Raw genomic sequence first — 56,330 nt, 5'->3', positions numbered from 1 at the left:
TCGTCCAGCAGATCCGCAACGTGCCGCTGCGCGGCATCACCGGCTTCCTGCCGCTCATCATCCGCGGCGTCGAGACCACCGGTGTGTCGAGCGAGGGCCTGCTGACCCCCGAGGCCGACCGGCTGATGGCGCACGCCGAGGATCGCTGCGTCGGCCAGCTCAACGCCGCCGATTCCTGGGGCGCTCTGAGCACCGACCAAGTGTTCCGGCAGAGCGCCGACTTCTCTGCCTTCGACCGGGCGATGGCCGAGAACGAGCCGGGTCGGCTCGCGCCGTCGGTGCCGGTGTTCCTTGCTCAGGGTGACAGCGACACGACGGTGCTGCCTGCCTGGACGCGGGCGCTGACGTCCCAGCTGACCGCGAACGGCGTGGACGTCACCTCCGAGACGTACGCCGGGGTCGATCACCGTGGCGTCATCGCCGCCTCGTACGAGGATGCGACCGCATGGATGGGCGGACTTCGCGGCCAGCACTGAACGCTCGAGCCTCGGTCGAACCGCCCGGAGCGGCGGGTCGCTGGCCTCAGGCGTGCTTGACCCTGCTTGACGCGGTTACGGAGGGATGACCTCGGAGCGTTGTGTCTGAGTGTCATCGGCGGCATTTGGTGACAGGGTTTGGTCATGAGCGCGGACGCGGGCGGTGAAGAGACGAGGCTGCGGGCGATCGGTGCACGTGTGCGGCAGGGGGTTCGGGACCTGCTGCCGACCACGTCGCTGACGTTGCATGGGGGAGAGGTGGCGGTCGCGGTCGGTCCGCCGGGAGGCGGGCACACGTCGCTCGCCCTGGCACTGGCCGGCAGGCTGCGGCTGGATGCCGGCCGGGTCGAGACGGACGGCGACGCCACGCCGCGGACCCTGCAGGAGGCGGTGGCGCTGGTCGACGTGCCGGGGGTCTCCGAGCCGGACGAGATGGTGCCGTTCCGTACGATCCTCGGCGAGGAGCTCGCGATGGCGAGGCGCAAGCCGAGTGCGGCGGCGATCGACCGCTGGCTGGCGGACTACGACCTCGCGACCGATATCACCACGGAGGCGGTCCCGCCGAGGCCGCGGCTGGAGATCCTCGGGCGGACGGCGTTGCTGCGGTCCGGGACCCGCTTCCTCGTCCTCACCTATCCCGAGCGGCTCGGCCTGCCTGTCGAGGACTGGCTGGCCGTCGCGTACGACCTGGCCGGTGCCTCGCCCGGGCCAGGTGTCCTGGTCACGGCAAGCGCCGCGGTCACCGTGCCGGACGGCGTTCCTACGTTCCCCATCGGCCCGAGGGAGAAGGCATGAACTCGCTGCGGATCGCGCTGACCGAGCTGCGCCGGATCACGGCCGGCCGGCTGGCGAAGCTCGTCATCGTCGCGCTCGTCCTCGTGCCCACCCTCTACGCGGGCCTCTACCTCTATGCCAACCACGATCCGTACGCGAACTTCGACGAGCTCCCGGCGGCGCTCGTCGTGGAGGACACCGGTGCCACCACGACGGACGGCACGGAGGTCGATGCTGGCCGGGAGGTGGCCGACAACCTCCTGGAGTCGGGAGACTTCGACTGGACGGAGACCTCCGCGGCCGAGGCGGAGGAGGGGGTGCGCGAGGGTGACTACTACTTCGCGCTGCGGATCCCGGCGGGGTTCTCCAAGACGCTGACCGGCGCGGAGCGGCTCGACCCGGAACAGGCACAGATCCAGGTCATCACCAACGACGCCAACTCCTACCTGTCCACCACGATCGCGACCAACGTCACCGACAAGGTCCGCGACGCCATCGCCAGCGAGGTCTCGGAGCAGGCTGCGGCCAGCTTCCTGCTCGGCATCTCCGATCTGCGGTCGGGCCTGGTGAAGGCCGCGGACGGCGCCGCGAAGCTGGAGAAGGGCGCGGTCGAGCTCCGCGACGGGGCTGGAAAGCTGGCCACCGGCGCGGGCGACCTCGAGGACGGCCTGACGACCATCGAGACCAAGGTCGCAGACCTGCCGGCCGACACCCGCGAGCTCGCCACCGGTGCTCGCAAGGTCGCCGACGGGAACGGTGAGATCGCCGCCGCCGGTCAGCGGGCCGCCACGGCGGTGGACGATGCGGTCGCGGAATATGCGTCGAACCGCGACGACCTCGAGGCACGTCTGGAGGCGATCGGGCTGGACGAGCAGCAGCGTGCCGAGGTCCTCGCCATCTACGACCGTGGATCGGCTCCGCTCGACCGTGTCGACCAGCGCGTCGGCGGCGTCTCGGACCAGCTGGACCAGCTCGCGGACGGCGCAGACCAGGTCGCGGACGGCAACGAGCAGTTGGCCGACGCGATGCCCGACCTCGTCTCCGGGATCTCCCAGGCCGCCGACGGTGCAGGCGACCTGAGCACCGGCGCGACGCAGCTGCGTGACGGTGCTGCGAAGCTCGCCACGGGAGCCGGCGATCTGAAGAAGGGCCTGCAGGACGGTGCCGAGCAGGCGCCGGCCACCAACGACGAGCTGCGGGACGCCATCGCCTCGACGATCGCCGACCCGGTCGCCATCGACTCGGTCTCCGAGGCGAAGGCGTCCTCCTACGGTGCCGGTCTGGCGCCGTTCTTCCTCGCCCTGGGTGCCTGGATCGGCGGGTACGTCCTGTTCCTGCTCGTGCGGCCGATCTCGACCCGTGCGCTGGCCGCCAACCAGACCCCGCTGCGGATCGCGCTGGGAGGCTGGCTCACGCCGGCACTCATCGGTGTGGCCCAGATGGTCGTCGTGCTCGTGGTCGTCGGTCTCGCCGTCGACATCACGCCGGTGAACTGGCTGGGCACGATGGGGTTCCTGCTGCTCGTCTCCGCGACCTTCATCGCGATCGTGCACATGCTCAACGCGCTCCTAGGCGCACCGGGCCAGTTCCTCGGCTTGGTCCTGATGGTGGCTCAGCTCGTCACCGCCGGCGGGACCTTCCCCTGGCAGACCATTCCCGAGCCGCTGCACGGGCTCCATCACATCCTGCCGATGAGCTACGCCGTCGACGGGCTCCGCCAGCTGATGTACGGCGGGATGTCCGGGCGGGTCGTCACCGACGCGCTGGTGCTGGTCGCCTTCCTCGTCGGCGCACTGCTGGTGACCAGCTACGGCGCCCGCCGCCAACGCGTCTGGACACCCAAGCGGGTGCGGCCGGAGATCGTCCTCTGAGCCGCCCCGCGAGGGTCGGGTCGCTCAGTCCTCCCGAAGTCCCGGCGGGAGGACCCGGTCGACCCAGCCGGTCTGCTTCTCGTACGCATGTGCCAGCTGGAGGACGGCGAGGTCGCCGTTGTCGGGACCGATGATCTGCACACCCATGGGCAGGCCGCGGGAGTCGAAGCCGACCGGGACGTTGGCGACCGGGTGGCCGGTCATCGTCCACGGAGCGACGGTCTCCATCCAGCGGTGGTAGGTGTCCATCGGGCGGCCGTCGATGGCGTCGGGCCAGTGCACGAACTTGTCGAAGGGGAACACCTGCGCGGTGGGGGCGAGGATGTAGTCGTAGGTGGAGAACATCGCGGTCACCGCCCGATACCAGGCGGTGCGTGCCTCGGTGGCCTCGGTGACGTCGCGGGCAGAGAGCTCGAGGCCGTTCTCGATCTCCCAGATCAGCTCGGGCTTCATGAGCTCGCGCTTGTCCGGGTCGTCATACATCGCGGCGTACCCGAGCATGCTCCACCACCGCCACTGCAGGAAGAGCTTCCAGATCTTGGCCGGGTCGTGGTCGGGCAGGGCGCGTTCCACGGTGCAGCCCAGGTCGGCGAAGGCACCGAAGGAGGACTCGACCAGGTCGAGCACGCCCGGCTCGGTGGCGAGGTGGCCGTCCCAGTCGCCGACGTACGCGATCCGGGTGCCCCGGAAGTCGCGCTTCAGGCTCCTGGTGAACACCGCCGGGTCCTCGTCGATCGCCAGCGGTGCGCTCCGGTCGGGGCCGGCCATCGTCGAGAGCAGCATCGCCACGTCGGCCGCGGTGCGTCCCATCGGGCCGGCGACGGCGCCCTGGGCGACGAAACCCGGGGCGGGGACCCGGCCCCAGGACGGACGGAAGCCGACGACGTTGCAGAACGCCGCCGGGTTGCGCAGCGACCCCATGTAGTCGCTCCCGTCGGCGACCGGCACCATCCGCAGCGCCAGCGCTGAGGCGGCACCGCCGCTGCTTCCGCCGGCAGTGCGGGAGGTGTCGTACGGCGTCGCCGTTGCCCCGTAGACCGGGTTGTACGTCTGTGAGCCGAGGCCGAACTCGGGGGTGTTGGTCTTGCCGATCACGATCGCCCCGGCAGCCTTGATCCGCTGCACGAACAGGTCGTCGGTGTCGGCGATCCGGTCCTTGAAGATCGGCGAGCCGGAGGTGAACCTGATCCCCTTCGCCGCCGAGAGGTCCTTGACCGCGTGCGGGAACCCGTGCATCCAGCCCAGATACTCACCGCGGCGCAGCTGGAGGTCACGCTCCCGCGCCTCCGCGAGCAAGGCGGTCCGGTCGCGGAGCGCGACGATGGCGTTCACGCTCGGGTTGTGCCGCTCGATGTGGTCCAGGTAGGTCTCCATCACCTCGACACAGCTGACCTTGCGCCGCTTGATCAGGGCCGAGAGCGTACGCGCGTCGTGCATCACCAGCTCGCTCAGCTCCGCCGGCCGCTCGACCGCGCCGATCATGGTCTCGAGCCCGGTCTGCGGGGTGGCCGCACCGGCCGCGCGTCCGAGCGCGGCTGCTCCGGTGAGTGCGGCGGCGGTGGCGACGATGCTGCGGCGCGAGAAGCCTCCGCGAGAGGTGGCGACGTCGGCTGGATCTTCATGAGGGTGGGTCATCGTAGCGACCTTTCGGAGGCGGACCGGACGGAAATTCAACGTAGCGGTGGCTCAGTGGCCTAGTCAATGGGTCTATCTACCAATGCGTCCTGCTGTTCCGCCCCTCGGCCGGGGAGCGTCATGGCATGATTTCCGCGCTCGCCCGGTGCGAGGACGCAGACGTTGAGATCTCGACGAGGGGAGCGCCGGCCATGCCTCGGGACAGGGAGCCGCTCACGGCGAGCTTCGTCGGCCGTGATGCCGAGCTCGGTGCGCTCGTCACGACGCTGTCCGCCGCTCCCGCTGTCGCGGTCGTCGCCGGCGAGTCCGGGATCGGAAAGACCCGGCTCGTCGCCCAGCTGCGGTCGGACCCGAGCATGGCGGGTCGCCGCCACGTCGTGGGTGGCTGCCGGCGGATCGGCGAGCCCTTTCCGCTCGGCCCGATTCTGGAAGGTCTGTTGCGGCACCGGGATGCCCTGACCGGGGCGAGTCTCTCCCCGGTGACGGGCGCGCTCCGGCCGCTGCTGCCGGAGCTGTCGGACGTGCTGCCCGCAGCCCAGCCGCCTCTCGACGACAGCCTGGCCGAGCGGCATCGGGTGTTCCGCGCGCTGGTGGAGCTCCTCGGTGCGTTGGGGCCGTCGCTGCTCGTCGTCGAGGACTTGCACTGGGCCGACGAGCAGACCATCGAGTTCCTGGGCTACCTGATGATGGCCCCGCCCGACGAGCTCGTCCTGGTGATGACGTCACGGGACGATCTCGACGCGGTGCGCCGCACCGTCAGCGCCTCCATCCCGACGTCGGTCGCTCGGGTCCACGTGGATCTGGCTCCGCTGGACGTGGACGAGACCTGGGCGATGGCGGCACGGATCCTCGACTTCGACGGTCTGTCCGGCGAGTTCGCTGCCTACCTGTGGGGACGTACGTCGGGCCTGCCGCTGGCGATCGAGGAGCTGCTGGCGCTCATGCTGTCCCGCCAGACGCTCGTCCGTCATGGCTCGGGATGGGTGCGCCGCGCGATCGACGAGCTCGATGTCCCGCCGCGGATCCGGGACGCGGTGCTCGAGCGGATCGGTCGTCTGTCAGCGGATGCCCGCGCGGTCATGGAGGCTGCGGCGGTGCTTCAGGTGCCGCAGCCGCTCGACGTGCTCGTGGCCACGGCGGGCCGGTCCCCGGAGACCGTCGTCGACGGGATCGATGAGGCTCTCGACAGTGGTGTGCTCGTCGACAGCGACGACGGTATCGGCTTCCGTCATGTCCTGGCGGCCCAGGCGGTGTACGACGATGTGCCGCCGACCCGCCGCCGGCACATGCACGCCCGAGCCGCGGCCGCCCTGGAGTCTTTGCCCGACCACTCGCTGGGGCAGGTTGCCCATCACCTGCGCCAGGCGGGTGGACCCCAGCTGTGGGCCGCAGCGGTCGAGCGGGCAGCGGACAAGGCCGTCGAGCTCCGCCACGACGCGCAGGCCCGCCGGCTCCTCGAGGACCTGCTCCGGAACGGTTCGCTGCCGGCATCCGATCGTGGCCGGGTGGCGGTCAAGCTGGCGTGGGCAGCCAGGGAGTCGGCAGCCGGCGAACCCGACCTCGTCGAGCTGCTGGCGAGCGTGCTGGACGAAGGTGTCCCGGCGCAGTGGCGAGGCGAGCTGCGGTTCCTCCTCGGTGTCCACCTCGAGCAGCGTGGCGGTGACCCCGCCCCGCGGCGCGAGCTGTACGCCCAGGCCGTGGCGGAGCTCGAGCACCGTCCTGACCTGCAGGCCTGGGCGATGGTCGGGCTGGGCATCCCCACCGTGCCGGAGGTCCCCGTCTCCGAGCTGCGCGAGTGGCTGCACCGTGCCCTGGAGATCGTCCCGACGGTCGAGGATCCCGCCTTCCGGGTGTTCCTGTGGGGCAAGGCGGCGATGGTCCTGGTCTCCCTGGGCGACCCTGCCTGGGTCGCCCTGGTCGATCGCGTCGTGGACCAGACGCACGGCGCGCCGAGATCACGGCGTGAGATCAAGGCGTACGAGTCGGTCGGCATCGAGGCCTGCTACGCCGGTCACCACGAGACCGCGGCGCGGCTCCTGGAGTCGGGGATGCGAGGCGCCGCGCACTGCGACAGCCGGGTGCTCGAGCTGCGCCTGCTGCGGTCGATGGTGCTCCTGGACTTCTGCACCGGGCGCTGGGACGGGCTGGCCGAACGGGTACGCACCATGCAGGACGAGCTGGCCGGTGGCGGGCACGTGCGTGCAGCCGTCGATGCGGTCGCGGGATGTCTGGCCCTCGCCCATGGTGAACTGGACGAGGCCCAGCGTCGCCTCACCGATGTGATCGCCGGAGTGCAGGACGTCGGGGCGTACGTCCTCCTCCCGCTTCCAGCTGCCGCTCTGGTGCGCCTGCTGGTGGCACGCGGTGACGCCGAGGAAGCGGTGCGGATCGGGTCGGAGGTGCTGGCCGTGGCCGAGTCGCACGGCCTGCTGGCACCGGCCGCACGCCTCCTACCAGCCCTGGTGGCAGCGTTGACCGCAGCCGGCCTGAACGCCGACGCGGAGGCGTTGGTGGACCGGCTCGCCGTGGCGCTCGGCGAGCTGGACGCCCCGCTCGCTGCGGCGACCCTGAGCGAGGCGCGCGGCCACCTCGCAGCCGCCGTCGGCAGGCGAGCCGTCGCGGCCGAACGGTTCGGGGAGGCGTCCGGGAGCTACGAGGCCTTGGGCTGCGGCTACGAGGCAGCGCAGGCCGCGGAGGCCGCCGCCCATCACCTGGTCGAGAGCGGGGCGACCAGCGCCGGTCAGAGCCAGCTGCACGCGGCGCTCGCGGCGTACCGGCGACTCGGCGCGGGCTGGGACGAGGCCCGCGCCGCCCGCACCGCTCGTGCGTGGGGGATGTCCGTGCCCGGTCGTCATCGCTCCGGTCGCCGTGGCTACGGCGACGCGCTGTCACCGCGCGAGAGCGAGGTGGCCGACCTGGTGGCGATGGGGCGGTCCAACACGGAGATCGGGCGAGAGCTCTTCCTGTCGCCCAAGACGGTGGAGAAGCACGTCAGCGCCGCGAAGCGGAAGCTCGGCGCGACGACCCGGGCCGACGTCGTCCGGCTGCTCCTCGACGGCGGTTCCGAAGCAGTCTGAGGGACCCGCAGTCGATCGCGGCAATGGTTGGGGGATTCTCCCCATGGTTACGCCCCCGGCCTGGTCGCAGACTCGGTATCCACCGAACGGCAGCGCCGTTCCCGGACAGCGAGGTGGCAATGCGGACACCAGACACCGACGGCCGGCAGGGGCCGGACACCGACGCGGAGACCATCGACACGGCGACGGATCCCGACACGCCGTCAGGCGCCGGTCGAGAACCAGAGGCCGGCGACGTGCCCGAAGGGTGGGTCTCCGCATGAAGGGCTGGAAGGGCTTCCGAACCGCGACGACCCTGAAGGTCGTCGCCGCTATGGCCGTCGTTCCGGCAGTCGTCGCGCCGGCGTTCATCGCCTCACCGGCGGCCGGGGCGGACACGGCCGGCACCACCGTGACCGGCACGGTGGTCGACGGATCCGGCCACGGCTGGCCGCTCTCTGCGCAGGTCGCGGTCACCGGCGACCCGAGCACGGCGACCTACACCGACCCGGCCACCGGCGCCTTCGAGCTCTCGGCTCCTGCCGGTGACTACGAGCTGACCGTGAAGCCGCGGGTCGACGGGTACGTCACCACGACCGTGCCCGTCTCCGCGGACTCCACCGAGGTCGACATCGACGTCCCGGTCGACACCGCTGCCTGCGTCGCCCCGGGCTACACCGTGCTCGACGAACCGTTCGACGGCGGCACCCTGCCACCGGAGTGGGACACCGTCGACCACGCCGGCAACGGCCACGTGTGGAGGTTCGACGACCCCGGACGACGGGGCAACCGCACCGGTGGTGACGGCGGGATGGCCATCATGGACGGCTGGAACTGGGGCAGCAAGGGAGGACGCAAGGACACCTCGCTGGTCTCGCCGGCGATGGACCTCACCGACGTCGCCGCGCCGACGGTGCGGTTCGCCACGGACTTCTGGATGGCGTCGGAGCGGATCGACCTCGGTCTGTCCCTCGACGGCGGCAAGACCTGGTCCACCGTCTGGCGGCACTGGTTCGGCAACCTGCGCGGTCCCCGGAACGTCTCGGTCGCTCTACCCACCGCCGGCGGGCACGACGACGTACGCCTGCGGTGGCACTACGACTCCGTCGTCTCGTCGGCGAACTGGTGGCAGGTCGACGACGTCGTCGTCCGGGACGCCTCGTGCGCACCGGTCGCCGGCGGGCTGGTCGTCGGCGAGGTCCGCGACGGGCTGACCGGGGCCGGGCTGGCCGCAGCGCCCGTGACCATCGACGCGGTGCGACTGCCGCTGAAGGCGTACGCCGCCGACAGCGCGGGCGCCGGAGCCGGCCACTATGTCGCCTTCGCGCCGAAGGCCGGGCCCACGACGGTCACCGCGACGAGCCCGCAGTATCAGGAAGCGAGCACGCAGGTCGAGGTCGTCGCCGGCTCGGTGACGCGCGCCGATCTCGAGCTGGCTGCCGGCCGGATCGAGGTCCGTGGCGACGTACAGGAGAGTCTGCGCCTGGGATCGACCGGCACGGCTTCGTTCGAGGTGGCCAACACCGGGACCGCTGCGGCCTCGTTCGAGCTGCTGACCCGAAGCCTCGGCTCCGCGGTCACCGGCTCGGGCGGCGAGCCCGTCGCCGGAGCCGACGCGGCAGCCGCCTGGACGTCCCTGCCGGACTACCCGATCGCGATCAAGGACAACGTGGCCGGGGCTCACGACGGGACGCTGTATTCCTTCGGTGGCTCGACCGGCAGCGGGACCACGGAGCGGGGCTTCGGCCTCGACCGGGAGACCGGCACCTGGTCCGAGACCGCCCCGATGCCCGTGGGCCGGGAGAGCCACGCCGGGATGTTCGTGGACGGCCGGTTCTATGCGATCGGCGGCTACTCGAACAACCGCAAGGCCGTCGAGGCAGCCACGATGATCTACGACCCGGCCTCCGACACCTGGTCGCGCGGCGCGGACAGCCCGGCCCCGCGAGCTGCCGCCGGGTCGGCTCTGCTCGACGGCAGCATCTACACGGTCGGTGGCTGTGACGTGACGCGGTGCGGGCACCCCGACGTCGTCGCCTATGACGTCACCCTCGACACCTACACCCGGCTCGAGGACTATCCGGAGGCGGTCGCCTGGCCGGCCTGCAGCGCCATCGACGGCCACGTCTACTGTGCCGGGGGCAAGCGCGCCGACGGCTCCGTGAGCAAGTCCGCCTATGCGTACGACCCGAAGTTCGGGTCCTGGACACCGATCTCGGATCTGCCCAGGACCGTGTGGGGAGCGGGCGCTGTCGCGGCCGGCCATCAGATGGCCGTGGTGGGTGGGTACGCCGCCGGTGGCCCGACCCGCGCGACCTGGCGCTACGACCCCGCCTCGGACACGTGGGCATCGCTGCCCCAGACCCTCAACGCGTTCGGTGGCGCGGGGGTGGCCTGCGGCCTGTTCCGGGTCGGCGGTACGGAGGGCAACTACCCCAGCCGTCGTGTGGAGGCGCTGCCGGGACACGATGCCTGCGTCGACCGGTCGCCAGCCACGCCGTGGATGAGCCTGGACCGCAGCACCGCGTCCCTCCAACCCGGCGAGTCGGTGACCGTGTCGGTGGCGTTGGACGCCACGGTGGTCGACCAGCCCGGCGACTTCGAGGCCGTGCTCCGGGTGCTCGAGGACACCCCGTACGACGTGGACCTGATCCAGGCGGCGATGACCGTGCCCGTCCCGAAGTCGTGGGCGGCGCTCGCCGGCACGGTGTCCGGTCGGTCCTGCGACGGCGAGGTCGCCCCGCTGAGACGGGCGACGGTGACGATCCGGACCGCGGCTCAGGAATGGACCGTGGTGACCGGCCAGGACGGGCAGTTCCGGCGCTGGATCGACCGGGCGGAGAACCCGCTGACGGTGATCGCCGGGCGCGACGGGTATGCGCCGGCCTCCAGCGAGATCCGGCTGACCACGCGGACCACGCAGCACGACATCACGCTGACCGAGTCCGGCTGTTGAGGACGGGAAGGAATCTCATGTCGAGACACCACAAGACGGGCGGCCGGACGGCGATGGTCGCTGCCGCGCTGGCCGGACTGATCCTGGGGCTCGGGCAGCAGGCGGTGGCAGCTCCTGCGCCGACCGAGCCCTCCCGGCAGACCTCGGCCGAATCCTCGGCGGAGGCCAAGATCCACCCCAAGCTCGACCGGGAGCTCGACTCCGGCAAGCCGGTCGACTTCTGGATCGAGTTCGACAGGCGTACGGACCTGTCCGAGGCGGAGGCCGTCCAGGACTGGAACGAGCGGGGCACCGCGGTCGCGGCGGCCCTGCGGACGACGGCGCAGCAGAGCCAGCGCGGGGTCCAGGCTCGTCTACGGGCGCAGGACATCGACTTCGAGAGCTTCTGGGCGACCAACGCGATCAAGGTCCACGGTGCCGACTCCGCTCTGGCGACCCAGCTGGCGTCCCAGGCCGAGGTCGCGGAGCTGTGGCCCACCTTCGAGGTGACTCCGCCCGAGCTGACCCCGGCCGAGGCGGAGGCCGCGGTCGACTCCGTCGAGTGGGGGATCGCCAACATCAAGGCCGACCAGGTGTGGAGCTCCGAGGGGGCGCGTGGCGAGGGCATCGTCCTGGCCAACCTCGACACCGGCGTCGACTACGAGCACCCCGCGCTGGTGAACCAGTATCGCGGCAACAACGGCGACGGCACCTTCAGCCACGACTACAACTGGTTCGACAGCCGGAACGTGTGTGGTGGTGAGCCGTGCGACGACCACGGCCACGGGACCCACACCATGGGCACCATGGTCGGCGACGACGGCGGCCAGAACCACGTCGGCGTCGCACCCGCCGCACGCTGGATCGCCACCAACGGCTGCTGCGCCAGCGATGCGAGCATCATCGCGTCCGCGCAGTGGCTGCTGGAACCGACCGACCGGGAAGGGAAGAACCCCCGAGCGTCGATGCGTCCGCACATCGTCAACAACTCGTGGGGATCCAACCTGCCCTCCAACCAGCCGTTCCTGGAGGACATCAGCGCGGCCTGGACGGCCTCCGGCATCTTCGGGGTCTGGTCGAACGGGAACATCGGCCCGAGCTGCGCCACCTCCGGGCGACCCGGCAGCCGGACGATCAACTACTCGGTCGGTGCCTACGACTCGCTCGACAAGATCGCCTCCTTCTCCAGCCGCGGCGCCGGCCAGGACGGCGCCATCAAGCCGGACATCGCGGCGCCGGGCGTCGCCGTGCGCTCCAGCCAGCCCGGCGGCGGCTACCAGTCCATGAGCGGCACCTCGATGGCGGCACCGCACGTCGCCGGGGCGATCGCGTTGCTGTGGTCGGCGCGGCCGACCGCGCTGGGCGACACCACCCTCACCCGTGAGCTGCTCGACCGGACCGCGATCGACACCTCTGACCTGTCCTGCGGCGGAACGGCGGAGAACAACAACGTCTACGGCGAGGGCCGGCTGGACGCGCTGGCTCTGCTGGCGGCGTTGCCGTCGGGTCCGGCAGGGGAGCTGGCCGGCACGGTCACCGACGGAGAGACCGGTGCACCGCTCGCCGGTGTGCAGGTGAACGTCGCCGGTCCGATGGACCGGTCGGTGACCACGCAGCGCGATGGTCGGTTCGGGTTCCATCTGCCGGTCGGGACCTACGACCTGACCGCGACCCGGTTCGGCTACGAGCCCCGCCCGCTGACCGGCATCGAGGTGACCGCGGGTGCCGCGGTCGAGAAGAACGTCGGCCTGGTGCCGCTGCCCTCGGCACGGGTGTCCGGCACGGTGAGCGACGACTCCGGCCAGGGATGGCCGTTGTACGCCCGGGTGAAGGTCGACGGCACGCCGGTCACCACCCACACCGACCCGGCGACCGGCGCCTACTCGCTGCACCTTCCGGTGGGGAGCGACTACTCGCTGACCGTCGACTCGCTCTACCCGGGCTACGGCCGGTCGACGAGCACGGTGTCCGTGGCCGAAGACGGCTCCGCGGTGGTCGACGACCACCGGTTGACGACCACCGACTGCGATGCCGCCCTGGGGTACGCCGCCGACTGCACCGTGCAGCCGGGCGGGCTCGTCGTCGGGCACGTGACCGACGCCCAGACCGGGGCCGGCGTCGCCGACGCCCGGGTGCACAGCGTCGACGCCCCCGACGACAACGCGACCACGTCGGTCTCGAAGGACGACCCGACGCATGGCGCTGGCATCTTCTGGATGTTCTCCTCGCTCACCGGGGAGCGCGCCTTCACCGCCCGCAAGGGCAGCGGATACACAGCAGGCACGACGACGGTCGACGTACGTGAGCACACGGCCAACCGCGCGGAGTTCGCGCTCGGAGCCGGCCGCCTCGAGGTGACCCAGGAAGCGGTGTCGGGCACTGTCGAGCTCGGCGGCGCGACCACCCGTGACATCGAGGTGCGCAACGTCGGCAGCGCGCCGGCGACGTTCGAGCTGACCGACCAGGACGAAGGCTTCCGGATCAGCCGGGCCGACGGGTCGAAGGTCTCGTCCGTCGACGTCGCCGATTCGGCGGGACCGAAGCCGCAGCGGATCGAGATCGAGGCCTCGCCGTTGCGTGGTGGGCAGAAGATGGACCCGGCGGGAGCTGGCGCTGCTGTCCCGGATGCCACCGGCGTACAGGAAGGGCCGTGGCTGGATCTGGCCGACCACCCGGTGCCGGTGATGGACAACATCGCCGGGTATCACGACGGAATCGTCTACAGCTTCGGTGGCACCCGGGATGGAGAGATGCCCACGTCGGCGGCCTATGCGTACGACCCCGAGTCGCTGCGCTGGAACGAGATGGCGGCCATGCCCCAGGCACGGATGAAGCCCGGTGGTGCCTTCGTCGACGGCCGGTTCTACGTGATCGGCGGGTGGGGCGCGCCCGGCTCGATGGTCGATGGCACCGCGATCTACGACCCCGAGACCGACAGCTGGTCGGCCGGCGCCGACAACCCGCAGCCGATGGCGGCCGCCGGTGTCGCCGCGCTCGACAGGGTGATCTACTCGGTCGGCGGCTGCGTCGCAGTCTGTGGGTCGCGCGCCGTGATGGCCTACGACGTCGAGGCGGACAGCTTCAGCCGGGTCGCCGACTATCCGGTGCCGACGGCGTGGCTGGCCTGCGGGGCGCTCGGCGAGAAGGTCGTGTGCTCGGGTGGGATCGGCAACGGGACTGCCTCCCGCGGCACGTACGCCTACGACCCCGAGCAGAACTCGTGGACCCAGGTGGCCGACATGCCGCGCGCGGTCTGGGGTGCTGGCTACACCGCGGCCGGCGACCGCCTCCTGGTCTCCGGCGGCATCGCCGACGATGCGCTGACCAACGCGGGCTGGGCCTACGACCCCGTCGGAGATGCCTGGACGTCCCTGCCGAACTCCCAGCACGCGGTGTATCGCGGCGGATCCGCGTGCGGCTTCGCCAAGGTCGGCGGATCGGCCGGTGTCTTCGCGCCGGCTGCGACGGCAGAGGTGCTCCCGGGCTACGACGACTGCGGGGGAGGCGACGCCACGGACGCATCATGGCTGTCGACGGCCGCCGGATCGGTGACGCTCGCTCCGGGTGAATCGGCCACGGTCACGCTCACTCTGGACTCAGGCGAGCTCGGTCAGCCGGGGGAGTACGCCGCGAGGCTCCGTCTCACCGAGGACACGCCGTTCGACGTACCTCTGGTCAGCGTCTCCCTGCGGGTCGACCCGCCTCGCACCTGGGGCAAGATCCTCGGCACCGTCTCGGGCGCCGCCTGCGCAGGTGAGCCGGTCCCGCTCGAGGGGGCGACGGTCAGCCTGGCCGGATCGACGAGCACCTGGACGGTGACGGTGCCCGCCGACGGCGGCTACGCGCGGTGGATCGACCGCGGCCAGAACCCGGTCAGGGTGACGGCCCACAAGGACGGGTTCGTTCCCGGAGCCCGGACCACCCGCGTCGGGAAGACACCGGTGCGTGAGGACTTCGTCCTCGCGCGCAGGACCTGCTGAGCCGTACGCCATCCCGGCCGTCCCCAGAGGCCGGGCGCGTCCCCCATGCGCGCCCGGCCTCTGGGGGACATGTCGTACGCACGGGAGAAAGCGCGCGAGAGGCCGTCGCCGCCGCAGGGGCCTGATCCGTCGGGCGATCGTCACCCCGACGCAGCAGGTCCTCTACGTTGGTGTGACGCGTCGCCCGACGCACTCCTGCCCGAAGGGATCGGCCAAGCCATGAACATGAACGAGCCGGGTGTCGACCTCAGCATCGATGGCGCTGTGGCGACCGTGCTGCTGGACCGCCCTGACGTACGCAATGCCCAGCATCCGGCGATGTGGGCGGCGATCGCGTCCTTCCTCGAGTCGCTCCCGGTCGAGGTCAGGGTCGTGGTGGTGCGCGGGGCCGGCGGCACCTTCTCCGCGGGACTGGATCTGTCGCTGGTCGACCCGGGCCAGACCGACGTGGAGGGCAGCCTGGTCTCGACGCTGGCGCGCAGCGACCAGGAGGTCATCGACCTCATCGGCGAATACCAGCGGCCGTTCGTGGCGCTCGCCGACCCGAGGTTCATCTCGATCGCAGTCGTCGACGGGTACGCGATCGGCGCGGGTTTCCAGATGGCGCTGGCGTGCGACCTGCGGATCATGGCCGAGGACGCCTGGGTCTGCATGAAGGAACCTGCGCTGGGGCTGGTCCCCGACCTGGCCGGCACCAAGCCGCTGATCGAGGCCGTGGGCTACGCGCGAGCGCTGGAGATCTGTGCCACCGCGCGCACGGTGGGCGCCGCCGAGGCCGAGCGGATCGGGCTCGCGCAGAGCGTGGTGCCGGCGGACGAGCTGGATGCCACGCTCATCGGCCTGGTCACCTCGCTCGTCGCTCACGATGCAACCGCCGTGCGGCGTACGCACGAGCTGCTGGCGGCTGCGCCGGGGCGGAGCCTCGACGAGCAGCGTCTCGCCGAGCGCACCGCCCAGGTGGACCGGCTCCGCGCCGTGCTCGGTCGCTGAACCGGGCCCGACGCGGCCTAGGACACCGGCTGGCCGTTGTCTACGAACTCGATCCCGATCGCCAGCTGGCGCAGGCGGGTGCCGAACCAGGCGGCCGCCAGGCAGATGACGAGATACATCGAGACCGCCTGGGTCGCGTAGTTGGGGTAGTGGAGCACCCAGACCACGTGGTCCTCGGGTGAGGCCGGGTCGACCCAGATGTAGGGCATCAGCCAGGCGATGAAGCCGCCGACCAGCTGGGAGGCGATGAAGATCAGCAGCGCCTCGCCGGCGCGACCCCACCACTGTCGGGGCAGCTCGCGGCGAAGGGCGGGACCGACCTTGCCGACGAGTGCCGGACGCCATCCGGCCTCGGGGGCGACCCGGGCCGAGAGGCGGGGCGCCACCGCGATCAGCAGGAAGGACAGGAGCATGAACGCCGCGATGCCGAACGCGGTGATCCCGGGGACGAGAGCGACCCGGCTCCGCAGGAGCCCGGGGGTCAGCATCAGTGCCGCGAGCGGAGCGCCGACGAGCAGGACGGCGACGTAGCACCGGAGCAGCGCGCCGGCGAAGGTCAGGGAATCGGTGGTCGCCCGGGGTGGCGAGAGCTCGATCTTCATGGCCGGAGACTATCGTGTTATTTCACTAAGGTGAAACAAATTAGCTGACGTCGAGAAAGGCCCAGATGTCCCAGGACGGCAACCGGCTCGGTGCTGACCTGAGCCTCCATGTGGTGATGTTCCATGAGGCGATCGCCCGCCGCCTGGGCGTCAGCAACAGCGAGCACAAGATGCTCGACCTGGTGGCCCGCCACCCCGACGGCATCACTCCGGGGGAGCTCGCGGCCGCCACCGGTCTGAGCAATGCGGCCGTCACCAAGATCATCGACAAGCTGGTCGACGCCGACTACGTACGCCGCGAGCGCAACCCCAGCGACCGCCGGTCGTTCCGCATCCACACCACGCCTCACTTCCGACAGACCTCACGTCCCACGGCGGCGGGGCTCGCGCAGCGGATCGAGGAGATGAACGAGAGCTTCGACGAGGACGAGCTCGCCGCCATCGCACGCTGGGTCACGGGTGTGATCGAGGCGCTCCGGGCCGAGACCGAACGCCTGGAGACCGGGGGCGAGCCCGGCGCCCGAGGGGGAGACGGTCACACGGAGGCGTTGGGCGGGTAGGGCACCAGCGGTCCGGTGGCGCGGCCGAGTTCGTCGAGCCTCCAGCCGAGGCGCTTGATCTGGCGCAGGATGATCGCGGACTCGACCACCTTCAGAGCGAGGTCCCGCTGGAGGTGCTCGTGGAGGAGCATCGCGCTCTCGGCGGAGCGAGCCCAGGTGCTGATCAGCAGGTTCGTCGGCCCGGGCAGGCCGACGACCTGGCGTACGCCGGGGGTGGTCCGCAGGCGGCTCACGCACTCGGCGACCGCCCCGACGGGCACCTGGCACCAGGTCTGCACGACGATGGGCAGCGGGGTCAGGCCCTGGGCGACCTCGCAGCGGAACGTGAGCGAGTCGGAGGCGAGGAGCTGGCCGAGCTGGCGGCGGGACGTCGACAGCGGTCGGCCCGTCTGGCGGGCGATGTCGGCCGCGCTGCTGCGGCCGTTCTTGATCAGGGCCTGCGTGATCCCGGCGTACGGCTCGGCCCAGGGGTTGACCGGGGTGGACGGGCCGCCACCGTGGTCGGGGATGCGGGCGACCGCCTGGGCGCGCTCGTGGTCGAGCCCGCCGACACGCCAGCTGCTCGCGTCGAGGTGGAGCCGGGCGACGTGGTGGGCGCGTACGCCGAGCACGCCCGGCAGCGCGGACAGGTCGTCGAGGAGCAGCTTGGGCATGTCCCCGGGCCCGAGGCCGACCGCGGTCACGATCAGGCCGTAGTCGCGGGCGGCCTCCTCGATAGTGATGATCATCGGCCACTCGGCCAGCTCCTGGGCGAGCGTGCCCGTGCGCCCGCTGACGCAGGAGATCTCGGCGATGGCGAGGCTGGCCCCGTGGTGCCCGCGGACCCGCGGATGGCCGATGACCCAGGCACTGCCGTCGGCCCGCAGCCTCTCCCAGCGGCGGCTCAAGGTCGTCGGCGAGGTGCCGAGCGCGGCAGCGAGGTCCGTCCAGGTTGCGCGTGGCCGGATCTGGAGCGCGTGGATGAGCGAAAAGTCGTCCTCATCCAGTGTCGCCATGGTCACATCCTGTCGGATCGCCCTGCCGGACGAGCGATTCGGTCCAATTCGTCTGCCGCCGGCGTTCGCGCCGAGATACTCGTCCCCGCCCGTGCGCTCGGCCAGCTCCGAGCCTGCCCCGAGAGGACCCTGCATGACCCGCCGCTGGACGAAGCGACTGCTTCTGGCCGTACTCACCCTTCTCCTCGTCGGCGTCGCCGGCTTCTTCGCGCTGGCGCCCGGGATCGTGGAGAACGGCCAGAACAAGATCCGTCCGGCCAGCCTGCCGGAGGTCACCCCCGAGACGCGGCGGCTGCACGAGTCCCTGCAGGTCATCGACATGCACAGCGACACCCTGATGTGGGACCGCGACGTCCTGGAGCACTCGGACAGGGGTCACATGGACCTGCCGCGGATGGAGGACGGCAACGTCGCGCTGCAGGTGTTCTCCTCGGTGTCGAAGTCGCCCAAGGGTCAGAACTACGACAGCAACACCGGTGACAGCGACAACATCACCCTGCTGACCTTCGCCCAGCTCCAGCCTCCCCGCACCTGGACCTCGCTGCTGGACCGCTCGCTCTTCCACGCCCAGAAGCTCGACAAGGCGGCGGCCGACTCCGACGGCAGGCTGCGGTTGATCCGCACCCGCTCCGACCTGGACGCGCTCATCTCCGACCGCGAGGCCGGCAAGCGGGTCACCGGTGCGCTCTTCTCGGTCGAGGGTCTCCAGAATCTCGAGGGTGACTTCGACAACCTGGACACGCTCTATGACGCCGGCATGCGGATGGCCGGGTTCACCCACTTCTTCGACAACGAGGTGGCCGGCTCGATGCACGGTGTCGAGAAGGGCGGCCTCACCGATCTGGGGCGGGACGTCTTCGCCGAGATGGAGCGGCGCGGCATCATCGTCGACATCGCCCACGCCAGCCACACGGCGGTCGCCGAGATGCTCGACATGGCGACCAAGCCGGTGGTGCTCAGCCACGGCGGTGTCCAGGCCACCTGCGACGTCAACCGCAACCTGACCGATGAGGAGGTACGCGGGGTCGCGGCGACCGGCGGCGTCGTCGGTGTCGGCTACTGGGACGCCGCGGTGTGCGACCTGACCGTGGCAGCCGTCGTCGACGCCATCGACCACGTCGTCGAGGTCGGCGGCATCGAGACCGCCGCCCTGGGCAGCGACTACGACGGCTCGACCACCGTCGGCTGGGACGCCGGCGACCTCGCCGCCATCACCCAGGAGCTCCTCGACCGCGGCTACGACGAGACCGAGGTGGCCGCGATCATGGGCGGCAACACCCTGCGCGTGCTCCGCGCCACCCTGCCCGAGTGAACCCGATCGTCAGCGCCGGGTGATCAGCGCGGCAAGGCTCTTCGCGCCGACCACGATGTCGTGGCCCAGGCGGACGGCGAGCTCGGGGGCATGGCCCTGCTGGGCCCCGCCGACGGCGACGACGAGATCGGGACGGCGGTCGTGGATCGCGGTGATGACGGTCGTCGTGGCGGTGATGTCGGCGGTGGTGGGGATCGCGAGCACGACAGCCGCAAGGGTGGGTTCGTCGACGACGGTGAGCCAGTCGTCGATCGGGAGGTCGGTGCCGAGGTAGTCGGTGTCCAGACCGTGGCGTCTGGCGGCGACGGCGAAGGCGAGGAGACCGATCTCGTGCCGGGTCCCGGGTGCCGTCCCGAGGGCGATGCGAGGGCCGCGGCCGTAGGCGGCGGCAGCCTCGTAGGCGATGGCGAGCCGGCGCATCACCGCGTTGGAGGCCAGGTGCTCGCCGGCGACGGTCACCCGGCCGTCCGCCCAGGCATCGCCGAGCTTCTCCAGCGCGGGAAAGACGTTGTCGGTCATGGCTGCCTCGAAGCCGCCGAGGGCGAACACCTGGTCGAGGGTCGTGGCCAGGTCGGCGGCGTCGAGGGTCGCTGCGGCGCTGGTCATCCGGTCCGCGAGGTCGGCGGAGCTGCCGGGGGAGCTGTCGGGGGAGCGGCCGGGGGTGTCGGCGCCCGCGGGGGAGGAGGCCGGACCCTCCTGGTCGAGCCGGATCGCCTCGGCCGCAGCGACGGCGGCCGACCAGCCCTGGTCCACCAAGTGCTTCATCGAGCGGAGCACGGCGACGTCGTGCTCGCCGTACAGGCGGTAGCCCCCCTCGGACCTGTGAGGAGAGATGATCCCGTAGCGACGCTCCCAGGCGCGGAGGGTCGCGGTGGTGATGCCGACCTGCTGCGCTGCGTGCTTGATGGTGTACATCTGGTCGGCTTACCGGTCCAGCCGGGCAAGGGTGGTGCGCAGCTGTGCGGACGCGGTGTCGCCCAGGCGGGTGAACGCGGGTTTCAGCAGAGGAGCCACGATCCGGGCGATTCCTTTCATCTTGAACTCGGCCACGTAGCGGACGGACGTCCCGCCCGTCGCTGTCGGTGCGAAGGTCATCGTGTCATGGGCGACGACCGTCTTGTTCTCGCCGCGTAGGGCGAAGCGCGTGCCGGGTTCGTAGGTCTCCACGACGTAGGTGAGGTCGGTGGTGCGTCCGAGGAACCGCGACGTGTTCGCGTAGGTCGTCCCGACCCCGCCGTCGCCGGAGACGCGTTCGGTCCGCACCGTGCCCGGATCCCACTGTTCCGTGGTGGTGAAGTCGGCGAGGAAGTCGAACACCTCGGAGCTCGGTGCGGAGGTCTCTACGGTCCGATCGATCTTCATCATCGTCTCCTTATGCAAACCTTTGACAAACCTTGAACAAGGATTGTACATTCGAAGTCGGAAACTGGCCAGCGTGCCCATCACCGCAGGAGGAGCTCCCATGAGTCGAACGGCCGATACCCGGCGCCAGAGGGTCGCCGTGATCGGTGGCGGTGTGTCCGGGCTGACCGCTGCCCACCTTCTCGGCCGGACCCATGACGTCACCGTCTTCGAAGCCGAGCCGAGGCTCGGCGGTCATGCGCACACGCACGACGTCCCCAGCTCGTCGGGGGGTCGTCTCCGAGTCGACAGCGGCTTCATCGTGATGAACGAGCGGACCTACCCGAACCTGCTCCGCCTGTTCGGAGAGCTCGGCGTCGAGACCCGGCCGACCGAGATGAGCATGAGCATCGTGTGCGACGACTGCGGGCTGTCCTACGCCGGCGGCCGCGGTCTGAGCGGCATCCTGGCCGACCCCCGCCGGATCGCCGACCCGCGCTTCGTACGCATGCTGGCCCAGGTGCCGCGGTTCCACCGCCGGGCCCGTCGCCTGCTCGAGTCCGACAGCGACCTGACCTGGGGCCAGTTCCTCGTCCAGGGTGGTTTCAGCGACTACTTCGTCCAGCACTTCGCCGTGCCGCTGGTGGCCTGCGTCTGGTCGTGCGGTGACGAGGACGCCTTCGCCTATCCGGCGCGCCACCTGTTCGCCTTCCTCGACCACCACGGGATGCTCCAGGTCACCGGGTCACCCACGTGGCGGACGGTCGTCGGCGGCTCACGCACCTATGTCGACAGGCTCGTCGCGCGGATCGACGACGTCCGCACCGGCGATCCGGTCACGGCCGTCGAGCGGCACGCCGACGGGGTCGACGTACGGACCGGGACGGGATCCGAGAGCTTCGACCGCGTCGTCGTCGCGACGCACGCCGACCAGGCGCTGAGGCTGTTGGCCGATGCCACCCCGGAGGAGAAGAGCGACCTGGCCGCGATCGGCTACTCGCGCAACCAGACCTGGCTGCACCGGGACGAGAGCCTGCTGCCGGACCGGCCACGCGCCCGCGCGTCGTGGAACTACCGGCTCGCGTCCTGCCATGGGGGTGCGGACAAGGTGGTCGTCAGCTACTGGATGAACCGCCTCCAGGGCCTCGACGACCGCGACCAGCACGTGGTCACCCTCAACGCCACCGAGCACGTCGACCCGGCCAAGGTCACTGCCCGGATGACGTACGAGCATCCGGTCTTCACCACCGAGGCGGTCGCGGCGGCGTCGCGGCTGCGCACCGCCGGTGGACCTCGCCTCGCCTTCGCCGGAGCTCATCTCGGCTGGGGGTTCCACGAGGACGGCTGTCGCTCCGGGGTGGAGGCGGCCGAGTCGTTCGGGGTGACCTGGTGAGCCGGCTGCTCGCCCCACCGCTCCCGGCGCTCGTCGTCGGTCACGTCAGCCACGCTCGCGAGACCCCGGTGCAGCACGCCTTCCGGCACCGCAGCTACCAGTGGCTCGTCGACGTCGACGAGCTGCCCAGACTTCCGCTCTGGCTGCGTCCGCTGGCCGGGTTCCGGGCCGAGGACCATCTCGATGCCGGTGCTTCGGGAGGCGGTATCCGCGGTGATCTCGAGAAGATGCTCGCCGACCGCGGCGTCCTCGTCGCGCCGACCGACCGGGTGTTGATGCTGGCGAACGCACGGGTGCTGGGTCATGTCTTCGACCCGCTCACGGTGTTCTGGGTGCAGCAGGCGGACGGCGACCTGCGTGCGGTCGTCTTCGAGGTGCACAACACCTACGGTGGCCGCCACGCCTACCTGCTCGACCTCGACGAGCAGGGCCGAGCCCGCACCGACAAGACCTTCTACGTCTCGCCGTTCAACGACGTGACCGGCAGCTATCAGATCCGGCTCCGGCTCGATCCGCGGCGAGTCTCGGTGACCGTCGGCTACGACCGCGACGGCACTCGGGTGCTGACGGCGACCACCAGCGGACGACCGGAGCCCGCGACACCTCGGGCGCTGCTCCGGCTGAGCCTCACGCATCTGTTGATGCCCCAGCGGGTCAGCGCGCTCATCCGGTTCCACGGGATCCGGCTGTGGTTGCGCAGGCTGCCCGTGATCCCTCGCCAGACCCCACAGAAAGAAGCCATCTCATGAGTGCTGAGCCCATGACGCTCCACGTGCCGCTCCACCGTCCCTCGACGCTCCCCGCGAACCTGCGAGCAGGTGTCGCCAAGCAGGTCCTGCGCCTGGCCACCCGCCGGGTGCCGGTCGACGTCGTGCTCCCGGACGGCGACCTGCTCAACGACCGGGGTGGTGTGCGCACCCCGGACCGGCCCGCCATCGTGCTCCGGCACCCGGAGGAGTTCTACCGCCGGCTCGCGGAGAACCCGAAGATCGGCCTCGGAGAGGCCTACACGGCCGGAGACTGGCACCCCGCCGAGGGCACCGATCTCGCGGATGCGCTGACGCCGTACGCCGCCCGCCTCTCCGGGCTGGTCCCGGGCTGGATGCAGCGGCTGCGCCGCCTGGTCGACCAGCCCATCCCGGAAGACCAGCGCGGCGCGGTGGAGGACTCGCCGGAGAACATCTCCGCCCACTACGACCTGGGCAACGAGATGTTCGCCGCGTTCCTCGACCCCAGCCTCAGCTACAGCTCGGCGCTGTTCGACCGCGCTCGACCGGTCGCCGAGCAGGATCTCGAGGAGGCGCAGCTGCGCAAGGTGCACGCGGCCCTGGACCTGGCGGGCGTCGGTGCCGGTGACGACGTGCTGGAGATCGGTACGGGGTGGGGGACCCTCGCGATCGAGGCGGCCCGCCGCGGCGCTCGCGTCACCACGGTGACGCTCTCGGGGGAGCAGGCGGCGCTGGCGCGACAGCGGATCGAGGCGGCGGGATACGCCGACCGCGTCCAGGTGCTCGTGCGGGACTATCGCCACGTCGTCGGCACCTTCGACGCCGTGGTCAGCGTGGAGATGATCGAGGCGGTCGGCGAACGCTACTGGCCCGACTACTTCGGCGCCCTGTCCCGGCTGGTCCGTCCCGGCGGCGCGGTCGCACTCCAGGCGATCCTGATGCCCCATCAGCGCTACCTGGCCACCCGCAACTCCTACGGCTGGATCCAGAAGCACATCTTCCCGGGCGGCCTCATCCCGTCCGAGACGGTCATCATGGAGCAGGCCGGCAAGGTCGGGCTGACGGTCACCCGCACCGACAGGTTCGGCGCCGACTACGCCGAGACCCTGCGCCGGTGGCGCGCCGCCTTCCTCGCGGCCTGGCCGACGATCCGGTCGGACACCTTCGACGAGTCCTTCCGCCGCACCTGGGAGTTCTACCTCGCCTACTGCGAGGCGGGTTTCCGCACCGACTGCATCGATGTCGCCCAGATCCGCCTGGAACGACCGAGCCACCCATGACGACCTCGGTGATGTGGTTCCGCCGGGACCTGCGGCTGGGGGACCACCCGGCGCTGCAGGCCGCGGCCCGAGACGGACAGGTGGTGCCGCTGTTCGTGATCGATCCGCGCCTGGCTCGCCCCGGGCCCCGGTGGGACCGGCTCCTCGCCTCCCTCGCCGCGCTCCGTGAGGAGACGGGTGGGGCACTGGTGGTCCGGCACGGCGACCCGGTTGAGACGGTCGCCCAGGTGGCAGCCGAGGCTGGAGCGACCCGGGTGCACGTCTCCACCGAGACGACCCCTTTCGGCCGGCGCCGCGACGCCTCCGTCGAGCGCCGTCTGGCCGCCGACGGCATCGAGCTGGTCGGCACCGGCAGCCCCTACGCCGTCACTCCGGGACGGGTCCGGAACACGGCCGGATCTCCCTACCGTGTCTTCACGCCCTTCCTGCGGGCGTGGCGCGAGCACGGCTGGCGGGCCCCGGCCGGCGACGCCCGGGTCGAGTGGGTGACGACGCTCGGGTCGGACCGGCTGCCCGACGGTCCCGGCTGCGAGGCCGGGGAGCAGGCGGCGCTCCAGCGCTGGGAGGACTTCTGCGCCGAGGACCTGGTCGGCTACGCCTCGTCCCGGGACCGACCTGACCTCGACCGGACCAGCCGGCTGTCCACGGCTCTGAAGTTCGGCGAGATCCATCCGCGTACGCTGCTGGCGGATCTGCAGGCGTACGCCGCCGGTGCCTCCGGCGCCGATGTCGAGCGTTTCGTCGCCGAGCTGGCCTGGCGCGAGTTCTACGCCGACGTGCTCTGGCACGACCCCGACTCGGCGTGGCGCGACCTGCGCGGATCCTTGCGAGGCATGCGCTACGAGGAGGATCCCGAGCTCCTGACGGCCTGGAAGTCAGGCACCACCGGCTATCCGTTCGTCGACGCCGGCATGCGGCAGCTGCAGGCCGAGGGCTGGATGCACAACCGGGTGCGGATGGTCGTGGCGAGCTTCCTGGTCAAGGATCTGCACATGTGGTGGCCTGTCGGTGCCCGGCACTTCCTCGACCACCTCGTCGACGGCGACGTGGCCTCGAACAATCACGGCTGGCAGTGGGTCGCCGGGACCGGGACCGACGCCGCGCCGTACTTCCGGGTCTTCAACCCGGTCGCACAAGGCCTGCGGTTCGATCCGGAGGGTGACTACGTCCGACGGTGGGTACCTGAGCTGCGTCATCTCCCCGGAGCCGCCGCCCACGAACCGTGGCTCCACCCCGACGGTCCGGCCCACGGCTACCCCGGTCGCATCGTCGACCATGCCGAGGAACGTCGCGAGGCGCTCGCCCGGCTGACCGAGCTCAAGGAAGCCGCCCTGTGAAGCCGACGCACGGGTCCATCGATGCCGAGAAGGGGCTGGACCGTCTGCTCGACCGGACGATCGTGGCCGGCTACTCGCGCCTCGGCTACGCGATCCGGCGTCGCCGCTGGCCCGCGGACGACCCGCGCCCCGGCTCGCTGGCCGGGCGGACCGCCCTGGTCACCGGTGGAGGCAGCGGGCTCGGCGAGGCCACCGTGCTCGGTCTCGCTCGTCTCGGTGCGCGCGTGCATCTCCTCGTCCGCTCACCCGATCGCGCCGCACCTGCGGTCGCACGGATCGAAGGGCAGCTGCGCCGCGAGGGGCTGGCCGCCGACCTGCGCATGGAACGTTGCGATGTCTCGGACCCGGCCATGGTCGACGCGTTCGCGGAGGAGTTCCGTGCGCGTGACGGCGGCCACTCGGTCCTCGACGTGCTCGTGCACAACGCCGGCGTCATGCCGCCGGAGCGGACCGAGTCGGTCGATGGTCACGAGCTGTCCGTGGCCACCCATGTGCTCGGGCCGATCCGGCTGACCGAGCACCTGCTGCCTGCCATGCGACGGTCCGAGGCCGGAGCCCGGGTGGTCTTCGTCGCCTCGGGCGGCATGTACACGCAGCCAATGCCGGTCGACGACCCCGACTTCCGACTCGGCGACTACCGGGGCGCAGTGGCGTACGCGAGATCGAAGCGCATGCAGGTCGAGCTCACCCCGATCCTCGACCGGCGATGGTCCTCGGACCGGGTCTCGACCTATGTGATGCACCCCGGCTGGGCCGACACACCGGGCATCGCCCGCTCGCTCCCGCTCTTCCGTACGTTGACCCGGCCGCTGCTGCGCCCGGCCGAGGCCGGGGCGGACACGGCGGTCTGGCTCGCGGCCACTGAACCCGCTCCACCCTCCGGCACGTTCTGGCATGACCGTCGCCAGCGCCCGACGAGCTATCGGTCCACGACCCACCCCGGTCCCGCCGAGACCGGCGAGCTGTGGAGGTGGGCTGCATCAGCCGCCGGCGTGGCGACGCCATAGCCAGGATGTCGACCCGCGCACCGAGCATGCGGAGCACCAGCGACTCGAGCATGCTGCATCCTGCTGGACACCTTCCTCGTCCGCACCGTCGTCGGTCGCCCGCCGTGCTCAGGAACCCGTCGGTTCAGCGGAGCACCGGTAGAGCCGTCACCGGTTCGAGCCGGGCGACGCGAGATGCTCGCCGAAGAACGCGAGGATACGCCGCCAGGCGTCCTCCGCCTCGGGCTCGGAGTAGTTGAAGCCGACCACGCGCTCCAGGAGAGGGACCGGCCCGCGAAATCCCCAGTCGTTCATGAAGCTGTGTCCGACCTCCGGGTATTCCTTGATGTCCCGCGGGACATCGCCCTTCGCGAGCGCTGCCTCGATCTTGTCAGCGGCCCCGGGCAGGGTGCGGTCCTTGCCTCCGTAGCTCGCGACCATCGGGCACGAGGACCTCAGCGCGGACAGGCTCCGGGGAAGCTGGCCGTAGTTGGGCGCGGCCGCGTCGAAGATGCCGCTCGGGGCCAGCAGGAGCGTGAACCCACCGCCCATGCAGAAGCCGACGACCCCGATCTTCCCGGTGCAGCGTGGATCGGCGGCGAGGTGGTCGCGAGCGGCGATCAGGTCGTCGACGGCGGGCCCCTGGCCGGTCACCAGTGACTTGATGGTGCTCACCACGCACCCGACCTTCGCCCCACGCTGGTAGAGCGCCGGGGTCAGGGTCAGGTAGCCGTTGGCCGCGAACCGATCGCTGATCCGCTTGATGTCCGTGGTCATGCCGAGGATGTCCTGCACGACCACCACGCCGGGCCAGGGTCCCTCGCTCTCGGGAACGGACAGGTGGCCACGCGCTGGTCCGGCGGGAGCCGTGTAGTCGATCATCGACATCTCATCACCTCAGGCGTCATCCTCGCAGGTCGAGCGCCCTGGGCGCGGCCACTTCCGGCACGCGCCTCCGCCCGGGGTCGGCCGCGTCGGCGTCCCCGGGCGGAGTGGTTCGGTCAGCGAGCGTCCGGAGCGACGAGGTCGGGCAGGGCCTCCTCGAACCGCTGGATCATCGTGGCGGACGGCAGGACGTGCCCCTTCTTGTGTGCCGATGCGGCCTGGTCGATGCCCCACAGGGCCGCGGCGCGGCGCTGGCTCGGCATGCCATGGTGCCCGGGAGCGTCGAAGCCGCAGTCACCGACCTGGCCGAAGGTCTCCGGGACCTCGACGATCCGGTGTTTGTTGAGCGTCATCCCACGCTTGTGCGCCATGTAGTAGGACGCCAGCGCGTCGGCCATCAGCTCGGTGCGTCGCGTGGACTCGGGCTGGTCAGCCGGGTCCGCGGCGTCGAACACCACGTTGCGCTCGTACTGGATGTGGTGTGCGAACTCGTGGGCCATGATGCTCTGCGGGCCGTACGCCTCGAGGCCCACGAACTCCATGAAGTCGAGGATGCCGTCGCCGAACACGATGCGGTCGGAGAGCTTTCCGAGCATCGGGTCGGCCTGAGCCTCGGGGTCGTCGGCGGTGGAGTAGGCGAAGGCGTTCATCGTGAACAGGGACGTACGTCCCTCGTCCAGAAACGCCAGTTCCGGAAGGTCGAGGAGAGGGTCGAGCACGTTCAGCGTCGCCTCTGCAGTGGCAGCCGCAGGGTCGGACGGCACCCACCCTGCATGAGGACGAAGGTCGAGCGTCTGGCGGCAAGCTGGCGGCGCCATCAGGAGAGCGACTTCCCGATGGTCGTGCTCCGGGGTGCTGACAGCAACGCGGCCTACGCCGACCTGATGGAGAACGCCGGGTCCATCAGTGCCCTGAACCGGCTGCCGACGAAGATGCCGACATGGAAGCCGACGGTGGAGGAGCATGCCCTCGACAACCTGGCCAAGGGGGTCCCGATCCGGGTCGTCTACGACACCGGGGTGATGGCCAACCGCGCGGCTCTGGCGACCGTCGAGCAGTGCGTGAGCGCCGGTGAGCAGGCACGAGTTCTCCCGGGCGTACCGTGGACGATGTTCGTCACCGACCACGCGGCCTGCCTGACCCTGGACGCCCCCGGTGCCGAGGTCCCGGTCAGGGCGTTCACCCGGTCCCCGGATGTTCTGTCCGCGCTCCGGCACGCCTTCGAGAGTTGGTGGAACATGGCGATCCCGGTGTCCCTCGACATCCCGGACCTCGACGCCCCGGCCGACGACCGGCGGCTGCTGACGCTCCTCAGCGCGGGGCTGACCGACCACGCCATCGCCCGCGAGCTCGGGGTGAGCGAGCGGACCGTACGCCGCCGGATCACCCGGCTGCAGGCGGTCCTCGCCGGCCACACCCGGTTCCAGCTGGGTGTTCAGGCTGCGCGCCGCGGTTGGCTGGACCAGGAGAGCCCAGGAAACGGCCTGTCATCGGGCGGCCCGGACGCCCCCGTTTGACCTGGACCGAGGTCCAGGTCCGAGGCTTGCCCCATGAACGAGCACGAAGAGCGGTTCGGCATCGGCGAGGTCGCCGCGCGCACCGGTCTGGAACCCGACACGTTGCGATACTTCGAGCGGGAGGGGATCCTGCCGGCGCCACAGCGGGACGCGGCCGGGCGTCGGCAGTATGTCGCGGCCGATGTCGACCTCATCCGCATGCTGGTCCACCTGCGCGAGACCGGGATGCCGCTGGCGGACATCGCCCGGTTCACCGGCGCCGAGCCCGGAGCTTCCGATCAGGAAGCAGGCGACCCCGCGGCCGGTGACCCGTCCCGGCTGCGACTGGAGCTGCTCACCGCCCACCGTCGCCGCGTCGAGGAGCGCCGGGAGGCGCTGGACCGAGCCCTCGAGGTGATCAACCGCAAGATCGTGGACTACACCGACCTGGCCACCGGCACGACCGGCGTGCTCGAACGGCCGGACACCACGATCACCTACAGCGTCCGGGGCAGCGGCCCGCTGCTGTTCCTCGTCGGTGCGCCGGCCGGACGCGCCGGGTTCGCGGCGCTCGCCGAGGAGCTGGCGGGGCGATTCACGGTCGTGACCCACGACCCTCGCGGCATCGGGGAGAGCGCAGCCACCCACACGATGGCCGCGCCGACGCCCCGCGTCCTCGCCGAGGACCTGGCCGCGCTGGTCGAGACCTTCACCGAGGCGCCGGCGAGATTCGTCGGCACCAGCGGCGGGGCGGTCACTCTTCTCGAGCTCGCCCGGCTGCGTACGGAGATCGTCGGCGCAGCCGTGCTGCACGAGCCGCCCCTGATCACTCTCCTCGACGACCCGGCCCTTGCCGACCGCGCCGCGGCGGCCTTCGCCGTCGCGGACACGGATCCGCAGCGGGCCGTCCAGGAGTTCTTCGACCTCAGTGGCGCCGCCCACCACACCGGACCGGACCAGAAGCCGCCCGCGCACGTCGAGCTGCCGGCGCTCCCGGCCGACGAGCTCGCGAAGAACCGCTACTTCCTCGGGCAGATGGCCGGTCCCAGCGTCTTCTACGAGCCCGATGTCGAGGTCCTAGGCGGCGTCCCGCTGACGGTGTGCGCCGGCTCGCAGAGTCATCACCAGATGGCGCGCCGGGCTGCCCAGGCCCTGGCCGACCTGCTGGGCCTACCCCTGGCCGAGATGCCCGGAAACCACGTCGGTGCCAGCGCGGTCCCGACGGAGTTCGCGCGCGCTCTGGTGCCGCTGCTCGGTCAGTCGACCTTGGACGGATGCTTCGCCAGCGGGGTGACCTCGACGTCCATGTAGGGGAACAGCGGGAGGCCGGACAGGATCTGGTGGAGCTCGTCGTGGGAGTCGACGTCGAAGACCGAGAAGTTGGCGTACTCCCCGGCGATCCGCCACAGGTGCGGCCACTTCCCCGCGCGCTGGAGCTCTTGGGCGTAGGCCTTCTCGCGGGCGATGGTGTCGTCGCGGACGTCCGGATCCAGGTCGTGCGGGATCCGGACGTCCATGCGTACGTGGTAGAGCATCAGCCGCGGACCGGGTCGAGCACGAAGCCGTAGTCGACGGTGACCGAGCCGTCCTCGGCCGCGACCGGGGCGAGCACCAGTTCGGGCTTCACCGCCGAGGCGATGTCGTCGTCGTTGTGCTCGTCACCGGGGAAGTAGAGCTGGGCGGTGAGGAGCTCGTGGCCCGGGGCCGACACCTTGACGTGCAGGTGGGCGGGACGCCAGGCGTGCCAGCCGGCGGCGGCGATGAGCTTGCCGCAGGAGCCGTCGGTCGGGATCTGGTAGGGCGCCGGCTGGATCGTGTGGATCTCGAAGGCGCCGTCGGCCCCGACCGTGAAGGTGCCGCGCAGGTTCCACTCCGGGATGCCCGGCGCGAACTGCGAGTAGAAGCCGTCCGCGTCGGCGTGCCACAGCTCGACCTTGGCGCCGTCGAGCGGGGCGCCGTCGGTCGAGGTGATCTTCCCGGTCCAGGTCAGCGGCGTGCCGGCCTCGCCGTCACGCATCGGGATGGTGCCGTTCGCGCCCTGCTCCGGCGCCTCCGGGACGTAGTAGGGGCCCTCGATGGTGCCCTTGTTGCCCTCGCGGTGCTCGGTGGCGACCTTCTCGATCTCGTGCTCCACCCAGACGTCGAGGAAGAGCGGCCACTCGCCGTCCTTGCCGACCTGGATCAGCCACGCCTTGAGCGCGTTGTATTCGTCATAGCTGACCTTCTCCTCGCGGATCGTGTCGTAGACGGCGTTCAGCACGCGCTTGGCGAGCCGGTCGACGCGCTCGGGCGGGGTGTCCTTGACGGCCTCGAAGGGCGACTTGTCGGCGGCGAACCGCTCGGTGGCGGAGGCGCCCGAGGCGGCCGCGGTGGCTGCCTCGACGGACTCGAGGGTCTGGTCGGTGGTCATGAGTGTGTCCTCTCGTGTTGCGGTGTGGGGTCTGGTGTTCAGTTGTCGGTGCGGTAGCGATCCAGCTTCTCCGGATCGATCTCGACCCCGAGGCCGGCACCAGGACGTACGGCGAGCTCGCCGTCGCGGATCTCGAGCGGCTCGGTGAGCAGGTCATCGGCCATGTCGAGGAAGTTGGAGAGCTCACCGGCGCGGCGGGAGGTGAGCCGGTGGGCGGCACCGAAGGCGAGCGTGCACGCGGTGCCGAGCTGGCCGTCGATCTGGTTGCCCATCACGACCTCCAGCCCGAGACCCTCGGCGAGGTGGAGCACCTGCTGCGAGCCGGTGAAGCCGGTGCGTGCGGTCTTGATGCTGATCGCGGTGGCGGAGCCGCCGAGCACCTCGCGGGTGACGTCGGCCGCCGTCGGCACCGACTCGTCGGCGATGAACGGCACGTCCACCTGGCTGACCAGCCAGCGCCGGCCGAGCACGTCGTCGGCAGGGTTGAGCTCCTCGGCGAACAGCAGGTCCAGGTCGGCCATCTGCTTCATCGCGCGGGCGGACTCGGCGGCGGTCCAGCCGCGGTTGCCGTCGACGTACAGCTCGATCTCGGCGCCGAACCGCTCGCGCAGGGCACGGACGACGGCGGTGTCGAGCTCGATGGGGGAGCGGCCGACCTTCACCTTGAACGTCGAGATCCCGTACGTCTCCCGCATCCGCTCCGCCTCGGCGACCATCGCCTCGGGGGTGTCGAAGCCCAGCATGTGGGAGACCCGCATCCGGTCGGTGAAGGCACCGAGCAGATCGACGACCCGGAGGTCCAGGGTCTTGCCGAGGGCGTCCCACATGGCCATGTCGACCGCGGCCTTGGCGGTGGGATTGCCGACCGTGCGCTCCATCAGGGCGCGGGCGGTCTCGCGCTCGAGCAGGGTGAGCCCGGCGAGCTGCGGGGCGAAGAGCTGGTCGATCACCGCGATGATCCCGGCCTGGGTCTCGCCGTAGGTGAACGGCCGCGGCGGCGCCTCGGCGGTGCCCACGACACCGTCGTCGGTGTGGACCCGGACGAGCACGTGCTCGGCCGTGTGGACCTCGCCGGAGGCGAAGCGCAGCGGCTTGCGGTAGGGGATCGCGAACGGGATCGCCTCGATCTTGGTGATCTTCATGGTCGGGGAGCTTCCAGACGGGGTGCGGTGAACAGGTCGGCTGCCTCGAGGACCTCGATGACGGCGTCGACGACCGGGTTGTCGTCGTCGGTGCGGTAGGCGAGGGCGAGCTCGACGCTGCCGGCGTCGAGCAGGTCGCGGAAGACCACGCCCTCGAGCGGGAGGGCACGGACCGAGGCCGGAACGACGGCGACGCCGAGGCCCGCGGCGACCAACGCCAGCAGGACCGCGGTGCTCGGCGCCTCGTGCTCGCGACGCGGTACGAACCCGGCCTCGCGACAGCTGCGCAGGACGGCCTCGTTGACGGCCGAGTCGCGGGCGCTGTAGGCGATGAACGGCTCGGTGCGCAGGTCGGCCAGTGCCACGACCGGCTCGACGGCGAGGCGGTGGTCGAGGGGGATGGCGAGCGCGAGCGGCTCGACCTCGAGGGTGCGCAGGGTCAGTCCCTCGCCGGTGGCGGGCGGCCGCAGGACGCCGAGGTCGAGCGCCCCGCTCTCCAGCCGCTCGCACTGGGCCGGCGTCAGCAGGTCGGCATGGATCTCGAGCGCCACCTCGGGCAGCTCGCGCTTGACCACCCGGGCGATGCCCGGCAGGTGCGAGAACGAGGCGGTGCCGGTCAGGCCCAGCCGGACCAGGCCGTGGCGGCCGGCCCCGATGCGGCGTACGCCTCGGATGCTGTCGTCGACGGCGGCGAGCACGCGGGTGGCCTCGGCACGCAGGAACTCGCCGGCGGGGGTGAGGGTGACCTGGCGGGTCGTGCGCGTGAACAGGGTGACGTCGAGCTCGGACTCGAGCTGGCGGATCGCCTGGGAGAGCGCCGGCTGGGCGATGTGCAGCTGCGCCGCGGCCTGGCCGAAGTGGCAGGTCTCGGCGACAGCGGCGAAATACCGCAGGTGGCGTAGCTCCATGAAGCGCTCCTCAACGAGGTGGTGATGCCCGCCACACTAGGTCCGCGATAGATAAACAACAAGGACGAAACTGCCGCGTATTGATTGATTCGAATGATCAATAGATGCCTAGGTCGGAACTGGGCATTCGCCTGGTGTGACGGACGCCACTCACTGCGAAGGTCGAAGGACCGTCACCCGTTGGAGGCATCACATGACCGCACCGCTCACCGAGAGCCTGGGCCACATCGAGAACGTCCTGTCGGACGCCGTGGTCGAGGACCGCGAGGCCGGGATCTACCGCGCCAACCGTCGGATCTTCACCGACGAGGAGATCTTCGAGCTGGAGATGAAGCACATCTTCGAGGGCAACTGGATCTACCTCGCCCACGAGAGCCAGGTGCCGAACCCCGGCGACTACTTCACCACCTACATCGGTCGGCAGCCGGTCATGATCACCCGCGACAAGGACGGCGAGCTGCACTGCATGATCAACGCCTGCGCCCACCGCGGCGCGATGCTGTGCCGGCGCAAGACCGACAACCGGATGACCCTGACCTGCCCGTTCCACGGCTGGACGTTCCGCAACGACGGCACCCTGCTCAAGGTCAAGGACCCCGACGACGCCGGCTACCCGGAGAGCTTCAACACCGAGGGCTCCCACAACCTCACCCATGTGGCCCGCTTCGACAGCTACCGCGGCTTCCTGTTCGGCTCGCTCAACGACGACGTGCTTCCGCTGGAGGAGCACCTCGGGGACACCGTCAAGGTGATCGACATGCTCGTCGACCAGTCGCCCGACGGGCTCGAGGTCCTGCGCGGCGCCTCGACCTACACCTACGACGGCAACTGGAAGGTCCAGGCGGAGAACGGCGCCGACGGCTACCACGTCACCGCGACGCACTGGAACTACGCCGCCACCACCTCGCGCCGCAACACCGGCGAGTCGAAGAACACCACCAAGACCGTCGACGCCGGCAGCTGGGGCAAGGCGGGCGGCGGCTACTGGTCCTACCCGAACGGTCACCTGTGCCTGTGGACCTGGGCGGCCAACCCGGCCGACCGGCCGCTGTGGGACCAGATGGACTCGCTCAAGGAGAAGTTCGGCGAGGCCAAGGGTGAGTTCATGGTCAAGGGCTCCCGCAACCTGCTGCTCTACCCGAACGTGTATCTGATGGACCAGTTCTCGACCCAGATCAGGCACTTCCGGCCGATCTCCGTCGACAAGACCGAGGTCACCATCTACTGCATCGCTCCCAAGGGCGAGAGCCCCGAGTCGCGTGCCTGGCGGATCCGGCAGTACGAGGACTTCTTCAACGCCTCCGGCATGGCCACGCCCGACGATCTGGAGGAGTTCCGCTCCTGCTACGTGACCTACCAGGCGTCCGCCGCGCCGTGGAACGACATGAGCCGCGGCGCCGAGCACTGGCTCAACGGCCCCGACGAGGTCGCCGAGGCGCTGGAGATGCCGGGTGTCATCTCCGCCGGCGCCAAGAACGAGGACGAGGGTCTCTACCCGGTCATGCACGCGCAGTGGGCCGAGCAGATGCGTACGGCCATCGCGAACGAGAAGGGCAAGTGATCATGACGCTCACGCAGAACGCCCCCGCCGGGGCGAAGCTCATCACCCAGAACTCGATCGAGCAGTTCCTCTACCGCGAGGCGCGCTTCCTCGACGACCGCGAGTTCGAGAAGTGGCTCGGGTGCTACGCCGACGACGTCGTCTACTGGATGCCCTGCTGGGACGACGCCGACCTCCTCACCGAGGACCCGCAGACCGAGATGTCGCTCATCTACTACCCCAACAAGGGTGGTCTGGAGGACCGCGTCTTCCGGATCCGTACGGAGCGGTCCTCGGCCACCTCGCTGCCGGAGCCGCGTACGTCCCACAACATCAGCAACGTCGAGGTCATCGAGCGCCGCGGCGACCTGGTCGACGTGCGCTTCAACTGGCACACCATGTACTTCCGCTACAAGACCGTCGACCCCTACTACGGCACGTCGTTCTACACGATCGACTTCGCAGGCTCGCAGCCGCTGATCCGCCGCAAGACCGTGGTGCTGAAGAACGACTACATCCACCACGTCGTCGACATCTACCACGTCTGAGGTGCCGCGATGACTGCAACTGCTGAGCCCATTTCTGGCGAGCCGACCACGGGGGTCGCCACTCACCAGGTGGCCCTGTCGTTCGAGGACGGGGTGACCCGGTTCATCACCGTCCGCGAGGACCAGACCGTCGCCGACGCGTCCTACCGGCAGCGGATCAACATCCCGCTGGACTGCCGCGACGGTGCCTGCGGGACGTGCAAGGCGCTGTGCGAGTCGGGGGAGTACGACGGCGGCACCTACATCGAGGACGCGCTGTCCGATGCGGAGGCCGCCGAGGGGTACGCCCTGCCGTGCTCGATGAAGCCGCGCTCGGACCTCGCGCTGCAGATCGCCACCACCTCCGAGGTCGCCAAGACCGGCGCCGCGAGCTACACCGGCACCGTCGTCGGCCTGAACCGGCTGAGCCCGACCACCGTCGAGCTCTCCCTCGACATCCCCAACCGCGGCGAGCTCGCCTTCCTGCCCGGCCAGTACGTCAACATCGCCGTCCCGGGCACCGACGTCACCCGGTCGTACTCCTTCGCGAACGCCCCGCACGAGGAGCGGCTCGTCTTCCTGGTCAAGCTGACCGAGGGCGGTGCGATGTCGACCTGGCTGACCGAGCGCGCCGCGGTCGGCGACGAGGTCACCTTCACCGGCCCGAACGGCTCTTTCTTCCTGCGCGAGGCGCGCCGGCCGGTGCTGATGCTGGCCGGCGGCACCGGGCTCGCGCCGGTGCTCTCGATGCTGCGCCAGCTCGAGGTCGACGGTTGCGACCGCGGCGGCCGGCTGGTCTACGGCGTCAGCACCGACGACGACCTGGTCAAGCTCGACGAGGTCGGCGAGCTGATCGCGAGGATCCCCGGCTTCACCTGGGACCACTGCGTCTCCGACCCCGCCTCGACCGCAGCCAACAAGGGCTACGTGATGAGCCTGATCGGTGAGGAGGACCTGCACGACGGCGACGTCGCGATCTACCTGTGCGGCCCGCCGCCGATGGTCGAGGCGGTACGTACGCATGTCGCCGGCGCCGGCATCGAGCCCACCGGGTTCTACTACGAGAAGTTCGCCCTCGCCGTCCCTGCTGCCGAGGCGTCAGCCCCGTCGGCCGAGGCGTCGGCCCCGTCGACCGAGACGTCACCCGTACGCATCGAGCTGGAGACACACCCCGAGGCACGCGCAGTCGCCGGGCAGCAGATGCTTCCGGCGGTCGACCTCGGACCCGCCGGATCGGCCGCCGTCGCTCAGGACGACGGAGATGTCGTACGCCGCATCGCCGGCCAGCTGGTCGCGCCGGCCGCGCTCGACGGAGTCAGCGGCGCGGTGGTCGAGGACGATGCTCTGAGCGTGACCGGCGACGCCCGCCGGATCGGTGGTCAGGAGGTGTTCCCGACCCGGGATGACCTCTCGGCCGACCTGCCTGACGCTTCGACCGTCCGCGCTGACGCTTCGGCCGACGCGGGCGACGTCTCCGCGCTGCGCGCGGTTACTCCCTCGCTCGGCGCGAGCGGACGAGCAAGCTCGCCGCTCGGCCTCGCTCCGGTCGTCTCGACGACTGCGGACGGCTACACGATCGGCGAGGAGCACCCGGACATCTCCGCCTCCGACGCGATCTTCGAGGCCCGGGCGGCACTGGAGGTGGGGGCGCTCGATCTGACCATCGGCCGGCTGGACTCCCAGCAGCTGGCCGGCTACCGGCTGCTCGCCGAGTCGACCCTCCCGTACGTGGAGGGCGACAGGTTCCTCGACGCCCACGGCTACACCGAGTCCAACGCGGCCTTCCACGACTACCTGTTCACCCTCACCGGCAACGGCCACCTGCTGGCGGCCTACCAGGCGCTCGGGGTGAAGGGCCGGATGGAGGACGTGCTGCGCAACGCCACCTGGTGCCACCCGCAGTGCACCCAGGACCACCTCGACATCGTGGAGGCCTTCGAGCGCGGCGACCGGATCGCTGCCCGCGACCTGATCAAGGCTCACAGCGAGCGGTCCAAGGAGACGATGCGGCGCGCGATGGCCGAGTCGGCCGCCGCGACCAGGCCGCGGTTCATCACCCCGGGAAGGTTCGCCGGACAGGTCGTGGTCGTCACCGGGGCCGCCCAGGGCATCGGCGCCCAGGTGGCCCGCCGGGTGGCGGCCGAGGGCGGCAAGGTCGTCCTCGCCGACCGTTCCCCGCTGGTCGCCGAGATCACCGACGACCTCACCGGCCAGGGCGCGACCGCCAGCGCGGTGGAGTGCGACCTCGAGCACTACGAGGGCGCGGCCGCGCTGGTGGAGCAGGCTCTGGCGGCGTACGGAAGGATCGACGTGCTGATCAACAACGTCGGCGGTGCGATCAACTTCAAGCCGTTCACCGAGTTCACCGCCGAGCAGATCGACGCCGAGATCACCCGGTCGCTGATGACCACGCTCTATGCCTGCCGGGCCGCGCTGCCGGGCATGGTCGGGCGGGGGAGCGGCGTCATCGTCAACGTCTCCTCGGCCGCGACCCGGGGGATCCACCGGATCCCGTACTCGGCCGCGAAGGGCGGGATCAACGCGATCACCGCCTCACTCGCGCTGGAGTACGCCGATGCCGGCATCCGGGTGACCGCGACGGCCCCGGGAGGCACGGAGGCTCCGCCGCGCCGGATCTCCCGAGGCACGCCGACGCCCCGGACCGACGCCGAGAAGGCGTGGTTCCAGGCCCACATCGACCAGACCCTCGAGACCTCACTGATGCATCGCTACGGCACGCTCGACGAGCAGGCCGCCGCGATCTGCTTCCTCGCCTCCGAGGAGGCCTCCTACATCACCGGCACGGTCCTTCCCGTCGCCGGCGGTGACCTCGGCTGAAGCCACCAGGTTCCTCTCTCGGGGCCGTCCCTCCCTTCGCGAGCACGCTCGCGTCATCCATGGAGATCCCTCATGTCCGAAAACACGCACGACAAGAACCGGCGTCAGCTCACCTGGGTCGTCGCGCTCTCCGCGCTGGCCCTGATGTTCGACGGCTACGACCTCGTGGTCTACGGCACGGTGCTGCCGACCCTCATGGCCGACCCTTCCCAGATCGGGCAGCTCTCCGCGGGCCAGGCAGGGACGCTGGGCAGCTATGCCCTGGTCGGCGTGCTCGTCGGCGCCCTGAGCGCCGGCGCGGTCAGCGACCGGATCGGCCGCCGCAAGGTGGTGCTCGCCAGCATCACCTGGTTCTCGCTCGGGATGGCCGCGACCGCGTTCGTGCAGTCGATCGCCGTCTTCGGCATCCTGCGCTTCCTCACCGGCCTCGGGCTGGGCGCGATCCTGGCGACCGTCGGCGCGCTGGTGGCCGAGTTCGCGCCGCCGGAGCGGAAGAACCGGCTCAACGCGATCGTCTACAGCGGCATTCCCGCCGGCGGTGTGGCCGCCTCGGTGATGGCGCTGATCATCGACCCGAGCGGCTCCAACTGGCGGATCCTGATGGCGATCGGCGCGGCGCCGCTGGTGCTGCTGCTCCCGTTCGCCGTCGCCAAGCTGCCCGAGTCGCAGCTGTGGCTCGACTCCCGCGGCCAGGTCGCGTCGACCGGGACGGTCCAGGAGGCCGTCGGCTTCAGCGCCCTGGCCCGTCGTCCGCTCGCGTTCCCGACGGCCGTGCTCGGCCTGATGAGCTTCTCCGGTCTGCTGCTGACCTACGGCCTCAACACCTGGCTGCCGAAGATCATGGAGGACAACGGCTACGGCAAGGCGTACGCACTGACGTTCCTGCTCGTGCTCAACGGCGGTGCCATCGTCGGCGGGCTCCTCGCCTCGTACGTCGCGGACCGGACCGGTGCCAAGAAGGTGGTCTCGACGACCTTCGTCCTCGCCGGCCTGATGCTGTTGCTGCTCCCGCTGGGACTGCCGCTCGCCGTCCTGTTCCCGGCGGTCGCGATCGCCGGCGTCGGCACGATCGGCACCCAGGTGCTCATCTACGGTCTGGTCGCCAACTTCTACCCGACCCGGGCTCGCGGCGCGGGCGTCGCGTGGTGCGCCGGTTTCGGTCGCCTCGGCGGGATCGTCGGGCCGATCATCGGTGGGGCCCTGGTCGCCGCCGGAGTCGGTGGCACGACCGCGTTCCAGATCTTCGCGGGCGTCGCGGTGCTCGGTGCCGTGGTCACCGCGGCCGTGCCGCGGTCCCCGGAGGACACCGTCGTGAGCGCCACGCTCGAGGACGGTGTCCCCGCATGAGGAGGCCTAGGGTGTGACCGTGCTCATAGAAAGAGCTGGGTGTGTCGGTCGTGAGGACGAGCTCGTCGAGCTCACCTCGCGGCTGGCCCTCGCTCGCACCGAAGGCTCCGCCGCGGTTCTGGTCCTCGGGGACCCGGGGCTGGGGAAGACCGCGCTGCTGCGCGGGCTGGCGGACCGGATCGCGACGCCGTCCCTGAAGGCCCGCGCGGGTGCGTGGGAGCAGGACTGCCCCGGCTCGGTGCTGCGCCAGCTGCTCGGTGAGGATCCGCCGGCCGACGCGGTCGCGGCGGCCGACACCCTGGTCGCGCGCGCCCTGGCCGAGTGTGCGGAGGACTCCGGCCTGATCCTGGTCGACGACGCCGACCTCGCCGACGCGTTCTCGCTGCAGGCGATCGCCTCCGCCCTGCGGAGGCACCAGGAATCACCCGTGCTGGTGGTGCTGGCGGCCACCCGCAGCACCCCGTTCCTCGGCGAGATCGCCGCCGACACCGTACGCATCGAGGGACTGGCCGCCGCCGCGGTCGGCGAGCTCGCCGCCCTGCGCGGGCGGGTCCTGCACCCGGCGATGGCCGAGGTCCTCGCCCGGCACACGGCGGGCAGCCCGCGCGATGCGGTCGCCCTGCTCGACGAGCTCCCGCCGAGCCGCTGGGCACGTCCCGAGACCCCCCTGCCGGCACCCGCCCACGTACGCTCCGAGGTCGAGCTCGCGCTCGCCGGGTGCGGCGCCGACGGGCGCGCCCTCGCGGAGGCCCTCGCGATCCTGGGTGAGGACGCCTCGCTCGGGCAGGCCACGACCCTGGCCGGCCTCGAGGACCCGCTCGCGGCCGTCGACGCCCTGGCCGCTGCTGGGCTCGTCGAGACCATCCACGAGCACCGCCCCCGATGGCGTACGCCGCTGGTCGGAGCCGCTGTGCTGGCGACGATGGGCACTCGTCGGGCCGCCGATGCGCACCAGCGCGCCGCTGCGATCGTCGACGACGAGGTCCTCCGGGCTCGCCACCTCGTGGCCGCGACACCGGTGCCGGATGCCGCGCTCGCCGACGAGGTCGCCCGGTTGGCGCAACGGCGTGGCGACGAGGGCGCCTGGGCGCAGGCTGCCGCCCTCTACCGCGACTCCAGCCGGCTCACCGAGGATCCGCTGCAGCGCGACGACCGACTGATCCGCTCTGTCGACGCCTTGGTCGCGGCGGGTGACGGCATGGGTGCCGCGGCGCTGGTGCCGGTGGTCGAGAGCCTGCGCGAGACACCGTTGCGCGATGCCGTGCTCGCCTATCTGGCGATCCTGCGCGGCCGGGCCACCGAGGCCGAGGTGCGGCTCAAGCGCGCCTGGGACATCGTCAACCCCGAGCGGGAGCCGGAGACGGCCGCGCTGATCGCCACCCGCCACGTCCTCCACTCGCTGGCGCTGTGCCGCGGCGAGGAGCTGGTCACGTGGGCCGACCGGGCCATCTCGCTGGCCGGCCGGGACTCGGCCGCGGGCGTCGAGGCGGCGGCGATCCGCGGGCTCGGGCTGGCGATGTCGGGCCGGTTCGAGAAGGCCCATGAGGCGTACGCCGCAGCCGCTCGCCGCGTCGGCCACAGCGCCCAGACCCAGCGGGTCACCATGGGACGAGGCTGGCTCGATGTCCTCACCGACGAGCCCGACGAGGCCCGCAGCCGTCTGGAGGGGGTCACCGACCCGCGGATCCTGGGCGGATCGACGCGGATCGCGATGTGGGCGCTGGCCTGGCTCGCACGGGTGCAGTTCCTGACCGGCGAGGGCGACGCCGCGCTGCAGACGGTCGCCGCCGGACGAGCGCTCGCCACGACGTCGGGCATCGCCCTCGTCACGCCCCTGCTGGAATGGACCGCCACCGAGACGCACCTGCTGCGGGGCAGCTGGGAGGACGCTGCCCGCACCGCTCGCGCCGCCGAGGTCGGCGCCCAGGGCTACGAGATCATGCGGGTCCCCGCGCTCCTTACCCGTGCCCGCATCGCCGAGGCGCGCAGCGACTACCGCGCCGTGCTGCGCATCCTCGAGCCGCTCACCCAGGCCCCGGCCGGCAGCGCGCTGAGCGAGCCGGCGATCTGGCCGTGGGCCGAGACGTACGCCGCCGCGCTGATCGCGGAGGGCCGGCTCGACGAGGCCGACGAGTTCCTCCGCCCGCACGAGACCCGTGCCCGCGAGGAGGAGCACCGCTCCGCCCAGGCCAGGCTGGCCACCGCGCGTGGCCGTTGGCACGGCGCGCATGGCGACCTCGCGGGGGTCCGCGACACCTTCGACCGAGCCCTCGAGCTGCTCGACGGGCTGCCGCTGCGCTACGAGCGCGCTCGGGTCACCTTCGCCTACGGACAGGCGCTGCGTCGGGCCGGCCGCCGCCGGGACGCCGAGGCGCTGCTCTCCACGGCCCGCGAGCTGTGGGACGGGCTGGGAGCCTCGATGTACGTCGACTCCGCCGAGCGTGAGCTGCGCGCCGGGGGAGTGCGGGCACCACGCGGCCGGCGCGGCCCGGTCGACCTGACCCCGCAGGAGGAGACCGTCGCCGAGATGGTCGCCTCGGGCCTCTCCAACCGCGAGGTCGCTGCGCAGCTGTTCGTCTCGCCCAAGACCGTGCAATACCACCTGACCCGCATCTACGCGAAGCTCGGCGTACGCAGCCGGACCGAGCTCGCCGCGATGGCGGCCGAGCCGACGGAGGAGCCATGAGCACCGACCTCGACGTCCGGGACGCACCGACAGGACTGAGGAGAGACCTCGGCCGTCACGAGCTGGTCAACGGCTTCATCGGGTTCCTGTTCTCGTGCACCGGCCCGGTCGCGGTCATTCTCGCCGTCGGCCAGGGCGCCGGCCTCTCCGCCGGTGTCGTCGCCTCCTGGGTGAGCGCGGTCTTCTGCCTCAACGGCGTCCTGACGATCGTCGCGTCGCGCTGGAGCCGACAGCCGCTGGTCTACTTCTGGACGATCCCCGGCACGGTGGTCGTCGGCCAGGCGATGGCCGCCGGCACGAGCTGGCCGGAGGCGGTCGGTGCGTTCTGCCTGGCCGGGGCCCTGCTGGTCGCGCTGGCCCTGACCAAGCAGGTCGACCGGATCATGCACCTGCTCCCGATGCCGATCGTGATGGCGATGGTCGCGGGTGTCTTCCTCGGCTTCGGCACCGACCTGGTCCTCGCCGTCGACCGCGACCTCGCGATCGCCGGCCCCATGGTGGTCGCCTTCGTCGCGGTCAGCGCGGTCCCGCGGCTGGCCCGCTGGCTCCCGGCGGTGCTGGTGGCGCTGGCGGTCGGCGCCGTCGCGGTGAGCCTCGCCGACCGGCCGGCCGTCGAGGTCTCCGGGAGGTGGGTGATCGATCCCGTCTGGACCACGCCCACCTTCACCGGGTCTGCCTTCGTCGAGCTGACCATCCCGCTGCTCGTCACCGTCCTGATCGTCCAGAACGGCCAGGGCATGGCGGTGCTGCGCGCCGCCGGCCACGACCCGCGGATGAACCAGGTGACCGGCTGGTGCGGGGTGACGTCGCTGGTCGCGGCCCCGTTCGGTGGCGTCTCCACCTGCCTCGCCGGACCGACCAACGCGCTGGTCACCGCCTCCGGCGAGCGCCGGCGGCACTATGCGGCGGCGGTCTGGTGCGGCGTACTCGCGATCGCGTTCGGCCTGCTCGCTCCCGGCATGGTCCGGGTCATCACCACCATGCCCGAGGCGTACGTCGCCACCCTGGGCGGCCTGGCGATGCTCAAGCCGCTCCAAGGTGCCTTCCAGACCGCATTCAGCGGACCCCACGTGACCGGCGCGCTGGTCACCTTCCTGGTGACCGTCGCCGACATCACCGTCTTCAACATCGGCTCCGCCTTCTGGGGGCTGGTGGTCGGACTCGCGGTCAGCGCGCTGCTCGACAAGGACCACACCAAGGAGAAGTCATGACCCGGACAGCACACCTGACCGACACCACCTTTCCCGACGCGACGATGCGCTACGGCGCCACCGCCCGGCAGGTAGCCGACGTCTTCGAGCCGGCCGAGCCGACCGACTCGCTCGTCCTGCTGCTCCACGGCGGGATGTGGCGCGACTCCGACCGGATGCGCACCTGGGCGGCCGGCCGGGCGCTCGCGGAGGCGGGCCACCTGACCGCGACGGTGGAGTACCGGCACGGTCCCGGCCAGTGGCGGCAGGCCTTCGAGGACGTCGAGACGGCGATCGAGTCGATCCAGCTCAGCGGCCGGGAGTGGACGGTCCACAACGACGCGCCCCGCCGGCTCACGCTGGTCGGGCATTCCTCCGGCGGCCAGCTCGCCCTCTGGGCGGCCTCGCGCCCGAACACCCTGGTCACCGGGGTCGTCGCGCTGGCCCCTGCCGCCGCGCTGGCGGCGATGAGCGAGGAGGGCCTCGGAGACGGTGCGGTGGATGAGTTCCTCGGCGGCACGCCGGCCGAGACCCCCGAGGCCTACGCCGCTGCCGACCCGGTCGGGCTCGCCCCTCGGGTCTCTGTGCGGATCCTGCACGGCGCCGCCGACACCGTCATCCCGCTCGCGATCACCGAGCGCTACGCGGCCGCCCACCCCGGCGTACGTCTCGAGGTGGTCGACGACGCCGACCACGCTGCCTGGGGCGACCCGGCCTCCTCGGCCTGGCCGCATCTGCTCACCGCGGTCAGCGAGGGATGAGGATCGAGGCGAGGCCGAGCAGCGCGCAGGCGCCGAGGGTCCGCAGCGTGGACCACCGGCGCCAGAACACCAGCGCGATCGCGACCGCCGTGATCGCGAACGCGACCGGGTCCCAGGAGGACAGGACGGGGAGGTCGAGGTCGAGCGGTCCCCACGTCAGGGTCCGAGAGCGGTCGAAGAGGGTGTGCAGCGTGAAGAACAGCGCGAGGTTGGCGATCACGCCGACCACCGCCGCGGTGATCCCGGTGAGCGCCGCGGTGAGATGGTGGTTGTTCCGGAGCCGCTCGACGTAGGGCGCGCCGAGGAAGATGAACAGGAAGCACGGCACGAAGGTCACCCAGGTCACCAGCAGGGAGGCGATGACGGCGGCGACCCACGGGTCGAGCGAGCCCGGGTTGCGATAGGCGCCCACGAAGGCGACGAACTGCACCACCATGATCAGCGGTCCTGGCGTCGTCTCGGCGAGCGCGAGACCACGGACCATCTCACCGGCCTTCAGCCAGCCGAAGACGTTGACAGCCTGGTGCGCGACGTAGGCGAGGACCGCGTACGCGCCTCCGAAGGTGACCACGGCGGCCCCCGAGAAGAACAGGCCCTGGTCGACGAAGACGCTGTCGCGGCTGAACACGACCGCCGCCAGCGCCACCGGAGCGAACCACAGCACCAGCCCGAGGACGAGGATCTTCAGGCCGCGAACCTTCGAGGGGGCGTCGTGATGGAGGGCGTCGTCGCTGATCAGCGGAGCCGGGCCGTCGTCGGTGCTGCCGTGGCCCTTGCTCTGGACGAAGCCGGGCACTCGGGCGCCGATCAGCCAGCCGAGCAGGCCGGCGACGATGATCACGACGGGGAACGGGGCCTTGAAGACGGTGAGCGCGAGGAACGAGGCGACCGCCATCACCACCAGGAGCGGATGGTGCAGAGCCCGGGTGCCGACGCGCTGCACGGCCTGGACCACGATCGCGATGACCGCAGGAGCGAGCCCGGCGAACAGCCCGGCCACGACTGCGGTGGATCCGGCGCCGACATACAGCGCCGAGAGAGCGAGGAGGGCGACGACGCCCGGGAGCACGAACAGGATGCCGGCGATCAGCCCGCCGAGGGTGCCGTTGAGCAGCCAGCCGACATAGATGGCCAGCTGCTGGGCCTCGGGGCCGGGCAGCAGCATGCAGTAGTTGAGGGCGTGCAGGAAGCGCTGCTGCCCGATCCAGCGCTTCTCGTCCACGAGCTTGTGCTGCATGACGGCGATCTGACCCGCCGGGCCCCCGAAGGTCTGCAACGAGATCGAGAACCAGGCGCGCGTCGCCTCCCGTAGCGGGATGACGTCGCCGGTGCGGATCTTCTCGGGCGTCATGGGTGTCCGTTCCGGTCGGTGCAGAGCTCCGTCAGAGACCAGTGTCGACGTCGTCGGCGCGGTCGCTCGCGTCGGGGTAGAGAGCAAGGATCAGGAGTACGCCGACAACAAGGCCGACGAGTTGCGCCAGGATGAACGGAGCGACCGACCCCGGCGCGATGCCGGCGAAGGTGTCGGAGAAGATCCGGCCGATCGTGACCGCCGGGTTGGCGAACGAGGTGGAGCTGGTGAACCAGTAGGCCGCCCCGATGTAGCCGCCGACCGCGGGCGCCGCGAGGGCGCCGCGGCCGCTGCGTACGAGCGCGAAGATCAACGCCACCAGACCGGCGGTGGCGACGATCTCGGCCACGAAGTGCCCGCCGGTGGAACGGTCCTTGGTCGAGATCGCCTGGTCGATGTCGAACATGACGTTGGCCAGCAGCGCGCCGCCGATTCCGCCTACGACCTGGGTGATCGCGTAGGCGCCGACCTCGGCGAGCGAGAGTCCCGTGCCTGCTCGGCGCCCGAGGAACCAGTCGGCCATCGAGACCACCGGGTTGAAGTGGGCTCCCGAGACGGGGCCGAGCATCAGGATCAGTGCCGCCAGCCCGAAGACCGTCGCCATCGAGTTCTCGAGCAGTTGCAGACCGACATCGCCGGGCGAGAGCTGCTCGGCAGCGATGCCGGAACCGACGACCACGGCGACGAGCAGCGCCGTGCCCACCAGTTCGGCCAGCAGACGGCGGGGGAGAGTCGAGGTCATGCGCCGCATTCTTGACGTCCGACGATTACTCAGTCAACATTGAGTCAATGGAGGTTGAAAGATATTCGACGCTGGAACGCCGCGCCAAGATCTACGCGGCGCTCGGTGACGCAGTACGGCTTCGGATCGTCGACAACCTCCAGATCAGTGATGCCTCCCCCACCGAGCTCGCCGGGATGCTGAATGTCCCGTCGAACTTGTTTGCCCACCACGTCCAGGCGTTGGTGAGCGCGGGTGTCGTGTCCCGCCATCAGTCCGAGGGTGATGGGAGACGGACCTACCTGCACCTCGAGCAGGACACGCTCGAGAGCCTGGGCACCGCGTCCCCCGTGGCGGTGCCCAGGCGTGTCCTGTTCGTGTGCACCGGCAACTCGGCTCGGTCGCACCTGGCCGCGGCGCTGTGGCGCCAGGTCAGCGCGATCCCGGCCGCCTCGGCCGGCACGCATCCCGCAGACCGCATCAACCCCGGGGCCGTCGAGGCCGCCGCCCGCCATGACCTGGATCTACCGGTCGTCGAGCCGAGCCATGTCGACGACGTCCTCGACCCGAACGATCTGGTCGTCACCGTCTGCGACCGTGCTCACGAGACCCCGAAGGTCCCTGGCGAGCTGCACTGGTCGATTCCTGACCCCGTCGGCAAAGGCCCCGAGGCCTTCGATGCTGCGTATGTCGAACTCGAGCACCGCGTCCGGGCGCTCGCCTCGCGCTTCGACTCCTGACCCCTCACAACGTACCGCGCAAGGAGAGACCCTGATGGACGCAACCCCCACCGACGGCACCCCGGCCGTGCTGTTCCTCTGCATCGAGAACGCCGGCCGTTCCCAGATGGCGCTCGGCTTCTTCCAGCACTACGCCAGCGACCGGGCGATCGGCTGGTCCGGAGGCTCCGCACCCGCCGCGTCGATCAACCCGGTCGCCGTCGAGGCCATGGCCGAGCTCGGGATCGACATCTCCGGGGAGTTCCCCAAGCCCTGGACCGACGAGGTCGTCCGTAGTGCCGACGTGGTCATCACCATGGGCTGCGGCGACTCCTGCCCGTTCTACCCCGGCAAGCGCTACGAGGACTGGAAGGTCACCGACCCGAAGGGCGGTGGCATCGAGTACGTACGCGGCATCCGCGACGAGATCGAGCAGCGAGTGCTCGGTCTGCTCGGCGAGCTGGGCGTCACCGCTGAGCCATCGATCACGAGAGCGTGATCGGCGCCCGGCTGATCGTGAACAGCTCCTCGCTGGGGGCGGACGGGCCGCAGCAGCCACCGCCTGACGTGGTGCTGTCCGGGTCGTCGAACACCCCGGCGCCGCCGCAGACCCCGGTGTCCGGGAGCTCCAGCTCGACCCGGGCGGCCGCGTCGTGGTCGCCGGCGAGCTCGGCCACCACGCTGCGTACCTGCTCGTAGCCGGTCATCGCCAGGAACGTCGGCGCGCGGCCGTAGGACTTCATGCCGACCAGATAGAGGTCGGGCTCGGGCTGGGCGAGGTCCTTCGCACCGGTCGCGCTGACCGATCCGCAGGAGTGCAGGTTGGGGTCGATCTGGACCGCGATGTTGCGCGGCGCCTCCAGCGTCGGGTCGAGGTCGAGGCGCATCTCGCTCAGGAACCCGAGGTCGGGACGGTAGCCGGTCAGGACCACGATCTGGTCGGCCTCGATCATGCGGCCGTCCTCGGCGGTGATCGTGGCGCCGTCGGCACGCCCGACGATCTGTTCCGTGCGGAACCCGGTGACCAGCTCGACGGTGCCGTCCTGGACCGCCTTCTTGGCGCGTACGCCGAGGGCACCCCGCTCCGGCAGCTCGTCGGCCTCGCCGCCGCCGAAGGTGTTGGTCGAGACCGCGCGGCGGATCGCCCAGGTGATCCTCGTGCCCGGGTGCTCCTTGGCGATGGCGGTGAGCTCGTTGACGGCGTTGAACGCCGAGTCGCCGGCACCGATCACGACCGTGTGCTTGGCGGCGTAGGTTGCGGCGTCGGCCCGGTCGGGCACCGCGTAGGCGACTCTGCCGGCCGCGTGGGCGGCGCGCTCGCCGAGCGCCGGGAGCCCGTCGGCACCGGCCGGGCTGGGCCGGCGCCAGGTGCCGGAGGCGTCGATGACCGCCTGCGCCTCGATGTGCTCTTCGCTGCCGTCGGCGCTGGTCACATGCAGGACGAACGGCTGCTCCGCGCGACCTGCGTCGACCAGCCGGTCGCGGCCCTTGCGGGAGACGCCGGTGACCGTGGTGCCGTAGCGGACGTGGTCGCCGAGGGAGTCGGCGAGCGGGGACAGGTATCGCTCGCGCCACTGAGCTCCGGTCGGGTATCCCTTGGCCGGCGCCTCCCAGCCGGTCGGCTCCAGAAGTCGGGCGGCGGCCTTGTCGACGAGCTCGGGCCAGGCAGAGAAGAGACGCACGTGGCCCCACTCGGCCACGGCCGCGGCGGGTTCGGACCCTTGCTCGAGCACGAGCGGGGTGAGGCCACGCTCGAGGAGATGGGCGGCGGCCGCGAGGCCCTGGGGTCCGGCGCCGATGACGGCAACAGGCAGGTCGGTCATGATGCTCCTCGGATTCAAGAACGTCGATATGACCGCGACACTAGGGGACGTATCGACGTTCGTCAATATCTTTCGGTAGACTGCTGGTCATGACCGCTCCTCCCGTCCTTCAGTCCCATGCTGTCGTGTGCTGCTCGCCAGTGACGGCGGGCGTCCTCGACGACGCCCAGGCCGAGGCGCTGGCGCGGATGTTCAAGGCGCTCGGCGACCCCAACCGGGTCAAGCTGCTCTCGATCATCGCGGCCTCCGAGGGACAGGAAGCGTGCGTCTGCGACCTCACCGAGCCGGTCGGACTGTCTCAGCCGACCGTCTCTCACCACATGAAGCTGCTGGTCGAGGCCGGCCTGGTCGCCCGCGAGCAGCGCGGACGGTGGGCCTACTTCTCCATCGTCCCCGGCGTCCTCGACTCGCTCGCGGGCACCTTGGTCTCCCGCTGACGGGCGCTGCGCGGGTCAGACGGTGGTGTAGCCGCCGTCGATCAGCCAGTACGCACCGGTGACGAACGAGGCGTCCTCGGAGAGCAGGAACCGGACGACCGTGGCGATCTCCTCGGGGCGGCCGAGCCGGCCCAGCGGGTGCTTGGCGGCCAGGGCTTCGCGGGCGCTGTCGTCGGCGGCGGCCTGGACGAGCGGGGTGTCGATGTAGCCGGGGCCGACGGCGTTGATACGCAGTCCGGCCGGGCCGTACTCGGCGGCGGCGTTCTTCGTGAGACCGACGACCGCGTGCTTCGTCGCGGTGTAGGCGGCGTTGCCGAGGGCAGCCACCTCGCCGTGGATCGAGGCCATGTTGACGATGGCGGACTCGCCGGCGCCGGCCTTGATCAGCTCCGGGATCTGGTAGCGCAGGCCGTACGCGACCCCGGAGAGGTTGATGCCGACGACGCGGTCCCAGTTGCTGGTGTCCAGCTCGCCCACCGGCGCCGCGGCCCCGCCGATCCCGGCGTTGTTGACGGCGTAGTTGAGCTTCCCGTACGTCTCGACGGCGAAGGCGACCGAGCGCTCCGCGTCCTCGGCCTTCGCGGTGTCGGCTCGCAGTGCGCTCGCCTCGCCGCCGACGGCCTTGATCTCCTCGGCGACCCTGGTCGCGGCGTCGAGGTTGATGTCGGTGATGACGACCTTCGTGCCCAGTCCGGCGAGCTCCTTCGCGATCGCCTCCCCGAGCCCGCTACCGCCACCGGTCACCAGGGCGACCTTGTTGTCGAACGTCATGTCTTCCTCCTCGCATCTGTCCGGGCCTGGGTCCGGGCGTTATTTGATCCAACATTCAAATAACGCTGGTGCGGGGCGGTGTCTTCCGATTACATAGGTGACCTATGCCTCTTTGTGGTCATCTGGTCGCCGCGGCGATGACGTCCAGCAGCCGGCGGTGGAGCTCCGTGAGCTCCTCGACGCTCATGTCGAGACGCTCGACGATCGCGGGTGGGATCTTCTCGGCGTCGTCGCGAAGGGCGCGTCCGCGATCGGTCAGCACCACGGCGAGGGAACGCTCGTCGTGCTTGTTGCGCTCGCGCCGGATGTAGTCCTGGGCCTCGAGGCGTTTCAGGAGGGGGGAGAGGGTGCCCGGGTCGAGCTGGACCTTGCGGCCGAGCTCGGAGACGCGGAGCGACTCCTCCTCCCAGAGCGCGAGCATGACCAGGTATTGCGGGTGGGTCAGACCCAAGGGCTCGAGCAGGGGGCGGTAGAGAGCGATGACGCTGCGCGCGGCGACGGCGAGGCCGAAGCAGACCTGCTGATCGAGCGCCAGCGGGTTCTCGATCTCCGAGAGCGGGTCCTTCTTCGTCGGCATGTTGATTAGTGTACCAACAGTTTGTGTGCAAACAGTTCATCTGCGAGGATGGGACCGTGAACGACCAACCGCGACGACCACGCCACCTGATGGACCCGGACAACCCGATCCGGCCCGTCAACGACAAGTCGCTCACCCAGGTGAAGCAGTGGGTCGCGTCCGTGCTCGTCGTGTTCACCGTCGCCCACCTCGTGGTGGGGCTGGTCATCGGGGCCGTGGCGATCGACCCGGTCTACCAGAGCTCACGGATCGGGCTGTGCGTCATCGCCGCGGGCTTCGGGTTGCTCGGCCTGGCCGGCGGCTTCCTCATCCACCGCCGCAGCCCGTTCACGCCGTGGCTGGTCCTCGGAGTCGTCCCCTCCGCGGTGGGGCTCTGGCTCATCCTTCGCTGACGGGGCGGCGCCCGGTCGGACGCCGCCCCGTCAGCCAGCTGGGATCAGCGGGTCAGAACAGGTCCGGAACGGTCCAGCCGTCGAGGTCGTACTCGGCCAGGAACTCGTCCGCGAACCCCTTCATCGCCTCCGCGTCACCGCGGTTCTGAGCGGCGAAGAGGAGCTCGGCCTTCACGTTCTCGTGGTTGCCGGAGTAGTTGCGCTCGTAGAGCTCGTGGCGGCCGCCGAACTCGGAGCCGATCGAGTCCCACAGCGCCTTCATCACCTTCACCCGGTCGACCGCGGTGATGCCGTTGGAGCCACGGACGTACTTGTCCAGGTACGGCCGCACCTCGGGGCTCTTGAAGTCGGCCGCGCCCGACGGCAGGTAGATCAGCCCGGAGGCGACGTCCTGCTCGATGATCTCCTTGACCCGTGGATAGCCGTGGATCATGAACATCCGGTACGTCAGGCCGTACTCCAGCTTCGGGATCACCGCGTCGCCGACCCACGGCTCGGGGTCACGGGCCATCGACTCGGTCAGCGACCAGAACAGGTTGCGCCAGCCGATGACCTCGCCGACCCGGGTCTGCACCCCGCGGAAGCCGCCCGAGCCGGTGGCGTCGAGCGCCTTCATCAGCAGGCCGGCGATGAAGTCGAGCTTGACGGCCAGACGCGTGCAGCCCTGGAAGGTGAACCGGGGCAGGAACCCCGACTGCGGGAAGAAGGCGTTGATCCGGTCGACGTCGCCGTACATGAAGACGTTCTCCCAGGGCACCAGCACCTTGTCGAAGATGAAGATGGTGTCGTTCTCGTCCATCCGGCTCGAGAGCGGGTAGTCGAACGGCTCGCCGTTCTTCGCGGCCTGCTCGGTGTAGGAGGAGCGGCAGATCAGCTTGATCCCGGGTGCGTCCATCGGCACGGTGCAGATCAGCGCGAACTGCTTCTTGCGGATCGGCAGGCCGTAGTGGGCGATGAAGTTGTAGTTGGTGATCGCTGAGCCCGTCGCGACGACCTTCGCGCCGGAGACGATCAGGCCGGCGTCGGTCTCCTTCTCTACCTTCATGTAGACGTCGCCGACCTCGTCCGGCGGCAGCTGGCGGTCGACCGGCGGGTTGATGATCGCGTGGTTCCAGTAGAGGACCTTCTCCTGGGACTCGCGGTACCAGCGCTCGGCGTTGTCCTGGAACGGTGCGTACAGCTCCTTGTTGGCGTGCAGGGTGCCGAGGAAGCTGGCCTTGTAGTCGGGGGAGCGACCCATCCAGCCGTACGTCATCTTCGCCCAGCGCGCGATCGCGTCGCGCTCCTTGAGGAGGTCGGCCGAGGAGGTCGGGGTCTTGAAGAACGGCATCGTGACGCCGCCGTTGCCGGTGTCGGTCGGCACGGTGAGCTCGTCGACGTGGGGGCCGCTGTGCAGGGCGTCGTAGAGGCGCGCGGTCATCCGGACGGGGTTGCGGAAGGCCGGGTGGGTCGTGACGTCCTCGACCCGCTCGCCGTGCAGGTAGATCTCGCGCCCGTCGCGCAGGCTCTCGATGTACTCGTCGCCGGTCATCGGCCGCGAGGCGAAGTTGGTCTGCTTGTTGGCGGGCGAGCCGGCGGCCGGGTTGACGGTCGGTGGGCCGTCGAGCTGGGTCTCCGGGGCGAGGGTGTCGGTCATGGTTCTCTCCTTGGTCTGGCTGTTCGTTGGCGTCAGTAGTGGGTGGATCGCGGGATCGCGGGAGTCGCGACGGCGGTGAACGACGCGGTCGCGTCGAACCAGCCGGTGTGCGGGTCGTCCTGGCAGCCGAGCCAGACGACCTCCGAGGACGGGTTGCCGATGTGGTGGAAGGCGCTGTCGTGGAAGAGCAGCGGCTTGCGGTCGGTGGTGATCACCTCGACGACCTCGCCGAGGAACAGCAGGTGGTCCCCGCCGTCGTCGGTACGCCACGGCCGGCACACCAGCGTCGCGGCCGTTCCGCCGAGCCGCGGCGCGGCCGCGCCCTCGCGCCAGGGGAGCGGGTCGCCGCACGGGCGTCCGGCGAAGTGCATGGCGACATCGCTCTGGTCGGCCGCGAGCACGTTGACCGCGAACGCGGACCCGTCGAGGTAGGCGGCCGCCTTCGACGTACGCGTCAGGGCGACCTGCACCAGCGGCGGGTCGAGCGAGATCGGCGTGAAGGCGGTGACCGTGGCGCCGTGGTGGGCGCCGTCGGGGGTCCGGCAGGTGATGACGGTGACACCGGTCGCGAAGCGGCCGAAGGTCGACCGCAGGGTGCGTGGATCCATGGAGCTCCTCCTTCGTTCGGGCCACGAGATGTGTGGCGGCGGTCACGTCGGAGGACGACGCTAGGTCCGGATCAGCAGAGCGGCGATCCGCTGGGCGAAGGGCCTGTCCGGATTGCGCACCTGGTTTCCGGACGCTCTCGGCGACGGGCCGGTGCGCTGTTACTGTGAAGGACGTCACTAGGGGGTGACAGATGGGCGTGACCAGCACTCTCACCGGGTCGTCCGGTGACATGGAGACCTTTTCCGACGAGGTCTCGCGGGCCTACTTCCCGCATGCGCTGACCATGCGCGGGCGGCCGGCTCGGCCCGCCGAGCTGCGCGCGGTCGACCTCGGCCCGGTGCGGCTGACCCGGATCGGGTGGGGAGCCGAGGTGGCGGTCGAGTCGGACCATCCGGGTGCCTGGGCGGTCAACGTCCCACGCAGCGGGGTGCTCGAGGCCGACGTCGGCGGCGCCCACGTACTCTCGCTCGACGGTCAGGCGACCGTGTGCCCACCCGACCGCCCGACGAAGATGACCCGCTGGTCGGCCGACTGCTCGATCGTCGGGATGCGGGTCGAGCGCGACTACCTGGTCGAGGAGGTCGCCGCCCTGGTCGGCCTGCACACCGACCGGTTGCCCGCGCAGCTCGACCTGCGCGCCGACGGTGCCCGTGCCTGGATCGGCCTGCTCGGCTCGCTCGGCACCGAGGCGATGCGCAACCCAGCCCTGGTGGGCGACGAACGGGTCCGGGTCCGGCTGGCCGGGACGCTGACCGCCGCTTTCGTCGCCGCCTGCTTCCCCGAGGAGCCCGCCGTCGGCTCCGTCCAGCCCCGCATCGTCTCCCGGGTCGTGGAGGCCATGGAGGCCGACCCGGCCCGGGAGTGGACCGTCTCGGACCTGGCCCGCGAGGCCGATGTCGGCATCCGTCGCCTCCAGCAGGGCTTCCAGCGCTACCTCGGCCGCACCCCGACCCAGCGGCTGCAGGAGATCCGGCTCGAACGCGTCCACGCCGACCTCATCGCCAGCCGCGGCGACACCGTCGCCGAGATCGCCTACCGCTGGGGCTTCACCCACCTCGGCCGCTTCGCCGCCGCCTACCGCCAGGCCTACGGCGTGACCCCGTCCCAGACCCTGCGCTGCCGCTAGCGTTCCGCTCGCCGAGTCGGCTCGTCATGACGAGCCGACTCGGCGTGATCTCACGAGCTGCAGCTCATCGTCGGTAGCGGTAGGTGATCCGGCCTCGGTCGAGGTCGTAGGGCGTGAGCTCGACCTGAACTCGGTCGCCCAGCTCGATCCGGATGTAGTGCTTCCGGAGCTTCCCGCCCAGGTGCGCGAGGATCTCGTGGCCGTTCTCCAGCTCGACCCGGAAGGTCGCGGAGCGTAGACACTCCGTCACGGAGCCTTCGATCCTGATCCCGCCACTCATCGGCACACCAGCTCGATGAGCCCGCCCGTGCGCACGGCCTCGAATCGTGAAGCCAGGCCGAGCGCCGGCCTGTTGCCCTCGTCGACCTCGGCGATCGCCGCGTCGACGCCGCGCCGATGCAGCACGTCGAGCGCGTAAGCGATCAGTGCCGTGCCGACGCCGCGACGCCGCTCAGACCGGAGCACGGCCACCAGACCGATTCGCGGCTGACGGTCGCGACCGGTCACCCGGACAAGACCCACATCCGTTCCATCCCGCCTCGCCACCGCATAATGAGAGGCATCGAGGGATGTGAGCGGGTCGACGAGCTCTGTAGGCATGCGGTGCCAGCCGAGCTCGGTGTCCACCTCGTCGCGAATGCGGCCGTACAACGTCGCGAGCCGCTCCGGATCGGTCGTGCCGAACGGTTCGACGGTCACACCCGATGGTGGCGGAGCTGGCTGCGGGGTGAGGACGAAGACCGCCTCACGACGATGTTCCGCGAAGCCCGCAGACTCCCAGAGCGAGAGCCCATCGGTGTCGGCTTCGTCGACCAGGGTGAAGGCAGGACGCGGCAGCCTGGACACGGCTTCGCGTGCGGTGGTGACGAACACATCGGACGTCCATGCGTCGATGCTCAGGTAGGTGCGACCGTCGGGTCGTCGGGTGACGTCGGCCGGCACCGACGCAGAGGTTTGTTCCATAGGAATGCCTTTCGGGAGTGCTGGGCACTCACGACGGCTCCTAGGTCAGCCGATCTCCCGTGGCTCGGAGGGGAGCACCCACGCGTTGACTGCGTACACGGGTCTCACCTCCTTGGATCATCTGCCACCTTCGGTGGGGGAGACTACCCCATGGCGGTCAGTCGGCGCTGAGGCCGGCCAGGATGGTGAGCGCGCGGGCGAGCAGGGGACTCTCGTCGCCGGCGCGGGTGGCGGCGACGAGCTCGACGCCAGGGGTGCCGGTGAGGGGGACGTACACGACGCCCGGGACGGCGAGTGCGGCGGTCGGCTCGGGCACGATGGCGACCCCGAGGCCGGCGGCGACGAAGGTGACCAGGGTGGAGGTCTCGGCGACCTCGTGGGCGATGTGGGTGGTGATCCCGGCCTCGTCGAAGAGGTCCTGGATCATCGCGTTCATGGCCGAGCGACCGCCACCGGCGTGGATGACGAGGCCCTCGCCGTCGAGGTCGGCGATGCGTACCCGGCGACGTCCAGCGAACCGATGCTCCTTCGCCATCGCCACGAGCAGGTTCTCCTGGCGGAGGTGAGTGACCGTGAGGTCAGGGCCGGGGAAGGGGTCCGTGGGCAGGGGACGGAGCAGGCCGAGGTCGAGGCTGCCGTCAACGAGCGCCGCGGCCTGGTCCGGCGACAGCATCTCGCCGCGGAACCCGACCTCCACCTCGGGCAGCTCCGCGCGCAGGGTGCGTGCCAGCGCCGGAAGCAGCGAGTACGTCGCCGATCCGACGCATCCGATCAGCAGCCGCCCGCGCCGCCCCGAGGCGATGCTGGCCGCCTCGTGCGCGGCGGCGTCGACGGCACCGAGGATCTCCCGGGCCCGGTCCAGGTAGGCGGCCCCGGCCGGGGTCAGGTCGACCCGTCGTGTCGTACGGGTGAGCAGGGTCAGCCCGAGCTCGGCCTCGAGCTGGCGGATCTGCTGCGACAACGGTGGCTGTGCCATGTGGAGCCGCTGCGCCGCCCGGCCGAAGTGGCGTTCCTCGGCGACCGCGACGAAGTAGCGAAGATGGCGCAGCTCCATGCACTCATACTCGCAGAGTCTCAGTCACCCGGCACTGATCAACCTGCCGAGGCGTCACCCCCGTCGGCCGAGGCGTCACGTACGTGGGGCGCGTTTGCCACCGGTTTCCAACACGGGCCAACAAAACGACGTCTCGGCCGACCAGACAGTCGCCGCGGCGGGGGGGGTGA

At 70.8% G+C, this 56,330-nt stretch carries 49 protein-coding genes (1 of these 49 only partly in view); 28 read left to right on the top strand and 21 right to left on the bottom strand.

Translation table 11 applies throughout. The features are described from left to right. The 3 genes from WBG06_RS23375 to WBG06_RS23365 form a co-directional block, all read left to right on the top strand. A protein-coding gene (locus WBG06_RS23375) for a lipase family protein (RefSeq protein WP_336739735.1) crosses the window boundary here: on the top strand, window positions 1-476 show its end. 721 nt of this gene lie to the left of the window's left edge; the window shows 476 of its 1,197 coding nt (coding positions 722-1,197); its start codon lies off the left edge, out of view; it ends in the stop codon at window positions 474-476. A 144-nt stretch (window positions 477-620) separates the two neighbouring features. After that, entirely contained in the window at window positions 621-1,271 is a 651-nt protein-coding gene (locus WBG06_RS23370) for a hypothetical protein (RefSeq protein ID WP_336739734.1), read from the top strand. Next, window positions 1,268-3,121: a YhgE/Pip domain-containing protein gene (locus WBG06_RS23365; protein WP_336739732.1), complete on the top strand. Its 1,854-nt coding sequence runs from the start codon at window positions 1,268-1,270 to the stop codon at window positions 3,119-3,121. Before WBG06_RS23370 ends, WBG06_RS23365 begins: the two co-directional genes overlap by 4 nt. Before the next feature lie 24 nt (window positions 3,122-3,145). On the opposite strand, the gene WBG06_RS23360 is transcribed toward WBG06_RS23365, so the two are convergent. Beyond that, a complete protein-coding gene (locus WBG06_RS23360) occupies window positions 3,146-4,756 on the bottom strand; it encodes an amidase (protein WP_336739731.1) in 1,611 nt (536 codons plus the stop codon). Window positions 4,757-4,947: 191 nt separating this feature from the next. On the opposite strand from WBG06_RS23360, the gene WBG06_RS23355 reads away from it, so the two are divergent. The 4 genes from WBG06_RS23355 to WBG06_RS23340 all read left to right on the top strand — a co-directional run bounded on the left by WBG06_RS23355 (window position 4,948) and on the right by WBG06_RS23340 (window position 15,717). Beyond that, complete coding sequence (locus WBG06_RS23355; protein WP_336739729.1) at window positions 4,948-7,833, top strand: helix-turn-helix transcriptional regulator; 2,886 nt, start codon at window positions 4,948-4,950, stop codon at window positions 7,831-7,833. Window positions 7,834-8,092: 259 nt separating this feature from the next. Then, window positions 8,093-10,768 (top strand): Kelch repeat-containing protein, encoded by a 2,676-nt coding sequence (locus tag WBG06_RS23350; protein ID WP_336739728.1) that lies wholly within the window; start codon window positions 8,093-8,095, stop codon window positions 10,766-10,768. Between the two features lie 17 nt (window positions 10,769-10,785). After that, window positions 10,786-14,727, top strand: coding sequence for a S8 family serine peptidase (locus tag WBG06_RS23345; protein WP_336739726.1), 3,942 nt, complete (start codon window positions 10,786-10,788; stop codon window positions 14,725-14,727). Window positions 14,728-14,946: 219 nt separating this feature from the next. Next, complete coding sequence (locus tag WBG06_RS23340) at window positions 14,947-15,717, top strand: enoyl-CoA hydratase/isomerase family protein (RefSeq protein ID WP_336739724.1); 771 nt, start codon at window positions 14,947-14,949, stop codon at window positions 15,715-15,717. 17 nt (window positions 15,718-15,734) lie between these two features. Here WBG06_RS23340 and WBG06_RS23335 read toward each other — a convergent pair whose 3' ends face one another. Next, window positions 15,735-16,319, bottom strand: coding sequence for a hypothetical protein (locus tag WBG06_RS23335; protein WP_336739723.1), 585 nt, complete (start codon window positions 16,317-16,319; stop codon window positions 15,735-15,737). A gap of 65 nt (window positions 16,320-16,384) precedes the next feature. On the opposite strand from WBG06_RS23335, the gene WBG06_RS23330 reads away from it, so the two are divergent. Beyond that, window positions 16,385-16,879 carry a MarR family winged helix-turn-helix transcriptional regulator gene (locus WBG06_RS23330; RefSeq protein WP_336739722.1) on the top strand — a complete coding sequence of 165 codons (495 nt, stop codon included), beginning with the start codon at window positions 16,385-16,387 and terminating at the stop codon, window positions 16,877-16,879. Here WBG06_RS23330 and WBG06_RS23325 read toward each other — a convergent pair. Then, window positions 16,855-17,874, bottom strand: coding sequence for an Lrp/AsnC family transcriptional regulator (locus WBG06_RS23325; protein ID WP_336739720.1), 1,020 nt, complete (start codon window positions 17,872-17,874; stop codon window positions 16,855-16,857). The genes WBG06_RS23330 and WBG06_RS23325 overlap by 25 nt on opposite strands. A gap of 133 nt (window positions 17,875-18,007) precedes the next feature. Between WBG06_RS23325 and WBG06_RS23320 the strand changes: the two genes are divergently transcribed. Next, complete coding sequence (locus WBG06_RS23320) at window positions 18,008-19,186, top strand: dipeptidase (protein WP_336739718.1); 1,179 nt, start codon at window positions 18,008-18,010, stop codon at window positions 19,184-19,186. A 9-nt stretch (window positions 19,187-19,195) separates the two neighbouring features. Here the strand turns inward: WBG06_RS23320 and WBG06_RS23315 are convergent, their stop codons facing one another. Together WBG06_RS23315 and WBG06_RS23310 are read right to left on the bottom strand one after the other, a co-directional pair. Beyond that, entirely contained in the window at window positions 19,196-20,101 is a 906-nt protein-coding gene (locus WBG06_RS23315; RefSeq protein ID WP_336739717.1) for a MerR family transcriptional regulator, read from the bottom strand. Between the two features lie 9 nt (window positions 20,102-20,110). Beyond that, a complete protein-coding gene (locus WBG06_RS23310; RefSeq protein WP_336739716.1) occupies window positions 20,111-20,548 on the bottom strand; it encodes an SRPBCC family protein in 438 nt (145 codons plus the stop codon). 100 nt (window positions 20,549-20,648) lie between these two features. Here WBG06_RS23310 and WBG06_RS23305 point away from each other — a divergent pair, with 100 nt between their 5' ends. Genes WBG06_RS23305 through WBG06_RS23285 form a run of 5 tightly spaced genes read left to right on the top strand, consistent with a single transcriptional unit; the run spans window position 20,649 to window position 26,272 of the window. After that, complete coding sequence (locus WBG06_RS23305) at window positions 20,649-21,920, top strand: NAD(P)/FAD-dependent oxidoreductase (RefSeq protein ID WP_336739714.1); 1,272 nt, start codon at window positions 20,649-20,651, stop codon at window positions 21,918-21,920. Continuing rightward, window positions 21,917-22,669, top strand: coding sequence for a DUF1365 domain-containing protein (locus WBG06_RS23300; RefSeq protein WP_336739712.1), 753 nt, complete (start codon window positions 21,917-21,919; stop codon window positions 22,667-22,669). Before WBG06_RS23305 ends, WBG06_RS23300 begins: the two co-directional genes overlap by 4 nt. Further along, window positions 22,666-23,928: a cyclopropane-fatty-acyl-phospholipid synthase family protein gene (locus WBG06_RS23295; protein ID WP_336739710.1), complete on the top strand. Its 1,263-nt coding sequence runs from the start codon at window positions 22,666-22,668 to the stop codon at window positions 23,926-23,928. Before WBG06_RS23300 ends, WBG06_RS23295 begins: the two co-directional genes overlap by 4 nt. Beyond that, on the top strand, window positions 23,925-25,265 hold the full coding sequence (locus WBG06_RS23290) for a cryptochrome/photolyase family protein (RefSeq protein ID WP_336739708.1): 1,341 nt from the start codon (window positions 23,925-23,927) through the stop codon (window positions 25,263-25,265). Before WBG06_RS23295 ends, WBG06_RS23290 begins: the two co-directional genes overlap by 4 nt. Beyond that, window positions 25,262-26,272 carry an SDR family NAD(P)-dependent oxidoreductase gene (locus tag WBG06_RS23285; protein ID WP_336739706.1) on the top strand — a complete coding sequence of 337 codons (1,011 nt, stop codon included), beginning with the start codon at window positions 25,262-25,264 and terminating at the stop codon, window positions 26,270-26,272. Before WBG06_RS23290 ends, WBG06_RS23285 begins: the two co-directional genes overlap by 4 nt. A gap of 147 nt (window positions 26,273-26,419) precedes the next feature. Here the strand turns inward: WBG06_RS23285 and WBG06_RS23280 are convergent, their stop codons facing one another. Next, window positions 26,420-27,139 (bottom strand): dienelactone hydrolase family protein, encoded by a 720-nt coding sequence (locus WBG06_RS23280; RefSeq protein ID WP_336739705.1) that lies wholly within the window; start codon window positions 27,137-27,139, stop codon window positions 26,420-26,422. A 113-nt stretch (window positions 27,140-27,252) separates the two neighbouring features. After that, window positions 27,253-27,855 carry a hypothetical protein gene (locus WBG06_RS23275; RefSeq protein WP_336739703.1) on the bottom strand — a complete coding sequence of 201 codons (603 nt, stop codon included), beginning with the start codon at window positions 27,853-27,855 and terminating at the stop codon, window positions 27,253-27,255. Between the two features lie 54 nt (window positions 27,856-27,909). Here WBG06_RS23275 and WBG06_RS23270 point away from each other — a divergent pair, with 54 nt between their 5' ends. Both WBG06_RS23270 and WBG06_RS23265 read left to right on the top strand, forming a co-directional pair. Continuing rightward, window positions 27,910-28,653, top strand: coding sequence for a helix-turn-helix transcriptional regulator (locus tag WBG06_RS23270; RefSeq protein ID WP_336739701.1), 744 nt, complete (start codon window positions 27,910-27,912; stop codon window positions 28,651-28,653). A gap of 33 nt (window positions 28,654-28,686) precedes the next feature. After that, the gene (locus tag WBG06_RS23265; protein WP_336739700.1) at window positions 28,687-29,943 is read left to right on the top strand and encodes an alpha/beta fold hydrolase; all 1,257 of its coding nucleotides are present in this window, start codon (window positions 28,687-28,689) and stop codon (window positions 29,941-29,943) included. Here the strand turns inward: WBG06_RS23265 and catC are convergent. From catC to WBG06_RS23245, 4 genes are read right to left on the bottom strand one after another with little or no spacing between them, the layout of a single operon-like run. Beyond that, the gene (gene catC / locus WBG06_RS23260; protein WP_336739698.1) at window positions 29,889-30,149 is read right to left on the bottom strand and encodes a muconolactone Delta-isomerase; all 261 of its coding nucleotides are present in this window, start codon (window positions 30,147-30,149) and stop codon (window positions 29,889-29,891) included. The genes WBG06_RS23265 and catC overlap by 55 nt on opposite strands. Before the next feature lie 17 nt (window positions 30,150-30,166). Beyond that, entirely contained in the window at window positions 30,167-31,042 is an 876-nt protein-coding gene (gene catA, locus WBG06_RS23255; protein WP_336739696.1) for a catechol 1,2-dioxygenase, read from the bottom strand. 38 nt (window positions 31,043-31,080) lie between these two features. Continuing rightward, window positions 31,081-32,184, bottom strand: a complete 1,104-nt coding sequence (locus WBG06_RS23250; RefSeq protein WP_336739695.1) for a mandelate racemase/muconate lactonizing enzyme family protein — start codon at window positions 32,182-32,184, stop codon at window positions 31,081-31,083. Continuing rightward, window positions 32,181-33,092 (bottom strand): LysR substrate-binding domain-containing protein, encoded by a 912-nt coding sequence (locus WBG06_RS23245; RefSeq protein ID WP_336739693.1) that lies wholly within the window; start codon window positions 33,090-33,092, stop codon window positions 32,181-32,183. The genes WBG06_RS23250 and WBG06_RS23245 overlap by 4 nt, the downstream gene beginning before the upstream one ends. 193 nt (window positions 33,093-33,285) lie before the next feature. On the opposite strand from WBG06_RS23245, the gene benA reads away from it, so the two are divergent. From benA to WBG06_RS23210, 7 genes are all read left to right on the top strand, one after another. Next, window positions 33,286-34,653 carry a benzoate 1,2-dioxygenase large subunit gene (gene benA / locus WBG06_RS23240; protein WP_336739691.1) on the top strand — a complete coding sequence of 456 codons (1,368 nt, stop codon included), beginning with the start codon at window positions 33,286-33,288 and terminating at the stop codon, window positions 34,651-34,653. 2 nt (window positions 34,654-34,655) lie between these two features. After that, a complete protein-coding gene (gene benB / locus WBG06_RS23235; RefSeq protein ID WP_336739689.1) occupies window positions 34,656-35,180 on the top strand; it encodes a benzoate 1,2-dioxygenase small subunit in 525 nt (174 codons plus the stop codon). Window positions 35,181-35,189: 9 nt separating this feature from the next. Then, on the top strand, window positions 35,190-37,997 hold the full coding sequence (gene benC, locus WBG06_RS23230; protein WP_336739688.1) for a benzoate 1,2-dioxygenase electron transfer component BenC: 2,808 nt from the start codon (window positions 35,190-35,192) through the stop codon (window positions 37,995-37,997). A gap of 72 nt (window positions 37,998-38,069) precedes the next feature. Next, a complete protein-coding gene (locus WBG06_RS23225) occupies window positions 38,070-39,344 on the top strand; it encodes an MFS transporter (protein ID WP_336739686.1) in 1,275 nt (424 codons plus the stop codon). 19 nt (window positions 39,345-39,363) lie between these two features. Next, a complete protein-coding gene (locus tag WBG06_RS23220; RefSeq protein WP_336739685.1) occupies window positions 39,364-42,030 on the top strand; it encodes a helix-turn-helix transcriptional regulator in 2,667 nt (888 codons plus the stop codon). After that, window positions 42,027-43,241 carry a benzoate/H(+) symporter BenE family transporter gene (locus tag WBG06_RS23215; protein WP_336739684.1) on the top strand — a complete coding sequence of 405 codons (1,215 nt, stop codon included), beginning with the start codon at window positions 42,027-42,029 and terminating at the stop codon, window positions 43,239-43,241. Before WBG06_RS23220 ends, WBG06_RS23215 begins: the two co-directional genes overlap by 4 nt. Next, on the top strand, window positions 43,238-43,981 hold the full coding sequence (locus tag WBG06_RS23210; protein ID WP_336739682.1) for an alpha/beta hydrolase family protein: 744 nt from the start codon (window positions 43,238-43,240) through the stop codon (window positions 43,979-43,981). The genes WBG06_RS23215 and WBG06_RS23210 overlap by 4 nt, the downstream gene beginning before the upstream one ends. On the opposite strand, the gene chrA is transcribed toward WBG06_RS23210, so the two are convergent. Together chrA and WBG06_RS23200 are read right to left on the bottom strand one after the other, a co-directional pair. Then, window positions 43,968-45,332 carry a chromate efflux transporter gene (chrA, locus tag WBG06_RS23205; protein ID WP_336739680.1) on the bottom strand — a complete coding sequence of 455 codons (1,365 nt, stop codon included), beginning with the start codon at window positions 45,330-45,332 and terminating at the stop codon, window positions 43,968-43,970. The two genes, WBG06_RS23210 and chrA, sit on opposite strands and share 14 nt — an antisense overlap. Before the next feature lie 31 nt (window positions 45,333-45,363). Next, entirely contained in the window at window positions 45,364-46,074 is a 711-nt protein-coding gene (locus WBG06_RS23200; RefSeq protein WP_336739678.1) for an MIP/aquaporin family protein, read from the bottom strand. 47 nt (window positions 46,075-46,121) lie between these two features. Between WBG06_RS23200 and WBG06_RS23195 the strand changes: the two genes are divergently transcribed. Next, window positions 46,122-46,793 (top strand): arsenate reductase/protein-tyrosine-phosphatase family protein, encoded by a 672-nt coding sequence (locus WBG06_RS23195; RefSeq protein WP_336739676.1) that lies wholly within the window; start codon window positions 46,122-46,124, stop codon window positions 46,791-46,793. Window positions 46,794-46,827: 34 nt separating this feature from the next. After that, entirely contained in the window at window positions 46,828-47,271 is a 444-nt protein-coding gene (locus WBG06_RS23190) for an arsenate reductase ArsC (protein WP_336739675.1), read from the top strand. On the opposite strand, the gene WBG06_RS23185 is transcribed toward WBG06_RS23190, so the two are convergent. Further along, window positions 47,258-48,595, bottom strand: coding sequence for an NAD(P)-binding domain-containing protein (locus tag WBG06_RS23185; protein WP_336739674.1), 1,338 nt, complete (start codon window positions 48,593-48,595; stop codon window positions 47,258-47,260). The genes WBG06_RS23190 and WBG06_RS23185 overlap by 14 nt on opposite strands. Before the next feature lie 89 nt (window positions 48,596-48,684). On the opposite strand from WBG06_RS23185, the gene WBG06_RS23180 reads away from it, so the two are divergent. Beyond that, the gene (locus WBG06_RS23180; RefSeq protein ID WP_336739673.1) at window positions 48,685-49,032 is read left to right on the top strand and encodes an ArsR/SmtB family transcription factor; all 348 of its coding nucleotides are present in this window, start codon (window positions 48,685-48,687) and stop codon (window positions 49,030-49,032) included. A 15-nt stretch (window positions 49,033-49,047) separates the two neighbouring features. Here the strand turns inward: WBG06_RS23180 and WBG06_RS23175 are convergent, their stop codons facing one another. Further along, the gene (locus WBG06_RS23175) at window positions 49,048-49,803 is read right to left on the bottom strand and encodes an SDR family NAD(P)-dependent oxidoreductase (protein ID WP_336739672.1); all 756 of its coding nucleotides are present in this window, start codon (window positions 49,801-49,803) and stop codon (window positions 49,048-49,050) included. 118 nt (window positions 49,804-49,921) lie between these two features. After that, on the bottom strand, window positions 49,922-50,380 hold the full coding sequence (locus tag WBG06_RS23170) for a MarR family winged helix-turn-helix transcriptional regulator (protein WP_336739671.1): 459 nt from the start codon (window positions 50,378-50,380) through the stop codon (window positions 49,922-49,924). Between the two features lie 56 nt (window positions 50,381-50,436). On the opposite strand from WBG06_RS23170, the gene WBG06_RS23165 reads away from it, so the two are divergent. Beyond that, window positions 50,437-50,772 (top strand): hypothetical protein, encoded by a 336-nt coding sequence (locus WBG06_RS23165; RefSeq protein WP_336739670.1) that lies wholly within the window; start codon window positions 50,437-50,439, stop codon window positions 50,770-50,772. A gap of 52 nt (window positions 50,773-50,824) precedes the next feature. Here WBG06_RS23165 and WBG06_RS23160 read toward each other — a convergent pair whose 3' ends face one another. Further along, complete coding sequence (locus WBG06_RS23160; RefSeq protein ID WP_336739669.1) at window positions 50,825-52,408, bottom strand: 4-hydroxyphenylacetate 3-hydroxylase family protein; 1,584 nt, start codon at window positions 52,406-52,408, stop codon at window positions 50,825-50,827. 32 nt (window positions 52,409-52,440) lie between these two features. Further along, entirely contained in the window at window positions 52,441-53,016 is a 576-nt protein-coding gene (locus WBG06_RS23155) for a flavin reductase family protein (RefSeq protein ID WP_336739667.1), read from the bottom strand. 191 nt (window positions 53,017-53,207) lie between these two features. Between WBG06_RS23155 and WBG06_RS23150 the strand changes: the two genes are divergently transcribed. Beyond that, the gene (locus tag WBG06_RS23150; protein WP_336739666.1) at window positions 53,208-54,143 is read left to right on the top strand and encodes an AraC family transcriptional regulator; all 936 of its coding nucleotides are present in this window, start codon (window positions 53,208-53,210) and stop codon (window positions 54,141-54,143) included. Between the two features lie 64 nt (window positions 54,144-54,207). On the opposite strand, the gene infA is transcribed toward WBG06_RS23150, so the two are convergent. The 3 genes from infA to WBG06_RS23135 form a co-directional block, all read right to left on the bottom strand. Beyond that, window positions 54,208-54,423 (bottom strand): translation initiation factor IF-1, encoded by a 216-nt coding sequence (infA, locus tag WBG06_RS23145; protein WP_442945499.1) that lies wholly within the window; start codon window positions 54,421-54,423, stop codon window positions 54,208-54,210. Then, complete coding sequence (locus WBG06_RS23140) at window positions 54,420-55,085, bottom strand: GNAT family N-acetyltransferase (RefSeq protein WP_336739662.1); 666 nt, start codon at window positions 55,083-55,085, stop codon at window positions 54,420-54,422. Before WBG06_RS23140 ends, infA begins: the two co-directional genes overlap by 4 nt. A gap of 178 nt (window positions 55,086-55,263) precedes the next feature. After that, window positions 55,264-56,160, bottom strand: coding sequence for a LysR family transcriptional regulator (locus WBG06_RS23135; RefSeq protein ID WP_336739661.1), 897 nt, complete (start codon window positions 56,158-56,160; stop codon window positions 55,264-55,266). Window positions 56,161-56,330: the final 170 nt, after the last annotated feature.

The organism is Nocardioides sp. CCNWLW239, assembly GCF_037137035.1.
Taxonomy (GTDB): domain Bacteria; phylum Actinomycetota; class Actinomycetes; order Propionibacteriales; family Nocardioidaceae; genus Nocardioides.
Note: the sequence above shows the minus strand (reverse complement) of the source record. Positions and strands in the feature narration are given on the sequence as shown.

What these genes read in the sequence shown, in the direction of transcription:
- WBG06_RS23330 (WP_336739722.1), top strand. Translation starts at nt 16,385, where the DNA reads ATGTCCCAGGACGGCAACCGGCTCGGTGCTGACCTGAGCCTCCATGTG.
- WBG06_RS23190 (WP_336739675.1), top strand. Translation starts at nt 46,828, where the DNA reads ATGGACGCAACCCCCACCGACGGCACCCCGGCCGTGCTGTTCCTCTGC.
- WBG06_RS23175 (WP_336739672.1), bottom strand. Translation starts at nt 49,803, where the DNA reads ATGACGTTCGACAACAAGGTCGCCCTGGTGACCGGTGGCGGTAGCGGG.
- WBG06_RS23150 (WP_336739666.1), top strand. Translation starts at nt 53,208, where the DNA reads ATGGGCGTGACCAGCACTCTCACCGGGTCGTCCGGTGACATGGAGACC.
- WBG06_RS23215 (WP_336739684.1), top strand. Translation starts at nt 42,027, where the DNA reads ATGAGCACCGACCTCGACGTCCGGGACGCACCGACAGGACTGAGGAGA.
- infA (WP_442945499.1), bottom strand. Translation starts at nt 54,423, where the DNA reads ATGAGTGGCGGGATCAGGATCGAAGGCTCCGTGACGGAGTGTCTACGC.
- WBG06_RS23185 (WP_336739674.1), bottom strand. Translation starts at nt 48,595, where the DNA reads ATGACCGACCTGCCTGTTGCCGTCATCGGCGCCGGACCCCAGGGCCTC.
- WBG06_RS23135 (WP_336739661.1), bottom strand. Translation starts at nt 56,160, where the DNA reads ATGGAGCTGCGCCATCTTCGCTACTTCGTCGCGGTCGCCGAGGAACGC.
- WBG06_RS23345 (WP_336739726.1), top strand. Translation starts at nt 10,786, where the DNA reads ATGTCGAGACACCACAAGACGGGCGGCCGGACGGCGATGGTCGCTGCC.
- WBG06_RS23195 (WP_336739676.1), top strand. Translation starts at nt 46,122, where the DNA reads ATGGAGGTTGAAAGATATTCGACGCTGGAACGCCGCGCCAAGATCTAC.
- benB (WP_336739689.1), top strand. Translation starts at nt 34,656, where the DNA reads ATGACGCTCACGCAGAACGCCCCCGCCGGGGCGAAGCTCATCACCCAG.
- catC (WP_336739698.1), bottom strand. Translation starts at nt 30,149, where the DNA reads ATGGACGTCCGGATCCCGCACGACCTGGATCCGGACGTCCGCGACGAC.
- WBG06_RS23315 (WP_336739717.1), bottom strand. Translation starts at nt 20,101, where the DNA reads ATGTACACCATCAAGCACGCAGCGCAGCAGGTCGGCATCACCACCGCG.
- WBG06_RS23355 (WP_336739729.1), top strand. Translation starts at nt 4,948, where the DNA reads ATGCCTCGGGACAGGGAGCCGCTCACGGCGAGCTTCGTCGGCCGTGAT.
- WBG06_RS23325 (WP_336739720.1), bottom strand. Translation starts at nt 17,874, where the DNA reads ATGGCGACACTGGATGAGGACGACTTTTCGCTCATCCACGCGCTCCAG.
- WBG06_RS23340 (WP_336739724.1), top strand. Translation starts at nt 14,947, where the DNA reads ATGAACATGAACGAGCCGGGTGTCGACCTCAGCATCGATGGCGCTGTG.
- WBG06_RS23290 (WP_336739708.1), top strand. Translation starts at nt 23,925, where the DNA reads ATGACGACCTCGGTGATGTGGTTCCGCCGGGACCTGCGGCTGGGGGAC.
- WBG06_RS23225 (WP_336739686.1), top strand. Translation starts at nt 38,070, where the DNA reads ATGTCCGAAAACACGCACGACAAGAACCGGCGTCAGCTCACCTGGGTC.
- WBG06_RS23295 (WP_336739710.1), top strand. Translation starts at nt 22,666, where the DNA reads ATGAGTGCTGAGCCCATGACGCTCCACGTGCCGCTCCACCGTCCCTCG.
- WBG06_RS23365 (WP_336739732.1), top strand. Translation starts at nt 1,268, where the DNA reads ATGAACTCGCTGCGGATCGCGCTGACCGAGCTGCGCCGGATCACGGCC.
- benC (WP_336739688.1), top strand. Translation starts at nt 35,190, where the DNA reads ATGACTGCAACTGCTGAGCCCATTTCTGGCGAGCCGACCACGGGGGTC.
- WBG06_RS23200 (WP_336739678.1), bottom strand. Translation starts at nt 46,074, where the DNA reads ATGACCTCGACTCTCCCCCGCCGTCTGCTGGCCGAACTGGTGGGCACG.
- WBG06_RS23170 (WP_336739671.1), bottom strand. Translation starts at nt 50,380, where the DNA reads ATGCCGACGAAGAAGGACCCGCTCTCGGAGATCGAGAACCCGCTGGCG.
- WBG06_RS23305 (WP_336739714.1), top strand. Translation starts at nt 20,649, where the DNA reads ATGAGTCGAACGGCCGATACCCGGCGCCAGAGGGTCGCCGTGATCGGT.
- WBG06_RS23160 (WP_336739669.1), bottom strand. Translation starts at nt 52,408, where the DNA reads ATGACCGACACCCTCGCCCCGGAGACCCAGCTCGACGGCCCACCGACC.
- WBG06_RS23370 (WP_336739734.1), top strand. Translation starts at nt 621, where the DNA reads ATGAGCGCGGACGCGGGCGGTGAAGAGACGAGGCTGCGGGCGATCGGT.
- WBG06_RS23270 (WP_336739701.1), top strand. Translation starts at nt 27,910, where the DNA reads ATGAGGACGAAGGTCGAGCGTCTGGCGGCAAGCTGGCGGCGCCATCAG.
- WBG06_RS23280 (WP_336739705.1), bottom strand. Translation starts at nt 27,139, where the DNA reads ATGTCGATGATCGACTACACGGCTCCCGCCGGACCAGCGCGTGGCCAC.
- WBG06_RS23180 (WP_336739673.1), top strand. Translation starts at nt 48,685, where the DNA reads ATGACCGCTCCTCCCGTCCTTCAGTCCCATGCTGTCGTGTGCTGCTCG.
- WBG06_RS23155 (WP_336739667.1), bottom strand. Translation starts at nt 53,016, where the DNA reads ATGGATCCACGCACCCTGCGGTCGACCTTCGGCCGCTTCGCGACCGGT.
- WBG06_RS23245 (WP_336739693.1), bottom strand. Translation starts at nt 33,092, where the DNA reads ATGGAGCTACGCCACCTGCGGTATTTCGCCGCTGTCGCCGAGACCTGC.
- WBG06_RS23265 (WP_336739700.1), top strand. Translation starts at nt 28,687, where the DNA reads ATGAACGAGCACGAAGAGCGGTTCGGCATCGGCGAGGTCGCCGCGCGC.
- WBG06_RS23335 (WP_336739723.1), bottom strand. Translation starts at nt 16,319, where the DNA reads ATGAAGATCGAGCTCTCGCCACCCCGGGCGACCACCGATTCCCTGACC.
- WBG06_RS23310 (WP_336739716.1), bottom strand. Translation starts at nt 20,548, where the DNA reads ATGAAGATCGATCGGACCGTAGAGACCTCCGCACCGAGCTCCGAGGTG.
- benA (WP_336739691.1), top strand. Translation starts at nt 33,286, where the DNA reads ATGACCGCACCGCTCACCGAGAGCCTGGGCCACATCGAGAACGTCCTG.
- WBG06_RS23250 (WP_336739695.1), bottom strand. Translation starts at nt 32,184, where the DNA reads ATGAAGATCACCAAGATCGAGGCGATCCCGTTCGCGATCCCCTACCGC.
- chrA (WP_336739680.1), bottom strand. Translation starts at nt 45,332, where the DNA reads ATGACGCCCGAGAAGATCCGCACCGGCGACGTCATCCCGCTACGGGAG.
- WBG06_RS23210 (WP_336739682.1), top strand. Translation starts at nt 43,238, where the DNA reads ATGACCCGGACAGCACACCTGACCGACACCACCTTTCCCGACGCGACG.
- WBG06_RS23350 (WP_336739728.1), top strand. Translation starts at nt 8,093, where the DNA reads ATGAAGGGCTGGAAGGGCTTCCGAACCGCGACGACCCTGAAGGTCGTC.
- catA (WP_336739696.1), bottom strand. Translation starts at nt 31,042, where the DNA reads ATGACCACCGACCAGACCCTCGAGTCCGTCGAGGCAGCCACCGCGGCC.
- WBG06_RS23360 (WP_336739731.1), bottom strand. Translation starts at nt 4,756, where the DNA reads ATGACCCACCCTCATGAAGATCCAGCCGACGTCGCCACCTCTCGCGGA.
- WBG06_RS23320 (WP_336739718.1), top strand. Translation starts at nt 18,008, where the DNA reads ATGACCCGCCGCTGGACGAAGCGACTGCTTCTGGCCGTACTCACCCTT.